Origin of the sequence: Elizabethkingia sp. YR214, from assembly GCF_003058195.1 — a bacterium.
GTDB lineage: Bacteria > Bacteroidota > Bacteroidia > Flavobacteriales > Weeksellaceae > Elizabethkingia.
Window position 1 is genome coordinate 461,371 of the sequence record NZ_QBUH01000001.1, and the last position, 57,671, is coordinate 519,041.

The 57,671-nt window shown below is 34.5% G+C and carries 57 protein-coding genes (2 of these 57 only partly in view); 37 read left to right on the plus strand and 20 right to left on the minus strand.

Annotated features, from left to right (window positions below; all coding sequences use genetic code 11):
* The 7 genes from tsaB to rpiB form a co-directional block, all read right to left on the minus strand.
* On the minus strand, positions 1–441 hold the 5' portion of the coding sequence (gene tsaB, locus C8J95_RS02070; RefSeq protein ID WP_107807400.1) for a tRNA (adenosine(37)-N6)-threonylcarbamoyltransferase complex dimerization subunit type 1 TsaB. The gene continues 237 nt to the left of window position 1, outside the view; the window shows 441 of its 678 coding nt (coding positions 1–441); the start codon lies at positions 439–441; its stop codon lies off the left edge, out of view.
* Positions 442–499: 58 nt separating this feature from the next.
* Entirely contained in the window at positions 500–1,249 is a 750-nt protein-coding gene (locus C8J95_RS02075; protein ID WP_107807401.1) for an SDR family NAD(P)-dependent oxidoreductase, read from the minus strand.
* A gap of 65 nt (positions 1,250–1,314) precedes the next feature.
* Positions 1,315–1,677, minus strand: coding sequence for a YraN family protein (locus tag C8J95_RS02080; protein WP_107807402.1), 363 nt, complete (start codon positions 1,675–1,677; stop codon positions 1,315–1,317).
* A gap of 5 nt (positions 1,678–1,682) precedes the next feature.
* On the minus strand, positions 1,683–2,612 hold the full coding sequence (locus C8J95_RS02085; protein ID WP_107807403.1) for an LD-carboxypeptidase: 930 nt from the start codon (positions 2,610–2,612) through the stop codon (positions 1,683–1,685).
* Positions 2,612–3,304, minus strand: a complete 693-nt coding sequence (locus C8J95_RS02090; RefSeq protein WP_034871950.1) for a LysE family translocator — start codon at positions 3,302–3,304, stop codon at positions 2,612–2,614. The genes C8J95_RS02085 and C8J95_RS02090 overlap by 1 nt, the downstream gene beginning before the upstream one ends.
* Positions 3,305–3,310: 6 nt before the next feature.
* Complete coding sequence (gene rnr, locus C8J95_RS02095; protein ID WP_107807404.1) at positions 3,311–5,464, minus strand: ribonuclease R; 2,154 nt, start codon at positions 5,462–5,464, stop codon at positions 3,311–3,313.
* Positions 5,465–5,504: 40 nt separating this feature from the next.
* On the minus strand, positions 5,505–5,936 hold the full coding sequence (rpiB, locus tag C8J95_RS02100; RefSeq protein ID WP_059156136.1) for a ribose 5-phosphate isomerase B: 432 nt from the start codon (positions 5,934–5,936) through the stop codon (positions 5,505–5,507).
* Positions 5,937–6,586: 650 nt separating this feature from the next.
* Between rpiB and pgk the strand changes: the two genes are divergently transcribed.
* Positions 6,587–7,777 carry a phosphoglycerate kinase gene (gene pgk / locus C8J95_RS02105; protein WP_107807405.1) on the plus strand — a complete coding sequence of 397 codons (1,191 nt, stop codon included), beginning with the start codon at positions 6,587–6,589 and terminating at the stop codon, positions 7,775–7,777.
* Positions 7,778–8,345: 568 nt separating this feature from the next.
* Here pgk and C8J95_RS02110 read toward each other — a convergent pair.
* The 6 genes from C8J95_RS02110 to C8J95_RS02135 all read right to left on the minus strand — a co-directional run bounded on the left by C8J95_RS02110 (position 8,346) and on the right by C8J95_RS02135 (position 16,868).
* Positions 8,346–9,161: a class I SAM-dependent methyltransferase gene (locus tag C8J95_RS02110; RefSeq protein ID WP_107807406.1), complete on the minus strand. Its 816-nt coding sequence runs from the start codon at positions 9,159–9,161 to the stop codon at positions 8,346–8,348.
* A 106-nt stretch (positions 9,162–9,267) separates the two neighbouring features.
* On the minus strand, positions 9,268–11,130 hold the full coding sequence (mnmG, locus tag C8J95_RS02115; protein WP_107807407.1) for a tRNA uridine-5-carboxymethylaminomethyl(34) synthesis enzyme MnmG: 1,863 nt from the start codon (positions 11,128–11,130) through the stop codon (positions 9,268–9,270).
* Between the two features lie 26 nt (positions 11,131–11,156).
* Complete coding sequence (gene ybeY / locus C8J95_RS02120; protein ID WP_107807408.1) at positions 11,157–11,564, minus strand: rRNA maturation RNase YbeY; 408 nt, start codon at positions 11,562–11,564, stop codon at positions 11,157–11,159.
* 59 nt (positions 11,565–11,623) lie between these two features.
* Positions 11,624–13,774, minus strand: coding sequence for a patatin-like phospholipase family protein (locus C8J95_RS02125; protein WP_107807409.1), 2,151 nt, complete (start codon positions 13,772–13,774; stop codon positions 11,624–11,626).
* Positions 13,775–13,827: 53 nt separating this feature from the next.
* A complete protein-coding gene (locus C8J95_RS02130; protein WP_107807410.1) occupies positions 13,828–16,278 on the minus strand; it encodes a bifunctional UDP-N-acetylmuramoyl-tripeptide:D-alanyl-D-alanine ligase/alanine racemase in 2,451 nt (816 codons plus the stop codon).
* The gene (locus C8J95_RS02135) at positions 16,275–16,868 is read right to left on the minus strand and encodes a thymidine kinase (RefSeq protein ID WP_024563852.1); all 594 of its coding nucleotides are present in this window, start codon (positions 16,866–16,868) and stop codon (positions 16,275–16,277) included. Before C8J95_RS02135 ends, C8J95_RS02130 begins: the two co-directional genes overlap by 4 nt.
* A gap of 46 nt (positions 16,869–16,914) precedes the next feature.
* Between C8J95_RS02135 and C8J95_RS02140 the strand changes: the two genes are divergently transcribed.
* The 9 genes from C8J95_RS02140 to C8J95_RS02180 all read left to right on the plus strand — a co-directional run bounded on the left by C8J95_RS02140 (position 16,915) and on the right by C8J95_RS02180 (position 25,418).
* Positions 16,915–18,048 (plus strand): hypothetical protein, encoded by a 1,134-nt coding sequence (locus C8J95_RS02140; RefSeq protein ID WP_107807411.1) that lies wholly within the window; start codon positions 16,915–16,917, stop codon positions 18,046–18,048.
* Positions 18,048–18,722 carry a 16S rRNA (cytidine(1402)-2'-O)-methyltransferase gene (gene rsmI, locus C8J95_RS02145; RefSeq protein ID WP_107807412.1) on the plus strand — a complete coding sequence of 225 codons (675 nt, stop codon included), beginning with the start codon at positions 18,048–18,050 and terminating at the stop codon, positions 18,720–18,722. Before C8J95_RS02140 ends, rsmI begins: the two co-directional genes overlap by 1 nt.
* 2 nt (positions 18,723–18,724) lie before the next feature.
* Positions 18,725–20,197 carry a WG repeat-containing protein gene (locus C8J95_RS02150; RefSeq protein ID WP_107807413.1) on the plus strand — a complete coding sequence of 491 codons (1,473 nt, stop codon included), beginning with the start codon at positions 18,725–18,727 and terminating at the stop codon, positions 20,195–20,197.
* A gap of 90 nt (positions 20,198–20,287) precedes the next feature.
* The gene (locus tag C8J95_RS02155) at positions 20,288–21,622 is read left to right on the plus strand and encodes an alpha-L-fucosidase (RefSeq protein WP_107807414.1); all 1,335 of its coding nucleotides are present in this window, start codon (positions 20,288–20,290) and stop codon (positions 21,620–21,622) included.
* Positions 21,623–21,635: 13 nt separating this feature from the next.
* On the plus strand, positions 21,636–22,379 hold the full coding sequence (gene fabG, locus C8J95_RS02160; RefSeq protein ID WP_024563849.1) for a 3-oxoacyl-[acyl-carrier-protein] reductase: 744 nt from the start codon (positions 21,636–21,638) through the stop codon (positions 22,377–22,379).
* 40 nt (positions 22,380–22,419) lie between these two features.
* Positions 22,420–23,001: a nucleosidase gene (locus C8J95_RS02165; RefSeq protein WP_107807415.1), complete on the plus strand. Its 582-nt coding sequence runs from the start codon at positions 22,420–22,422 to the stop codon at positions 22,999–23,001.
* Positions 23,002–23,003: 2 nt separating this feature from the next.
* Complete coding sequence (locus C8J95_RS02170) at positions 23,004–23,765, plus strand: prolipoprotein diacylglyceryl transferase (RefSeq protein WP_107807416.1); 762 nt, start codon at positions 23,004–23,006, stop codon at positions 23,763–23,765.
* 1 nt (position 23,766) lies between these two features.
* On the plus strand, positions 23,767–24,003 hold the full coding sequence (locus C8J95_RS02175; protein ID WP_107807417.1) for a hypothetical protein: 237 nt from the start codon (positions 23,767–23,769) through the stop codon (positions 24,001–24,003).
* An 11-nt stretch (positions 24,004–24,014) separates the two neighbouring features.
* Entirely contained in the window at positions 24,015–25,418 is a 1,404-nt protein-coding gene (locus C8J95_RS02180; protein ID WP_107807418.1) for a radical SAM protein, read from the plus strand.
* 36 nt (positions 25,419–25,454) lie between these two features.
* On the opposite strand, the gene surE is transcribed toward C8J95_RS02180, so the two are convergent.
* Complete coding sequence (gene surE / locus C8J95_RS02185) at positions 25,455–26,222, minus strand: 5'/3'-nucleotidase SurE (protein WP_107807419.1); 768 nt, start codon at positions 26,220–26,222, stop codon at positions 25,455–25,457.
* A 90-nt stretch (positions 26,223–26,312) separates the two neighbouring features.
* Between surE and C8J95_RS02190 the strand changes: the two genes are divergently transcribed.
* The 6 genes from C8J95_RS02190 to C8J95_RS02215 all read left to right on the plus strand — a co-directional run bounded on the left by C8J95_RS02190 (position 26,313) and on the right by C8J95_RS02215 (position 34,759).
* Positions 26,313–28,436, plus strand: coding sequence for a carboxy terminal-processing peptidase (locus tag C8J95_RS02190; protein WP_107807420.1), 2,124 nt, complete (start codon positions 26,313–26,315; stop codon positions 28,434–28,436).
* A gap of 63 nt (positions 28,437–28,499) precedes the next feature.
* Entirely contained in the window at positions 28,500–29,345 is an 846-nt protein-coding gene (locus C8J95_RS02195; RefSeq protein WP_107807421.1) for a mechanosensitive ion channel family protein, read from the plus strand.
* A 138-nt stretch (positions 29,346–29,483) separates the two neighbouring features.
* Positions 29,484–29,708 carry a FeoA family protein gene (locus tag C8J95_RS02200; RefSeq protein ID WP_009090100.1) on the plus strand — a complete coding sequence of 75 codons (225 nt, stop codon included), beginning with the start codon at positions 29,484–29,486 and terminating at the stop codon, positions 29,706–29,708.
* Positions 29,698–31,740, plus strand: a complete 2,043-nt coding sequence (feoB, locus tag C8J95_RS02205; protein WP_107807422.1) for a ferrous iron transport protein B — start codon at positions 29,698–29,700, stop codon at positions 31,738–31,740. Before C8J95_RS02200 ends, feoB begins: the two co-directional genes overlap by 11 nt.
* A gap of 214 nt (positions 31,741–31,954) precedes the next feature.
* Positions 31,955–33,337, plus strand: a complete 1,383-nt coding sequence (glmM, locus tag C8J95_RS02210) for a phosphoglucosamine mutase (RefSeq protein WP_107807423.1) — start codon at positions 31,955–31,957, stop codon at positions 33,335–33,337.
* Between the two features lie 51 nt (positions 33,338–33,388).
* Positions 33,389–34,759 carry a lipopolysaccharide assembly protein LapB gene (locus C8J95_RS02215; protein WP_107807424.1) on the plus strand — a complete coding sequence of 457 codons (1,371 nt, stop codon included), beginning with the start codon at positions 33,389–33,391 and terminating at the stop codon, positions 34,757–34,759.
* A gap of 59 nt (positions 34,760–34,818) precedes the next feature.
* On the opposite strand, the gene C8J95_RS02220 is transcribed toward C8J95_RS02215, so the two are convergent.
* From C8J95_RS02220 to C8J95_RS02230, 3 genes are read right to left on the minus strand one after another with little or no spacing between them, the layout of a single operon-like run.
* Positions 34,819–36,087: a DUF6080 domain-containing protein gene (locus tag C8J95_RS02220; protein ID WP_221407232.1), complete on the minus strand. Its 1,269-nt coding sequence runs from the start codon at positions 36,085–36,087 to the stop codon at positions 34,819–34,821.
* Positions 36,088–36,127: 40 nt separating this feature from the next.
* Positions 36,128–36,367 (minus strand): hypothetical protein, encoded by a 240-nt coding sequence (locus C8J95_RS02225; RefSeq protein ID WP_107807425.1) that lies wholly within the window; start codon positions 36,365–36,367, stop codon positions 36,128–36,130.
* A 5-nt stretch (positions 36,368–36,372) separates the two neighbouring features.
* Positions 36,373–36,570: a quinol oxidase subunit 4 gene (locus tag C8J95_RS02230; RefSeq protein ID WP_107807426.1), complete on the minus strand. Its 198-nt coding sequence runs from the start codon at positions 36,568–36,570 to the stop codon at positions 36,373–36,375.
* Between the two features lie 193 nt (positions 36,571–36,763).
* On the opposite strand from C8J95_RS02230, the gene C8J95_RS02235 reads away from it, so the two are divergent.
* Both C8J95_RS02235 and C8J95_RS02240 read left to right on the plus strand, forming a co-directional pair.
* The gene (locus C8J95_RS02235) at positions 36,764–37,639 is read left to right on the plus strand and encodes a GLPGLI family protein (protein WP_107807427.1); all 876 of its coding nucleotides are present in this window, start codon (positions 36,764–36,766) and stop codon (positions 37,637–37,639) included.
* A gap of 114 nt (positions 37,640–37,753) precedes the next feature.
* Entirely contained in the window at positions 37,754–38,086 is a 333-nt protein-coding gene (locus C8J95_RS02240) for a hypothetical protein (protein WP_107807428.1), read from the plus strand.
* Positions 38,087–38,216: 130 nt separating this feature from the next.
* On the opposite strand, the gene C8J95_RS02245 is transcribed toward C8J95_RS02240, so the two are convergent.
* Positions 38,217–38,726 (minus strand): superoxide dismutase family protein, encoded by a 510-nt coding sequence (locus C8J95_RS02245; RefSeq protein ID WP_107807429.1) that lies wholly within the window; start codon positions 38,724–38,726, stop codon positions 38,217–38,219.
* 145 nt (positions 38,727–38,871) lie between these two features.
* Between C8J95_RS02245 and C8J95_RS02250 the strand changes: the two genes are divergently transcribed.
* The 14 genes from C8J95_RS02250 to menD all read left to right on the plus strand — a co-directional run bounded on the left by C8J95_RS02250 (position 38,872) and on the right by menD (position 53,101).
* On the plus strand, positions 38,872–41,112 hold the full coding sequence (locus C8J95_RS02250; RefSeq protein ID WP_107807430.1) for a TonB-dependent receptor: 2,241 nt from the start codon (positions 38,872–38,874) through the stop codon (positions 41,110–41,112).
* A gap of 31 nt (positions 41,113–41,143) precedes the next feature.
* Positions 41,144–41,788, plus strand: a complete 645-nt coding sequence (locus C8J95_RS02255) for a hypothetical protein (RefSeq protein ID WP_107807431.1) — start codon at positions 41,144–41,146, stop codon at positions 41,786–41,788.
* 132 nt (positions 41,789–41,920) lie between these two features.
* Positions 41,921–43,273, plus strand: coding sequence for a 2TM domain-containing protein (locus C8J95_RS02260; protein WP_107807432.1), 1,353 nt, complete (start codon positions 41,921–41,923; stop codon positions 43,271–43,273).
* Positions 43,264–43,548 carry a 2TM domain-containing protein gene (locus C8J95_RS02265; RefSeq protein ID WP_107807433.1) on the plus strand — a complete coding sequence of 95 codons (285 nt, stop codon included), beginning with the start codon at positions 43,264–43,266 and terminating at the stop codon, positions 43,546–43,548. The genes C8J95_RS02260 and C8J95_RS02265 overlap by 10 nt, the downstream gene beginning before the upstream one ends.
* Positions 43,549–43,559: 11 nt before the next feature.
* The gene (locus C8J95_RS02270; RefSeq protein WP_107807434.1) at positions 43,560–43,889 is read left to right on the plus strand and encodes a 2TM domain-containing protein; all 330 of its coding nucleotides are present in this window, start codon (positions 43,560–43,562) and stop codon (positions 43,887–43,889) included.
* Entirely contained in the window at positions 43,882–44,625 is a 744-nt protein-coding gene (locus C8J95_RS02275; protein ID WP_107807435.1) for a LytTR family DNA-binding domain-containing protein, read from the plus strand. Before C8J95_RS02270 ends, C8J95_RS02275 begins: the two co-directional genes overlap by 8 nt.
* Positions 44,626–44,931: 306 nt before the next feature.
* Positions 44,932–45,363 (plus strand): hypothetical protein, encoded by a 432-nt coding sequence (locus tag C8J95_RS02280; RefSeq protein ID WP_107807436.1) that lies wholly within the window; start codon positions 44,932–44,934, stop codon positions 45,361–45,363.
* 15 nt (positions 45,364–45,378) lie between these two features.
* Positions 45,379–45,927, plus strand: a complete 549-nt coding sequence (locus tag C8J95_RS02285) for an RNA polymerase sigma factor (RefSeq protein WP_107807437.1) — start codon at positions 45,379–45,381, stop codon at positions 45,925–45,927.
* A complete protein-coding gene (locus tag C8J95_RS02290) occupies positions 45,924–47,276 on the plus strand; it encodes a hypothetical protein (protein ID WP_107807438.1) in 1,353 nt (450 codons plus the stop codon). Before C8J95_RS02285 ends, C8J95_RS02290 begins: the two co-directional genes overlap by 4 nt.
* A gap of 115 nt (positions 47,277–47,391) precedes the next feature.
* Positions 47,392–49,311, plus strand: coding sequence for a glucosamine-6-phosphate deaminase (nagB, locus tag C8J95_RS02295; RefSeq protein WP_107807439.1), 1,920 nt, complete (start codon positions 47,392–47,394; stop codon positions 49,309–49,311).
* A gap of 152 nt (positions 49,312–49,463) precedes the next feature.
* On the plus strand, positions 49,464–49,646 hold the full coding sequence (locus C8J95_RS02300) for a hypothetical protein (RefSeq protein ID WP_255412700.1): 183 nt from the start codon (positions 49,464–49,466) through the stop codon (positions 49,644–49,646).
* Between the two features lie 136 nt (positions 49,647–49,782).
* On the plus strand, positions 49,783–50,823 hold the full coding sequence (locus C8J95_RS02305; protein WP_107807441.1) for a PA0069 family radical SAM protein: 1,041 nt from the start codon (positions 49,783–49,785) through the stop codon (positions 50,821–50,823).
* A 33-nt stretch (positions 50,824–50,856) separates the two neighbouring features.
* Complete coding sequence (locus C8J95_RS02310) at positions 50,857–51,372, plus strand: GNAT family N-acetyltransferase (protein WP_107807442.1); 516 nt, start codon at positions 50,857–50,859, stop codon at positions 51,370–51,372.
* A 61-nt stretch (positions 51,373–51,433) separates the two neighbouring features.
* Positions 51,434–53,101 carry a 2-succinyl-5-enolpyruvyl-6-hydroxy-3-cyclohexene-1-carboxylic-acid synthase gene (gene menD / locus C8J95_RS02315; RefSeq protein WP_107807443.1) on the plus strand — a complete coding sequence of 556 codons (1,668 nt, stop codon included), beginning with the start codon at positions 51,434–51,436 and terminating at the stop codon, positions 53,099–53,101.
* Here the strand turns inward: menD and C8J95_RS02320 are convergent.
* Positions 53,082–53,702 carry an aminotransferase class IV gene (locus tag C8J95_RS02320; RefSeq protein WP_107807444.1) on the minus strand — a complete coding sequence of 207 codons (621 nt, stop codon included), beginning with the start codon at positions 53,700–53,702 and terminating at the stop codon, positions 53,082–53,084. The genes menD and C8J95_RS02320 overlap by 20 nt on opposite strands.
* Complete coding sequence (locus tag C8J95_RS02325; RefSeq protein WP_107807445.1) at positions 53,686–54,666, minus strand: aminodeoxychorismate synthase component I; 981 nt, start codon at positions 54,664–54,666, stop codon at positions 53,686–53,688. The genes C8J95_RS02320 and C8J95_RS02325 overlap by 17 nt, the downstream gene beginning before the upstream one ends.
* A 45-nt stretch (positions 54,667–54,711) precedes the next feature.
* Here C8J95_RS02325 and C8J95_RS02330 point away from each other — a divergent pair, with 45 nt between their 5' ends.
* From C8J95_RS02330 to C8J95_RS02350, 5 genes are all read left to right on the plus strand, one after another.
* Positions 54,712–55,431, plus strand: coding sequence for a hypothetical protein (locus tag C8J95_RS02330; protein WP_255412701.1), 720 nt, complete (start codon positions 54,712–54,714; stop codon positions 55,429–55,431).
* A 70-nt stretch (positions 55,432–55,501) separates the two neighbouring features.
* Positions 55,502–56,245: a hypothetical protein gene (locus tag C8J95_RS02335; RefSeq protein ID WP_107807447.1), complete on the plus strand. Its 744-nt coding sequence runs from the start codon at positions 55,502–55,504 to the stop codon at positions 56,243–56,245.
* 6 nt (positions 56,246–56,251) lie between these two features.
* Positions 56,252–57,322 carry an AI-2E family transporter gene (locus tag C8J95_RS02340; protein ID WP_107807448.1) on the plus strand — a complete coding sequence of 357 codons (1,071 nt, stop codon included), beginning with the start codon at positions 56,252–56,254 and terminating at the stop codon, positions 57,320–57,322.
* Between the two features lie 18 nt (positions 57,323–57,340).
* Complete coding sequence (locus C8J95_RS02345) at positions 57,341–57,556, plus strand: DUF3820 family protein (RefSeq protein ID WP_107807449.1); 216 nt, start codon at positions 57,341–57,343, stop codon at positions 57,554–57,556.
* Positions 57,553–57,671, plus strand: partial view of a hypothetical protein gene (locus tag C8J95_RS02350; RefSeq protein ID WP_107807450.1) — the 5' portion only. Its footprint extends 358 nt past the window's final position; the window shows 119 of its 477 coding nt (coding positions 1–119); it begins with the start codon at positions 57,553–57,555; the stop codon falls past the right edge of the window. Before C8J95_RS02345 ends, C8J95_RS02350 begins: the two co-directional genes overlap by 4 nt.

A 57,671-nucleotide genomic window follows, 5' to 3' on the forward strand; every position in this document is an offset into this window, starting at 1 on the left:
GCTGTTCTCATCCAGAATTTTGGCTTCAGTAGGGGAAATTTCTTCTCCTTTCTGATTAAACACCTTGGTATAAACTTCCATTCTGCGGGCATCCATCATAGGAATGATATAATCATATTCACCATTAAAATATGGTTCTGCCATTGCATCAAGAGAGTTAACAGTTACCAAAGGAATATTCAACCCGAAACAGAAACCTTTGGCTGAAGCTGCTCCGATACGCAAACCGGTATAAGAACCTGGTCCTTTTCCCAGACATATAGCTTCTATATCTTTCAGGCTAAGCTCAGCTCCTTCTAATACCCATTCTACAAAAGTATGCAGACTTTCAGATTGTTTATAATTTTCAGAGGTTTCTTCACAAAGGCTCAACAATTTCTCATCATCAGAAATTGCTACAGAACAGTTTTTAGAAGAAGTTTCCAGATACAAAATTTTCATGCAGCAAAGTTATAAAAAGTTAAGAGGTTATAAGAACTCTGTAATCATTTCCCAATATCTATTTCCTGAAAATCTGGGTAGGAGAGGCCTGTGCAGAAGGGTAGATGGTCATATCTGCAATTGTTACATGTTTTGGAACATTTACAACATAGGAAATAACATCTGCAATATCTTCAGCTTTTAGTGCTTCATATCCTGCATATACTGTTGCTGCTCTGTCTTTATCACCTTTAAAACGAATTTCTGAAAATTCTGTTTCTACAGCTCCTGGTGCAAGATCAGTTATTTTAATTCCAAATTCTGTAAGCTCCAGACGCATCCCTTCACTTATTGTCTTTACTGCTTTTTTGGAGGCACAATAAACAACTCCATTTGCATAAGTCTGCAATGCTGCTACAGAGCTAATGTTGATGATGTGCCCGGAAGCTCTTTCTTTCATACCGGGAATAATGCATTTAGACACATATAAAAGCCCTTTTACATTCCCATCCATCATCATATCCCAGTCAGAAACTTTACCTTCTGTAAGCGGCTCTAGACCATGTGCGTTTCCGGCATTGTTAATCAGTATATCTACAGTTTGCCATTCTGCAGGAAGGCTTGCGATGGCATTCTGTACTTCTTCATAATTTCTGACATCAAAAGTAAGTGTATATACATCCGTTTTCTGCGCCAATTCTCCTGCAAGTTCTTCAAGAATTTCTTTTCTTCTTCCACAAAGAATAAGTCTGTGGTTTTCATCAGCAAGTCTTATTGCTGCTGCTTTTCCTATTCCGGATGTTGCTCCGGTTATAAATGCTGTTCTCATAAATATATGTAGCAATATAATAGTCTGACAGCGTACTTAACACTGTCAGATGGTTAGTTTAATATTCAATCGATGCTTTCGAAAGCATCATCTATATATTCAAGGGTATATTTTCCGTTTTCAGACAGGATAGTGATAATATCAAATTGAACTTCTACTTCTTCATCCAGATTTTGTATAAATTCATTGGCAGCCATAATCAGTAACTTTCTCTTTTTCCGATTAACAGCTTCCTCAGGTGCGATAAAGTCATCCGAAGTTCTGGCTTTTACTTCCACAATATGGATTATATTATCCTTCTTGGCAATAATATCTATTTCTGCTTTTTGCCAGTACCAGTTTCGGGCTAAAATCTGATAATGATTTTGCTTTAAAAAAATGACAGCCTGTTCTTCCGCCAGTTTCCCAAAATCATTATGTTCAGCCATGCATTTTATTTAAAAGTAATCTGTGCTTTATCCTTTACATTCATTTCTACTTCAGCACCTATTATCAGAGGCTGATTATCGAAAATGTGTCCGTTTGGTAATCCGTATGCTATTGGAAAATCGTATTTGTCAAATTTCTGAGCGATGATCTCATAAGCCATAGGATCGAAAGAAGCCTCGTAATGCTCATTAGTTTTCTCATCACCCATACCTGTCATTCCACCTACAATTAACCCTTTTATCTTTCCAAAGACTCCGTTTAGTTCCAGATTCATCAGCATACGGTCCAATGCATAGTACTGCTCTCCGATATCTTCAATGAATAGAATTTTGTCTTTGAAATCAAAAGAATATTTAGATCCCATAACACTGTAGATCATTGCCAGATTTCCGCCTACAAGCTGGGCTTTGGTTTTACCTTTTTTATTTAAAGGATTATTTTCAATAATATATTGAGTTTTTTTACCACTCAGAATATTAAAAATCCCATCATAAGAAGCTTCAGAAACACCCTGAGAAGATGTTTTGATACTTTGTCCGTGAACAGAAGCAAAACCATTATTTAGTAAATAACCCTGCAATACAGTAACATCAGAATATCCGATAAGGTATTTTGGATTCTTTCGGTATTTTTTCAGATCTATATTCTGTAGAAGCTGTGCACATCCATATCCGCCACGTGTGGTCCAGATTGCTCCAAAATCACCATCTAAAGCCCATTGAAGGTCTTTTAATCTTTCCTCGGGAGTTCCGCCGTAGTTATAACCATTACTATACTTAGAATAGACATTTGAGCCTAAAACAGGTTCGAAACCTCTGCTTTTTATTAGCTCTAAAGTTTTATCCAGCTGTCCAGGTTCTATAGCGCCTGCCGGAGTTATTACCGCAATAGAACTTCCTTTTTTAATCTTATCCGGAAAAACAATTTCTTTCATTATTTTTTCTGATCTGTGTTATGGTCAAGTTTATGATATCCGCTTTCTTCTAATTTCTTATCAAACTGATTGAATTTTTTAAAACTCTGTAGGAAGATAAATACGCTGAAAGCAACCAGAATAAAGCCTACCAGCTTCCTGATTTTATTCGCTACTTTATCATTTAGCTTGTTATGAAACTGTTTTGCCAAAAGAATTTTAAAGACATCTATACTAAGATAGGTAAGGATTACAAGGCCTATATATAGCAAAAATTCATCTGCACTTGGATAATTTTTTCGCACCGAAATTACTGTTACAAGCCAAAAAAGTACCACTCCTATATTTAGAATATTGAAAAGAAAACCATTGATAAAGGTTTTAAAATAATTTTGACTAATAAGCTTTTGCTCTCCTTCCACATGCATTTTTGTCTTGGTAAGGATCATAAAAACAGCGTACATAAGGACAATGAAGGCTGTAATTCGGTAAAAACTAGGATGCCGGTCTATAATTGTTACCAGATCGTGACTGCTGTAGTAAGCCGCCACAATACAGGTAATATCAGCTAATATAACACCCAGATCTAAAGCCAATGCATGTCTGGGGCCCCGTGTAAAACTAGTTTCAATCAACAGGAAAAATATAGGTCCAATGAAGACCAGACTAAGCATAATGCCTAATCCTACAGCAGATAAAATTAGTTCTAACATAAATTTTTATTGAATCAGTTTAAAATCCAGCTGCTTGGCAATTATATTTGCTTTTACAACCTTTATCTCTACTTCGTCTCCTAATTGATATGTATTTCCGTGTGTCATGCCTACAATAGCATAATTCTTTGCATCAAACATATATGAATCATCTGTAAGATCACGTAATCTTATGAGTCCTTCAGCACCATTTTCAGGGATTTCTACATAGATTCCCCAATCGGTAACACCAGAAATAACTCCTTTAAAGGTTTCTCCTACATGTTTCTCCATAAATTTAACCTGCATAAATTTGATGGAATCTCTTTCAGCATCGGCTGCCAAGCGTTCCATCTGGCTGCAATGTTTGCATTTTTCTTCATATTCAGCCACATTCGGAGACTTTCCTCCATCCAGATAATGCTGCAAGAGTCTGTGAGCCATAACATCCGGGTAACGACGAATAGGGGAGGTAAAATGCGAATAATAATCAAAAGCTAACCCATAATGCCCAATATTCTCGGTAGAATAAACGGCTTTACTCATACTACGCATAGCAAGAGTTTCAATCATATTTTCTTCTCCTTTTCCTTTTACTTCGGAAAGAAGCTTATTCATAGATTCCGAAATTTTATTTCGGTTAGAAATATTCATTTTATATCCGAAAGTATGTACAAAATCTCTTAATGAAGCTAATTTTGTAGGATCCGGATCATCATGAATACGATAGATAAATGTATTGTTTGTTGGTTCTTCCTTTCTGGTAAGTGAAACAAACTCCGATACCTTTTTATTAGCCAGAAGCATGAATTCCTCAATCAGGTGGTTAGCATCTTTACTGATCTTGAAATAAACGCCGATTGGCTGACTTTCTTCATTCAGGTTGAAACGCACTTCCGCTCTGTCAAACGCAATAGCTCCATGCTTCATACGATCCTTACGAAGTATTTTTGCTAAAGAATCTAAAAGGTTTATTTCTTCTGCAAGATCTCCTTCTTTAGTTTCGATTCTTTCCTGTGCTTCTTCATAAGTGAATCTTCTGTCTGAATTAATAACTGTTCTACCGAACCATTCTTTCTGAATTTCGGCTTTGTCGTTTAATTCAAAAACAGCTGAAAAGGTAAATTTATCTTCATTCGGACGAAGAGAACATAATTCATTACTCAATACTTCCGGAAGCATAGGTACCACTCTGTCTACAAGATATACAGAGGTAGCTCTGTCATAAGCCTCCCGATCCAGTAAAGTTCCTGGTTGTACGTAGTAAGATACATCTGCAATATGAACTCCTACTTCAATATTACCATTTTCAAGTTTACGCAGTGAAAGAGCATCATCAAAATCCTTTGCATCCTTAGGGTCTATGGTGAAAGTAAGTATATCACGCATATCCCAGCGTCTGGCAATTTCCTGCTCCGATAATGTACGGTCAATTTTTTGAGCTTCTGACTCTACTTCAGGTGGGAAATTATAAGGTAATCCGTATTCGGCAAGTATGGAATGAATCTCTGTTTCATGATCCCCAGGATGTCCAAGGACTTCAGTAATTTCTCCTTCAGGATTTTTACTCTTATCGTCCCAACCCAGCATTTTGACAATAACTTTGTCACCATCTTTTGCACCGTTAAACTTAGTCTTAGGAATAAAGATATCGGTATTAATTATTTTTTTATCGAAAATAACAAAACCAAAATCTTTGGAAGCAATATATTGGAATGTCCCTACAAACTGAGTACGACTTCTTTCAACAACATCTACTACAGCTCCTTCCAATTTTTTTCCTTTAAAATGAAACGGAACTATTGTAACTGTATCTCCTTGTAGAGCATTCTTTACATTTTTCTGATGCACAAATACATCATCACTTACGCCTTCTACTTTTACATAAGCATTACCAGATTGGTTAAAATCTATTACACCGGTAAGGGTATCACTTATTTCTATATTCAGGATATATTTACCCTTTTCTACTTCTTTTAATTTATTTTCTGACAACAGAATATGCAATGTCTGTATAACCTGCTCTCGTTGCCTTGGGTTTTTAAACTCTATGCCTTCAGCAATCTGTTTATAGTTATAGATTTTAGAAGTTTTCTTAGACATAAACCTTACAATCAATCTTCCTATATCATGTAATTTGTCATTATTTTTTTTACTTAAATTTCTCTTCTTCCTTGGCATAGTATAGTGTTTAAAAATTATAAACTATAAATATAGTTTATTAACAGAATTTGATTTTATTAACTCTGTTTTGGTGTCTTCCTCCTTCAAAATTAGTTGTAAGAAAAGCATCAACCATTTGCTTTGCTAAATCTTCAGAAACAAATCTTGCAGGGATAGACATCATATTTGCATCGTTGTGTTGTCTTGCTAATTCCGCTATTTCTACTTCCCAGCATAATGCGCATCTGATTCCCTGGTGTTTGTTAGCAGTAATTTGTACTCCGTTTCCACTTCCACAGATCAGAATTCCTAATTCGAATTCTCCGTTTTCAACAGCAGAAGCTGCAGGATGTACAAAATCCGGATAATCTACACTGTCAGTAGAGTAGGTTCCGAAGTCCTTTACCTCGTATTTTCCATCAAGGTATTTCTTTATGATCTCTTTATATTCGAAACCAGCGTGATCTCCTGCGATAGCAATCTTTTTCATTTTCCTTTTTATTCTTTATTATTAGTATAGATACAAATTTACTCTAAATTTAATTATAAAGAACGAATTACAAAATATGAATTATAGGACACCTGTCTGTTTATAATCAAATTCGGCTCAACTTATCAACTATATATTAATATAGGTAATCCTTATAGAAACGCATCAGCAAAAGGTTTCGATAAAAACACCAATAAAATGTGGGAAAGTATGTTAATAACTATGGAAAACTATCCGAGAACTTTATTTTCTATTTTAAGAAAAATTAACTAATGAGAATTTTTAGTGAAATAAAAAAAACTTTTTTCATTTTCTTTTCAGGGATAAAACAAAGAAGTTATACCCAGAGAAAAATAGAAACTTTATCCCTATTCATAGTTATCCACAGAGTGTGGATAACATTATAACTCATTGATTTTTATATATTTTTAGTGTTAATAAAGTATTAGTTACGTAAAGATTAAATATGAGTAAAAATGAGCTTATTTTTTTTCCACAATTCCTAACGCTACAACAGTATAACACATTCTTTTTTTTTCTTTTATAAAATTTAATTGTTAAAATCTGTGAATGCATTGTTGATTTCTCGTTTGCCGTTTTTCTTTTTTTTTCGTTGAGATGTCCTACATTTGTGCAAATAAGTTTTGTATATGAAAAGCATTAATGAATTTAATTTTTCAGGAAAGAGAGCATTGATCCGTGTGGATTTTAATGTTCCCCAGAATGAAGAAGGCAAGGTTACTGATAATACCAGAATTGTAGCTGCCAAACCAACTATTGATAAAGTCCTGAATGATGGTGGATCAGTTATACTGATGACGCATCTTGGAAGACCAAAAGGGCAAAAAGATCCTAAATTTTCTCTTGAAGCAATCGTTGATGAAGTTTCTTCTGTGTTAGGAAGGCCGGTTAAATTTGCAAAGGATTGTATTGGTGCTATTGCTGAACAAGCTGTAGCTGAATTAAAGCCTGGAGAAGTTCTTCTTTTAGAAAATCTAAGATATTATAACGAGGAAGAAGAAGGAAATAAAGACTTTGCTGGCCAGTTAGCAAAACTTGGTGATATTTATATTAATGACGCATTTGGTACAGCTCACCGTAAACATGCTTCTACAGCTGTTATTGCTGAATTTTTCCCTGAAAACAAAACTTTTGGTTTCTTAATGGCTCAGGAACTTGACGCTATTGATAAAGTTCTTCATAATGGAGAAAGACCAATTACTGCAATATTAGGTGGATCCAAAGTTTCCTCTAAAATTACTATTATCGAAAATATTCTTCCGGCTGTTGATAATCTTATTATTGGTGGTGGAATGGCTTTTACATTTATTAAAGCAAAAGGAGGACATATTGGTAATTCTCTTGTAGAAGATGATAAACAAGAACTGGCTCTGCAAATTTTAAAGAGTGCTGTAGAAAATAATGTTAAGGTTTATCTTCCAATAGATGTTATAGCGGCTAAAGAATTTAGTAACGATGCTGAATCAAAACAATTTGATGCATATGATATTCCAGAAGGATGGATGGGACTTGATGCTGGAGAGAAAACTTCAGAGAAATTTAATGATGTTGTTCTTTCTTCCAAAACAATTTTATGGAATGGACCGCTTGGCGTTTTTGAAATGCCAAATTTTGCAAACGGAACAATCAAGTTAGGCGATAGTATTGCGGAAGCGACAAAACTTAATGCCTTTTCTCTAGTTGGAGGAGGAGACAGTGTTGCTTTTGCTAAACAATACGGATATGACGAAAAAGTTTCTTACGTTTCCACAGGAGGTGGAGCAATGCTAGAAAGTTTGGAAGGAAAAGAACTTCCAGGAGTTGCTGCTATCAGAAATTAATTTATGAAATTTTGCAATTTGCTAAATATAGAATCCCTCAATTCTGAAGGATTCTATTCATGAAAATATTTTGTGGTAACTATCTACTTTTTCAAATTTTTCTTTATTAGTAATTTTTAGTTATAAAGAGATAAGATAATTATGACAAAATTTATTTTTTGAAATTTGTTAAAAATTCCCAGATCAATAAAAAATTTGTATAAAGTTCTCATAGATAATTTTATTCAGAAAGAATTTAGATAGGAAGGGTAGGGGGATGATTGTCACAAGTCAGGATTCAGATTTCGAGAATTACAAATCTGTTCTTGAAAAAATGAAAGAAGGAAATTTTCCTTTTCATTCAGTTATTGAAATTGTTCCAAAGGAATCCAATCCAATAATTGATCCCGATATATTTTATTTTTCAAACAACAGAAAAGGAGCAAATTGAAAGTGTTAAAAAAACTTATGGATTTCTAAAATAGAATTTTATATTTACTGAGTTTAATAAAATAAAAAGAGCAAAATATTAGATTTTGCTCTTTTTTATTCAAAATCGACCTTCAGAAACGGGTCTTATTTCTATTTTCTATATTTTTTCGATAATGTATATCAAGGAAGAAAAATCACCGGTTTTTGATGCTTTACTGTTGGAAATTGCTCCACGAATTCCTCCTTTTAACCAGGAAAATGAATTTTTCTTATACTTTTCACTTATTATAGAGATATAATAGGAATCGAGTAGGAGAGGGCTAATTTTTTTTAACGACCATCTTTCATTATTGAAAATAGATTTTATTCCTTCTTTAGAAAAATGAAAAATGTGACGTGGAACATCATAAGCTGCCCAATATTCTTTGTAATATTCAGCATCGTGACTTTTGTAATTTGGAACAGCTATTATCAACTTTCCTTTTGGCTTAATTTTTTTGTAAACTTCCTCTAAGAATTCTTCATAATTGTCAATATGTTCAAAGACATGCCATAAGGTCATTGCATCTAAAGAGTAATCTTCGATTTCAGAAAGATTATTTTTAATATTCGCTTCTCCTGTTTTTTGTTTTGCAGCATTTCGGGCACTTTCATTTGGTTCTATGCCATTTATTTCATAGCTGTTTTTTATAAAATTCAAAAATTCTCCGGCCCCGCATCCGTAATCCAAGATCTTGTTTCCTGTTTTTACTTCTGTATCTAAAATAGATTTTTTATATTTTAAATTGAATTGTTGAAAGAATTTATAAATCTTTGTTTTTAAAGATTTGTCTTCCTGATGATGCGAAATGTACTCTTTGCTTTCGTAATATTTTGATAAATTTTCGGGAACAGGAAATGTTTTCAGGATTCCTGCCGAAATTTCTCTTACTTCAAATTCTTCCTGAGTGAGGAATAAATCTTTTATTTTCATCTAAAAAATCTTCTTTATACAAACATATAGAAAAAATTAAAACAACCATAACTTATGATTGTTTTAATAGTATTTTTCGTTAATGTTTCACGTGAAACATATATAATTATCTACCAAGAAAAATAAGCAGAATATTTATATCAGCAGGGGAGACCCCACTAATTCTTCCTGCTTGTGCAATTGTTTCAGGACGAACAGAAGATAGCTTTTGTTTAGCTTCTGCTGAAAGGCTGTTTACTTTTGAATAATCAAAATTTTTAGGAATTTTTATATTTTCAAGTCTATACAGCTTGGCAACATTTTCCTTTTCTTTATCTATATATCCCTTGTATTTTATATTGATTTCAGCTTGTTCTCTTACCTCGTCTGTATATTCCGCAGCCTTATTCTTGATCTCCTCTATAGCACAAAGCTTATTAAGGTCTATATTAGGCCTTGTTAGTATTTGCGCTGCTCTAAAGCTTTGATTTACAGGACTTGAATTATTCTCTTCCAGAATTGGGTTTATGTCATCTACTTTTACAGAAGTAGCCTTAAGAAATTCTTCCAGCTCTGAACTTTTAGCTATCTTATTCTCAACCTTTTGAAGCCTTTCATCGGAAGCTAAACCTAGTTTATGAGCTTTTTCTGTAAGTCTGATATCTGCATTATCCTGGCGGAGTAGGAGACGGTATTCAGCTCGAGAGGTAAACATCCTGTATGGTTCTTCTGTACCTTTTGTAATTAGATCATCTACCAATACACCTATATAAGCCTCGTCTCTACTTAGTATAAATTCCTCTTTATCAAAGACTTTGTTATGGGCATTTATACCAGCAATTAAACCTTGTCCTGCGGCTTCTTCATAACCTGTAGTACCATTGATCTGACCTGCGAAATATAGATTGTCAATTAGCTTGGTTTCTAAAGTATGCTTTAATTGAGTTGGTGGAAAGTAGTCATATTCAATAGCATATCCTGGTCTGAATACCTTTACATTCTCAAATCCCGGAATATGACGCATTGCTTTAATCTGTACATCTTCCGGTAGGGAAGAACTGAAGCCATTTACGTATATTTCTATAGTATTCCATCCTTCAGGTTCTACAAACAATTGATGTCTGTTTCTTTCCGCGAAACGGTTAATCTTATCTTCAATACTTGGGCAGTATCTTGGTCCTATACTTTGAATAGTTCCGTTGAACATCGGAGATCTGTCAAAACCAGATCTTAGAATATCATGAACAATTTCATTAGTATAAGTAATGTGACAACTTCTTTGTTCTTTTAATTTAGGAGTATCCAGATAAGAGAATTTCTGAGGATTTTCATCACCTGGTTGCTCTTCCATTTTAGAATAATCTAAGCTTCTTCCGTCTATGCGGGGTGGGGTACCGGTTTTCATTCTTCCGGCATCAAATCCTAAGCTTTCCAATTGCTCCGTAATTCCGAAAGCTCTTGGTTCACCCATTCTTCCTCCACCTAGTTGCTTGTCTCCAACATGGATTAATCCATTTAGGAAAGTTCCGTTTGTTAGAACAACTGCTTTAGCCTTTATTTCTATTCCTAAAGAAGTAACAACACCTGCTACTTTATTGTTTTCAATAATTAGACTTTTTACCATATCCTGGAAAAAATCCAGATTAGGTGTCTGCTCCAGCATTGATCTCCATTCTGATGCGAAAAGCATTCTGTCATTTTGTGTTCTTGGAGACCACATTGCAGGTCCTTTAGAGAGATTAAGCATTTTGAATTGTATTGCACTTTTATCTGCTACAATCCCGGAGTATCCTCCCATTGCGTCTATCTCTCTTACGATTTGTCCTTTGGCTATACCTCCCATAGCCGGGTTGCAGCTCATCTGTCCGATGGTTTGCATATTCATTGTAACCAATAAAGTTTTTGATCCTAAATTGGCTGCAGCGGCTGCAGCTTCACTACCAGCGTGACCTGCTCCGACTACTATTACATCATATATTTGATCGATCATTTTTGAAATTGTTTCACGTGAAACATTTAGTATTTTTCTATGTAATAATCCTCCTTAGATCGCATTATTTTTTGCTCTTCCTCTGTTTTGTCTTTGTAACCACAAAGGTGTAAAATACCATGAGCTAACACACGATTTAATTCTTCTTCCTGCTTTGTTTCGAGCATGGATGCATTATCTAAAACGCGCTGCAAAGATAAGAAAATATCACCGGATATTATTTTGCCTTTACAATAATCGAAAGTAATAATATCAGTATAATAATCATGATCCAAATACTGGCGGTTTATCTCCAAAAGATATTCATCATTACATAAAATATAATTAATATCTCCTAGTTTTTTACCTTCTTCCAGGATTAGTTGTTCTAACCATTTTGCTCTCTTTTCTTCATCCGAAACAGGAGCTACGTTTTCATAAAAATAATTTATCATAAATTTTTGTTGACAGTTGAAAGGGGTGGTGTAGGGGGTGCTTACGATTGTATAATATTCTAAAACCAATGTCCTAAAACTACATTGAAAATTCCCTTGCCTCCCTGATTAAGTGGCTGGCTATAATTAAGCTTAATTTGTCCGAAAGGAGAACTGTACCCGGCGGTAAGTCCTACAGAATTATTTCTGAAGCTTAAGAATTCTGTATTTTTAATATTCGGAAAAAGGCTTGCTGTATTATAGCTAGCAATAAGATAATAATTTTTCAGTATTCGGTACTGAAAACTATTCGTTATACGAAGTACATTGTTATCTGTTTTTTGTCCAAACTGATATCCATCGAATGAAACAAAAGAACCTAAATTTTGTTCAAATATTCCACCTAATCTGTACTTGTAAAATTCCGGAACTTCTCCGAATGTTACACCCATAAATCCAGAAACTCTGTAAGTAAGTCTTTCTGAAAATTTAATATTCAGTTTTACATTCCCGGAGACCTGCGCACCTTTATCTTCGATTTGTTTGTCTTTGAATAAGTCTAAAGCTTTTGCCTGAATATCTATATAAATACCTCTTGTTGGAAATTCTGTATTATCCTGCGTATCACTTTTAATAAAGATATAAGGATTGTAGTAATGGAATGTATTCTTATTGGTTCCCATTTTCTTATTGAATATATCATAACTCAATCCTCCACCGATAGCATACCTGTCTTTCCATACAGACTGAATATAAATTTCATTCCGGAACCAATTCCAGTTTTGATACACATTCGCATCCTGGTCTTTTAAGTCAAGTTTCATTCCTGAAGAAAAAATACCAAAGCCTGGAATATATCCGTTATCCATTAGATAATTGAAATAATAGCGTGGCTTATCTCCAAATACAACGTCTAAACTTGCATTGGAGTTTTTAAATAAAGCTCTTTTTGCAGTAAGGTTTGCCAATAGACCAGTTTTGAAAACTTCATCATAATGAAGTCCAAATTTCATGAATATCCGGTTCTGATCTTCAGCTACATTTAGCTTCAGAATATTTCTTCCATTTTCATTTACAATGTCATAATTGATGAAGCTGTAATTGTTTGTCGCATATAGCTGATCAATTTTACTATTGATATTGCTATAGGTATACCGGGAAGGGATTTTAAGGCCCATTTTACCCTTGATATAGTCTTTGTTATATATATTGTCGTTTTCTATCTCGAAACCGTCTATTTTGTATACTTCTGACAGTATTATTTTTTTGTTTATTACAACCGGGGCTTCCTTTTTTGGTAATTGCCTCAGAATACCGGAATAACGTAATGTTTCTTCATAACCTGCTTTAATGGTTTTGTCTTTTTCTTCAAAGCTGGTAACATTAACTCCGGTAAGGACAGGTTGAATATTAATGTCTGTATAGGGTAATTGTTTTCTGGTTTCTTTAGAAATACCAAATGTGATAATCTGATTGAGAATAGATACAATATTATTTAGTTGATCCCTTTTTTCAAATCCCTGGTCAAGATTTACCCCAATTACAATGTCCATTCCTTTCTTTTTTAATGGGCCGGAAGGATAGTTAATTGTTATACCACCGTCAACATAAAGACTATCTCCAATTTTTACAGGATCCAAAAGCCCGGGGAAAGCAGAACTTGCCATTATAGCTTGAGATAAATCTCCGGTTTCAAGTTGCTTTACACCTCCGGTTTCAATATTGGTTGCTATACAAAAGAAGGGTATAGGAAGTTTGCTGAAGTCCTGAACGGAAGAATAGTTCTGAAATAATTCTTTGAACATCGCCAGGTTTTTCTGACCTGAAGAAATACTTGAAGGTAATACTACTTTACCCTTTTGTATTGGGATTTTCAAAAGATATTTATCGACATTTTTACTGAAAAATGAGGTTTGCTGGCGTGGACTGGAACTGCTCAATACATTATAAAAGTCTGTATTCAGGATAATGTTTTCGATATCTTTTCCTGTGTATCCGGTTGCATATAATCCTCCGATAATTGCACCCATGCTGGTTCCGCCAATATAATCTACTTTAACACCCATAGAGTCCAAAACTTTTAGAACTCCTATATGGGCAAAGCCTTTTGCACCACCACCACTTAGTGATAATCCTATCTTTGGATGCGGAGGGATAACTAAGTTTTCTTTAACCTGAGAATAGCTAAAGATGCTTATAATAACCCCAAGAAAAAGAAATAGTTTTTTCATCCCTATATTGTATTTAATTTTATCGATGAAATTCAGAAAATTACTTTATTTCATCAGTCTTTTATATATATTCTTTTTACACGTCTCGAAACTGAAGTTAGCACTTCGTAAGGAATAGTCTGACAATATTCAGCAAATTTTTCCAGACTTGGATTTCCATTGAAGATAATAACATCATCACCTTCTTCTATAGGATCATTGCCAATGTCTACCATCAGCATATCCATACATACATTTCCCTGGATTGGATAAAGCTTTCCTTTAATGCCAACAAAGCCTTTTCCGTTACTTAGTAATCGTGGTATACCATCAGCATATCCAACAGCTATTGTCGCAATATTAGTATCATTTTCAGCTTTAAATCTTCTGTTATAACCTAATGATTCTCCGGGGTGTAGTGGAGAAATTTGAGTAATAACAGTTTTAAAACATACAGCACTTTGTAATAAGGGTTTTATAGCTGGGTTTGTTGTATAGCCAATCATCCCGATACCAATTCTTACCATGTCAAACTGATATTCGGTATAATTGGTAATTCCTGGTGAATTTAGACAATGTCTTAATGGTTTGTCTTCTGTTCGGGCTAATAGATAGTCTGAATTGTCCGTATATAGCTTTATCTGGGCTAAAGTATATTCTCTTTCTTCAGGATCGTCTGCAGAAGAAAGATGTGTGAAAATACTGGCTATTCTGAGGTTATTTTCCTTAATTTTAAGAAGGAGATCATCCAGATCTTCTCTTCGAAAGCCTAAACGATGCATACCTGTTTCCAATTTTATATGGATGGGATATCTTTCATGGATTCCTTTTTTTCTTAAAGCTTTAAGAAAAAGATCTAAAACTTTGAAACTATAGATTTCCGGTTCCAACTGATAATCGATAATAGTATCATAACTATTAAGCTCCGGATTCATTACCATAATAGGTAGGGTCACTTTATTTTTTCTTAGGTCAACACCTTCATCTGCATAGGCGACACCCAGATAATTGATATTATGATGTTGTAGAAATTCTGCAATTTCATAACCGCCTAATCCATAAGAGTAGGCTTTTACCATAGCCATCATTTTAGTTTCCGGCTTTAAAAAGCTTCTGTGGACATTGATGTTATGCAGAATAGCATTTAGATTTACTTCCAGAACTGTATCATGTGATTGAAGTTCTAATTCTTTTTTCAGAATTTCAAGTTCAAATTTACGAGCCCCTTTCAATAAAATTAATGAATTTTCAATACTATTAAATTCTTGATCTTCAATTAATTCTTGAATGTTATCGAAAGAAAAAGTTTTAGAATTAAATAAATGAGCAAACTTTGTTATTTCTGTTCCTATCAGGTATACTTTACCTAACGAATGTTCGTTAACTAAACCTGCAACGGTATGATATAGATGTTCAGATTGATCTTTTACATCATGTATATCTGTAAGAACTAATACCTTTTGTGATTTATTTCCATACTGGTTTAATGTACTCAATGCTATTTTTAGTGAATCGAGATCCAGATTATAAGAATCATTGATAATAAGGTTGTCTCTTTCTCCTTTAATGCTTTCCATTCGCATTTCCACAGCCTGCAAATTGTTGAGTTTATCAACAATTTTTGAATGTGGGATTTTTAGAAAATTAAGAACAGCAATAACAGCCAATGCATTGTGCAGAGTAGCCTGATCCCGATTGGTAAAAGGAATCTGAATATAACCATCTAAAACCTTGATATTAAAGGCTTCTTTTTGATCTATTGGGCTTTCAATTAAAATATCGTTTGATATATATAAACCATAAGAAATCAGAGTTTTATTGTTGTATAAACTCTGTATTTTGGATTTTATCAAAGGATGGTCACCATTATAAATGATCACTTCTGATCTTTCAAAAAGCTTTAGTTTTTCATTCAGAAGCTGTTCTTCATTTTCAAAATATTCTGAATGGGCAGAGCCAAGATGTGTGAATACTCCAATATGGGGTGAAAACACTTCAGCTTGTTTTTCCATTTCGTGTGGCTTGGAAATTCCAACTTCAAAAATTCCCAGTTCATCATCATTATTAGCTTGGAGAATAGATAAGGGAAGTCCTATCTGGGAGTTATAACTTTTTGGACTTTTTACAACTCTCATTTCATCCCACAAACATTGATATAACCACTCTTTTACAATAGTCTTACCATTACTTCCGGTAACCCCAATGGTTTTAATATTTAGATTTTGTAAATGATGATGTGCTAACTGTCTAAGAAAATTCTGCGTATCAGAAGTTAAGATCCAGGTTATATCCTGCCCGGAAGTTTCATATATTTCATCAGCTATAATTACTTTTATTCCTTTCTCTATAGCTTCTTTAATGTATTTGGAACCATTATTTTTCTGAGTCTTTAGAGCAATGAAGGCATTATTTTTTGAAGAAAAAATAAGCCTGCTGTCGAAAATCAATTGTTCAACAACTTCATTTTTATTTCCGGTAATCCGGGAGTTGGTCATTGAAGCTAACTCCTGTGCAGTATATTTCATTTATTTTTCTCTTGCTTTTGCATCTCTTCCCAAAAGATACGGCGGCTAACAGCTTCATAGCTGTCTGTTTCTCCTAGCTGAACCAAATCTTTGCTGGCAGATGTTCTTAATGAATAATTGGCTAAATTTCCTGTTCTTTTACAAATGGCATGAACTTTTGTAACGTATTCGGCTGTTGCCATGAGATTAGGCATAGGACCAAAAGGGCGACCCATAAAGTCCATATCCAGTCCGGCAATAACGACTCTTGTACCGCTATTGGCCAACTGATTGGCAACTTCTACAACGCTTTCATCAAAAAATTGTGCTTCATCAATACCCACAACATCACAATTGGATCCCAGTAACAGAATTTCATTAGGAGTATCTACGGCTGTACTCCGGATTTTATTATCGTTGTGTGAAACGATATCTTCATCGGAGTAACGAACATCAATTTTTGGTTTAAAAATTTCTACTTGCTGACCAGCCATTTCTGCTCTGCGCAGACGCCTAATTAGCTCTTCCGTTTTACCGGAAAACATTGAGCCACATATCACTTCCATCCACCCGCTTTGCTTGGCGTGGTTAATTGTATTTTCTAAAAACATTTGTTAACTTAGCACATATTATTCCACATCAAAATTACATAAAATAATGATGCAAAACTCTCATGACATTCAGGACAGGATCCTTGAAGATGTAAAAAAAATTGCCTCTGATATAGCTGTTGTTGATTCAACAGCAGGATTAATTACTAATTATCAGAAAGTTCAGGAGCTATATGAAAAAGTAGCTTTTCTGAAAATGCTGGAAGTAGAAAGTATTGATATCCATCAGAGAAAAAATGAATTGGAAGCTATGATTGAAGCTAATCCTACTCATGATAAATCTGAAGAGGCTCTTGAAAAAGAAAGAGAGGTAGAAACTGAATTTGAAGAAGATCTTACTAAAGATGAAGCTTCTGTAGAAATTGCAGAAATTACTGATGAAGAGATACCAACAGAAAAAGTAAATGTTGTGATTCCGAAAACAGAGAATATCATAGAAAATGATTATTCTGAGGAAGAAGAATATGTAAATACTTTGGAAGAAAATCAAGATGAGACACCTGAAGAGATAGTGATAGAAGAGGAACAAACCGAAACTGTTGCTGAAACTGAAGAAGTCTCTGAAGAACCTAAAGAAGATACAACAATAACTGAGACCGAGGCAGAACCTGTAATTACTGATACAGCAGAAGAAGAAGTTTTGAATGAAACAGAGACCACTGAGGAAACTGTTTCAACAGAAGAAGAACATGCTGATGAGGAGAAAGAAGTTGAAAAAGAACCGGAATATCAAATTAAAGAATTATTTGTAAGAGAAGAGGAAGGTTCCGAACATTTGGATGAAGAAGCAGCTCATAAAGTAAAGCTGGCTTCTATTAAGGGATTAAAACCAATTTCCAGAGAAGAAATAACAAATATTACAGAAAATAGCGAGGTACCTGAGAAGGTAAATGAATATGTAAATACAGAAGAAAATACTGCATTTACACCAACAAATGCTAATACATCGGTTCAGATAGGTCAATTCAGACTGGATCTGAACGACAGAATGGCATTCCTGAAAAAATTATTCAATAACGATGAAGTAGAAATGAAATACGTATTAGAAAGATTAAATGAGGCCCGGACTTTAGATGATGCAAAAGAATACCTTAGCGATCTGTACTATGACAGAGATTGGAAACCGGTAGACGAGTATGCACAAAGATTATGGTCGCTAGTAGAAAGCCGTTTTAGATAATGAGTGGCATATTATATTTTGTACCAACACCCGTAGGTAATCTGGAGGATATGACTTTCAGAGCAATAAAAGTTTTAAAAGATGTCGATTATATACTTTGTGAAGATACCCGTACTTCAGGGATTCTTCTTAAACATTATGAGATATCGAAGCCGCTGAAATCTTATCATTTGCATAACGAACATCAGGCTACAGAGAAAGTTGTTCAGGATCTTAAAAATGGACAGAATATAGCTATTATTACTGATGCCGGGACTCCCGGAATATCGGATCCTGGTTATCTTCTGGCAAAAGCAGGACGGGATAATGATATTGAGATGATCTGTCTTCCCGGAGCTACGGCTTTTGTTCCTGCATTAGTTGTTTCAGGACTTCCTAATCACGACTTCTATTTCGCTGGATTTTTGCCACAGAAAAAAGGGCGTCAGACCAAACTAAAGCAACTGGCTGAAGAGAAAAAAACAATTGTTCTTTATGAAAGCCCACATAAGATTAATACCACACTGGAACAAATAAAAGAATTTTTTGGTGAACAAACACAAGTAAGTCTAAGCCGTGAAATTTCCAAAAAATTTGAGGAAACTAAGCGCGGGACTATTGATGAACTAATAGAGTTTTCTAAAAGTAAAACGCTAAAAGGAGAAATTGTTCTTATTGTAAATAATTCGGTATAAATGTGAGAAAGAATTTATCTTTTATTTCAGCATTCTTCTGGTTGATTGGATTTTCCCAAAGCGATCTGAAGCTGCAATATGATTTAAGAGATAAATTAAAACTCGATATTGACCGGTTTGAAGGAGGATATGCAGTTTTCAAAAAAGGAAATTTTTCAGGGATTATAGATTCCACTGGAACTGTAACGCTACAGCCTGTAAATGGAAATTTGGCACCCTTTAGAAAAGGTTATTTTTTTCATTATACCGGGGAAAGTAATAATAGAAAAGTCGGATTGATAGATTTCAAGGGAGATTATAAAATCCCTTTGGACAATTATGATTTTGGTTTATCCTGGAATAGTGAGAACGGTTACTTGGTTGTTTCCAAAAATAAAAAGTTTGGACTAGTCAATTATCTTACCGAAAAGCCCGAATTAGATTTTCTTTATGATTCTATTGAATATGCCGGAGAAAGCATATTTTTTGTGAAAAAGAACAATAAATGGGCTATTTACAATCCCGAAAAAGGATTTGTTTCTGATTTCGTTTATCAAAGAAATTCATATTTTAATAAAGATGAGTCCTGTGTTCAAGTGGCCCCGGATAAGTATTTTTTAGTTGATAAAGAGAATAAAATTCTTTTAAAATCAAAATATGAGCTAATCAATACTGAAGCAAATAACGACTATTTTGTATGCCTGGACAGAAATATAGATAAAGAAGGACTAATAGATTCTGAAGGAAAAGAAGTTCTGCCATTAGAATATTCGCATATCACTATTTATGGAGATTATGCTATTATGGACAAAAGCAATACCCAGTTTTTTCTATTTAATTTAAAAACTAAAGAGAATAAGAAAATTAAAGCAGGGAGCATTGCTTTTTTGTTTAACAAATACTTTTTATTGAATGTAAAGAATCAGGAATTTATTATTGATGATTCCCTGAATAAGATTGTTAATGAAAGCTTTGACAGAATCTCTTTTATTTCAACAGATAAATTACAGTATCTTATTACCGAAAAAAATAAAATAAATAACCTGTTGAATAAGAATTTTCAACAGATTTTTTCTGAAGGTTTTACTATTTACGCATTGGATGAAAACCAGTTGGTGGTTAAAAACAAAATTGGTTATCAACGCCTGGAATGGAATACATGGAAAACGGAACCTTTAAATTTTGATGAAATTTCGCCAGCATTTGATCCTTTCTTTTTTCGAACACAGAAGAATACCGGCTTGATTGCTAGAAAGGGTGGAAAATATGGTTTTATTGAATTCAGCGGGAAAGAGATTTTGCCGTTTGTATATGAAGAAATTGCCGGCTTTAGGAACAACATGACTTTTGTGGCCAAACTGAACGGTAAATATGGTCTTATCAACAATAGAAATGAAATTATAAGACCTTTTATATATGATTCTTACGCATTTAGTAAAGAATATATGTACCTTTCGGATAAAGGAAAAAAAGAAATAATATCTACTTTAAATTAAAATAAGCACAATTCTTTAAAATGAAAACTGCCACTATTCGCAGTCTTAAAAATTGAATAGTAACTCAGAAAAAACTAATACCCAAAAGCTATGCTAAAAAAAACATTATTAACAGTATTACTGGGAAGTGCACTTCTTGGCTTTTCCCAGCAAAAGTATCAGCCGACACAAACAAACCTAAAAGCAAGAACCGAGTTCCAGGATGAAAAATTCGGAATGTTTATCCATTTTGGATTATACAGTGAATTGGGAAGAGGAGAGTGGGTCATGAATAATGACAAAATTCCGGTTAATGATTACGCTAAACTTAAAGACTTTTTCAATCCTGTAGGGTTCAATGCTAAAGAATATGTTTCTATGGCTAAGAATGCTGGTGTAAAGTACATTACTTTAGTTACACGCCACCATGATGGATTTAGTATGTGGAACACAAAGTATTCGGATTTTAATATTATGAATACCCCCTTCAAAAGGGATTTGGTAAAAGAATTAGCCGATGAATGCCATAAACAAGGAGTGAAAATAGCATTCTATTATTCGCTTCTGGACTGGACAAGAACAGATTATTCATACTGGACAGGCAGAACAGGTAAAGGAACCGGACGTACCGAAAAAGGAAACTGGAATGATTATATTCAGTTTATGAAAAACCAGCTGACGGAGCTTTTAACTAATTATGGAGAAGTTTCAGGAATATGGTTTGATGGTTACTGGGATCAGATGGAAGAAGAGAAAGCAGGCAGAAGTGAGAAAACATATTTGGACTGGAAAATGCCGGAGATTTATGAGCTTATACATAAGCTGCAGCCACAATGTCTTGTAGGGAATAATCACCACATTACACCATTGGATGGTGAAGATTTTCAGATGTTTGAAAGAGATATTCCCGGACAAAATGAACATGGACTAAGTTTCCAGAAGCCTTCTCAGCTTCCTTTGGAAACCTGTGCTACACTTAACGATTCCTGGGGATTCGATTTGAAAGACAACAAAAACAAAACATTCAGACAGTTTCTGAATCTGTTGGTAAATGCTGCAGGAAGTAATGCCAATTTACTAATGAATATAGGCCCTATGCCTAATGGTAAAGTTCCTCAACCCTTTATTAATTCTTTTAGCGAAATGGGAGACTGGATGAAGGTCTATGGCGAAAGTATTTATGGTACCAGAGGGGGCTATCTTGCGCTTCAGAAATGGGGAGCTATTACTCAGAAACCTGGAAAAATATACGTTCACATACTTAAAAATAATGAGGGAAAGGCAATTACTCTCGAAAAATTTCCATTTAAAAAGATTAATTCCGCATATTTGCTGAAAGATAAAAAAACTATAAAGTATACTTTAAAGAATAATACTTTAACGTTTGACAGCTATACCGTGGATGATCAGAATCCCGATGCTGTGATAGTTTTTGAAGGAAAATAAACATACATTAAATATGAAACTATTAGAAGGAAAAGTAGCCCTTATTACAGGAGCAACCCGTGGAATCGGGAGAGGTATAGCAGAAGTTTTTGCTCAGCAGGGAGCAAAAGTTGCTTTTACCTATGCAGGATCTGTAGATAAAGCGAAAGAATTAGAAGCAGCACTAAGCTCTGTTACCCAGATTAAAGGTTACCAGTCGGACGCTTCTGATTATGATGCAGCACAGAAGTTGGTAGATGATGTAATGGCAGAATTCGGACAGATCGATATCCTGATTAATAATGCAGGAATTACAAGAGATAACCTTATGCTTCGTATGTCTAAAGAAGATTGGGATACTATAATTAAAGTAAATTTGGATTCTGTATTCAACCTTACAAAGGCGGTTATTAAGCCGATGATGAAAGCTAAAAGCGGATCTATTATCAATATGTCTTCGGTAGTAGGTGTTAAAGGAAATGCAGGACAAGCTAACTATGCAGCTTCTAAGGCAGGAGTTATCGGATTCTCTAAATCTATTGCATTAGAGCTTGGGTCCAGAAATATCCGTTGTAACGTTGTTGCTCCGGGATTCATCGAAACTGAAATGACAGCCGTTCTGGATGAGAAAACTGTACAAGGATGGAGAGACGGGATTCCATTAAAAAGAGGTGGGCAACCGGAAGATGTAGCCAATGCATGTGTATTCTTAGGAAGCGATATGTCTTCTTATATTACAGGCCAGGTTATGAACGTAGATGGCGGAATGCTAACTTAATATATAAAGGCTTTGAAAAAAGCCTTTTTTTATTTGATATATGGAAATAACCATCAGCGGAAAAAAGTATAATAATCCTGTTTTTGTCTTCGCAATGGAGAAAGAGGCCGGAAATGAATTTAAAGATTTACAACTGGTATTTACCGGAATAGGTAAAGTAAATGCAGGTTATTATTTAGTGAAATACCTGTCAGCAAATAAGCCTGATATTATTATCAACTTAGGAACAGCAGGAAGTACAGCTTTCAGAAGAGGAGATGTAGTTTGCTGTACGCAATTTGTTCAAAGAGATATGGATGTATCACCTTTGGGTATAGAGAAGTTTAAAACCCCTTTTTCGGATGATGATGTGGTTCTGGATTATGGGATAAATGTAGATAGTCTGCCAAAAGGGATCTGTGGTACCGGAGATAGCTTTGAAACTGAACATAATACTGATTTGTATAATGTACTGGACATGGAGGCTTATGCTCTGGCTTTAATAGCTAAAAGAGAACAAATTCCTTTTCTTTGCCTGAAATATATCTCGGACGGAGCTAATGATGATGCAGTAGAAGACTGGACACAGGAAGTTGATAAAGCCTCAAAAATTCTTCGTGAAGTTATAGCAACCAGAATTTAAATATGATTGATTTTCCGGCAACATTACATCTTTTTGGAAAAGATATACTCTTGCATCCAGTATTAGAATCGTTAGGGATTTTTCTGGGGATGCGCTATTATTTCTTTCTGAAGAGAAAATCTCCGGAAAAACTTCCTCTTACAATCTCTCTGGCCATTATTGCCGGAGCAACAGCTGGCGCCCTTTTAGGGTCAAAAATTATTGGGAATCTTGAAAATCCATATATATTATTTTCAACAGATTTTTCATTTAAAAGATTTTGGTCCAATAATACAATTGTTGGAGGTTTAGCATTTGGGTTAATAGGAGTGGAGCTTGCTAAAAAAATAGTTGGACATAAAGAAAGCACAGGAGACCTGATTACATTTCCTTTGATGCTGGCAATAATTATTGGCAGAATCGGCTGCTTCTTTACCGGAATTTATGAAGAAACTTATGGATTGCCTACAGATTCAATTTTCGGAATGCATTTGGGGGATCAGTATCTGCGTCATCCGGTGGCATTATATGAGATTGCTTTTCTTGTATTGCTTTGGGGGATTCTAAAGGTTATACAGAAGAAACATTTTCCGTCAGGATTTCTTTTTCAGATATTTATGTTGTCCTATTTTACGTTTCGTTTTTTTCTTGATTTTCTAAAACCGAGAATCGAAATTGTAGGAAATTTAGGGGCTATTCAACTAACTTGTTTGTTAGTGATTATTTATTACATTTATAAAGTTAATATCACTTTGAAATCTAAATATTTAGCACCAATACTTTAATATGAATCACTTGTTTACCATTTTAGAAGCCGGCGGCCTGGGCGGAATAGTTGTCATGATCGTTAGCATGATTGTTTTGGGAGCTTTCGTTTTTGGATTAGTTGTAGCTGCCATTATAAAACTAATCTACGAATCAGGTGGAGATAAAAAATATTCGAAGAATAACTTCTGGCTTACTGTATTAATCGTGATGCTAGTTTGCGGTTTAATTAGCGGAGTTATTTGTGGAGGAATGTAAAATAGCGGGATATGCCAGTTAGAAATTATACTTATTACGATTATACTACAAGTCTTTGCCCGGACTGTTTGAAAAGAGTCGGAGCGAAAATAATCATTGAGAATGATGAAGTTTTTATGACTAAAAGATGTCCGGATCATGGTTTTTTTAAAACTAAGATCGCTACGGATGTCCATTACTATAAAAATATCAGAAACTATAATAAAGCATCAGAAATGCCACTGCATTTTGGTACAGACGTAGCATATGGATGCCCGTACGATTGTGGGTTGTGTGTAGATCACGAACAGCACAGTTGCCTTTCCATTGTGGAAGTAACAGACCGCTGTAATCTTACTTGCCCAACTTGCTATGCTATGTCTTCACCACATTATGGCAGTCATCGATCGCTAGAGGAAATAGAAGCCATGTTCGATATAATTGTGAAGAATGAAGGCGAACCGGATGTTGTTCAGATTAGTGGGGGCGAACCAACAATTCATCCTGAATTTTTCAAAATAATGGACATTGCAAAGTCTAAACCGATAAAACACCTGATGCTGAATACAAATGGTGTTAGGATAGCCAATGATCCTGGTTTTGCTGAAAAACTGGCTGCTTATGCACCGGAATTTGAAGTCTATTTACAGTTCGATTCATTTAAACCAGAAGTGCTGCAGGATTTTCGTGGGAAAGATCTTACAGATGTCCGCATGAAGGCTTTGGAAAAGCTAAATGAACTCAATCTGTCTACGACATTGGTTGTGGTTTTACAGCAAGGAAAAAATGTAGATGAAATAGGTAAGATTATAGATTTTGCGCTTAAACAGAAATGTGTGCGTGGAATTACCTTTCAGCCGGTAGAAATTGCGGGCAGAAACAGAGATGATTCTGCACATGAGAAAATAACACTGACAGAAGTCCGTCAGGAAATACTAAATCAGGTTCCGGTACTAAACTCGGATGATATAATTCCTGTACCTTGTAACCCCGATGCACTGGCGATGGGGTATATTTTGAAGCTTCAGGGAGAGATAATTCCTTTAACCCGTTATATTAATCCTGCTGATTTACTGAATAACGAATCTAAAAATACAATTGTCTATGAACAAGATGAAGGACTGAAAATGCAGCTGATCGATATTTTCAGTACAGGGATATCTGTAGATAAGGTACAGCCGAAAGTAAATCAGTTATTATGTTGTTTACCTGAAGTCTGTGCTCCTGAGATGGAGTATGAAAATCTTTTCCGTATCATTATAATGAACTTTATGGATGCCCATGATTTTGATGTCCGTGCAGTGAAAAAATCCTGTGTTCATATTGTAAACAAAGATCTGAAGCTAATACCTTTTGAAACGATGAATCTCTTTTATAGAGATCAGAAACAAGAATATTTAGAAGAACTTAGAAAAGATACAAGAGTATTATTCTAATAAAAAGCCACCTGTCAGGTGGCTTTTTATTTATGTTTAGAACGTTAAAACATTCTGTAAATCTTTTAGATATTCGTAGGCCGTAAGGTCAAATTTAACAGGGACAACCGAGATATAGCCTTCACTAAGAGCCGTTTCATCAGCGTCTTCGGACTGGTCCATATTATTGAAATAACCAGATAACCAGTAGTATTTTTTACCGTGTGGATTTATCCTTTCATCAAAGTTTTCTTCCCATTTAGCATTCGCCTGCTTACAAACTTTTATTCCTTTTATTTCCTCAGCAGGTAATTTCGGAATGTTCACATTCAAAACAATTCCTTTTGGAATAGGATTTTCTAAGACCTTTTTTACAATGCTTTGTATAAAAGTTTTTGCCTGAGAAAAATCAGCATCCCAGCTGAAGTCTAATAAAGAAAAGCCAATAGCCTGCAAACCTTCAACTCCTGCTTCAACAGCAGCAGACATTGTCCCGGAATAGATTACATTAATAGAAGAGTTAGCCCCATGATTAATTCCCGATACAACAAGATCAGGTTTTCGGGTAAGTATTTTATCCAGCGCAAATTTTACACAATCTACAGGAGTTCCGCTTAATGAATAATCTTTTTGCGGTCCCTCCATGCTAATTTCCTCATAGGTTAATGTAGAATTAATTGTAATAGCATGTCCTTTTCCGCTTTGTGGAGAATCCGGAGCAACTACAACAACATCTCCGATTTCATTCATAAAGCTTACAAGATTACGAATTCCCGGAGCAGTTATTCCGTCATCATTGGTAACCAGAATCAATGGTTTTTTCATTTATTTCAAATTATTGTAACAAAATTAAAGAAAATAAGACCTATTTTTATAAATAAGATATTAAATTTGATCTTCGAAATTTCGTAAAAGATGTTTAAAAAATTCTTTGGTTTTAATAAACTACTGCTGTTGTCCTCGTTAGGGACACTTATTTTTTGTTTTAATTCCCCGCAAAATGATGATGAAAAGATGCAGACCGTTATGGTCAGCGTAAGCAATACGCTGTCGTATCTTAGTTATAATGCGAAACCAATCAACGATGCTTATTCTCAGGATGTTTATAAAGAATATTTTGAAAAGTTAGATCCAAGCAAAAAATACTTTTTGCAGTCTGATATGGATGAGTTTGCAAAATATAAAACAAAATTGGATGATTACCTTAAAACAGGGGATATCACTTTCTTCAAACTTACTAATGACAGGTACCTTCAGAGGCTTGCAGATATGGAAAAGATGTCACAGGATATCTTTGCAAAACCTATTAATCTTGATGAAGATGAAGATATTATCATGGAGCCGAAGCTTAAAAAGAATCCGGCAAACCAGAAAGAAATGTATACGGAATGGAAGAAGTTTATTAAATATAATATTCTTCAGGAGATGCAGACTCTAAACGAGAAAGAGGAATCACAAAAAAAGAAAAAAGATTCGGCAATTGCTAAAAAGCAAAAAGATACCATAAAGTATGAGCCGCTAACGCTGGAACAAAAGAAAGTAAAAGCGACTGGGGAAATCAAAGATCTTGTTTCCAGCATGTTTAACAGAATCAAAAAAAGAAAGAGAATGGACTGGTTCTCTTCTTACATGAATTCTTATACAGAAGTTTTTGATCCGCATACCAACTATTTCTCTCCGAAAGATAAAGAAGATTTCGATGCTAACTTCAGTGGTAAGATTATCGGAATTGGAGCACAGATCTCGGAAAAGAAAGGTCGATTGTTTATTGGACCATTGGTAATTGGAGCTCCTGCATGGAAATCTAAACAAGTAAGCGAAGGAGATGAAGTTCTGAAAGTAAAATCAGATCCTAAGAAAGAAGCTGTAAATGTAGTGGGCATGCTTGTAGATGAAGCTGTGCGTTTAATTCGTGGTGCTAAAGGATCTGAAGTAACACTAACACTTAGAAAGAAAGATGGTTCTGTAAAAGAAGTTAAGCTAATCCGGGAGGAGGTTGAGATGGAAGATACATTTGCTAAAAGTATCGTTGTAAACTCTCCGAACGGTAAGAAATACGGATTTATATACCTGCCAAGCTTCAATGCTGATTTTAACGATTCTAAAGGAAGAAATGCTTCTACAGACGTTAAGAATGAAATTACAAAGCTAAAAGCTCAAAATGTAGAAGGTATTATTCTGGATCTTAGAAACAACGGCGGTGGATCGTTAACCGAGGTTGTGGACATTATGGGTCTATTCATGAATAGTGGACCAGTAGTACAGGTAAGAAGCCAGGACGGGAAAATTCAGGTTTTGAAAAATAAAAATAATTCACCTGTATGGACAGGACCTTTGGTACTGATGCAAAACGAGCTTTCAGCTTCAGCTTCCGAGATTTTAACTGGTGCAATTCAGGATTATGGAAGAGGAGTAATCTTAGGAGCTCCACATTCATTTGGAAAAGGAACGGTACAGACATTTGTTTCCCTTAACAGGTTCTTGAATACTAATGATGATTACGGAGATCTTAAATTGACAATTCAGAAGTTCTACAGAATCAGCGGAAATTCTACTCAGTTGGAAGGTGTAAAATCTGATGTTGTAATGGATGATTACTTTACATACGATGAAATCGGAGAAAAATATGATGAACATGCATTACCATGGGATCAGATAAAATCTTCAGATTACAAGCCTCTGAATACAATTGACATGGCTGGTATCGTGAAAAGAAGTACAGAAAGAATTAAAGCAAACAAACCATATCAGCTATTAGTAGAGTCTGCAAAATGGCGCCAGGCACTTGGTAAAGAAGAAACAGTTACACTTAATCAGACTAAATTCTTTGAATTAATGAAAAAGAGAAAAGAAGAATTGAAGAAGTTTGAATCTTTAACAAAGTACGATAATGGACTACAGTTTACTCAGTATCAGAGCGAAGTAGAACGTATGAAAAAAGACGAGGCTTTCTCTGCGAAAAGTAAAAATTGGATTAAAAATCTTAAACGAGATTTATATCTTCAGGAGGCGATGAATGTCATATCTGAAATCAAATAATAAAACCAAAGGCTGTCCGTTTAAAAGACAGCCTTTCTTATTAAAAAACACAAACAGAAACAAATGGAGTTAACATTAAAAGAAATCTTAGAGTATCACATCTTTTCATTAGGAAAATATTCATTAACAGTATATCAACTGATATCCTCGGCCGTTATTGTTTTAATAGGCTTAGGAATTGTACGCGTATTAAAATCACTTATTTATAAATCCGAAAAAATTGATGTTGGTAAAAAGTTTGCTTTTGCTCAGATTTTAAAATACATCATTATTGTCTTTACTGTTATAATGGCATTCAGAACATTGGGTGTAGATGTTTCTCCGCTTTTACTTGGAGGTAGTGTTATTCTAGTAGGTATTGGTCTTGGTTTGCAAAACCTCTTTCTGGACTTTATCTCCGGAGTTATTATCCTTTTGGACAGAAGTATAAAAGTTGATGATGTTGTAGAGATAGAAAATGTTGTAGGGAAAGTTCAACAGATTAATATCCGTACGTCCACCATCCTTACGAGAGATAATAAAAGTATGATTATCCCTAACTCTATTCTTACAAAAAATAAGATTGTAAATATGTCGTATGACGATGATGTTGCAAATTTCGGGATTGTTGTAGGAGTAGGATATGATTCCGATGTTAATCTTGTTATGAAGCTGATGATGGATGCAGCTAAAGAACACCCTGAGGTTTTTCAGGAAAGACCAGCTGTAGCTCGTTTGTCTAACTTTGGAGATTCTTCATTAGACTTTAGCTTGTTTTTTAATTCAAGATATTTATTTAAAGCAGAAGCTATTAAAAGTGATTTAAGACTTTCAATTCTTAATAAGTTCAAAGAGAATAATATAGATATTCCTTTCCCAATCCGGACGCTATATACCCCAGATCTCCAGAAACAGGGACAAAATCAGTAAAATTTTAGGTGTAAAAAACGCAATAACTGGTATTTATCATCCCAATTTCAATTTAGATTTAATTAAAATAAGGTATATTTGTGTTTTTAAATACAAGCCTTGAAGAATTTAGACTCTAATAAGCTTTGCTGCTTTCCGATGGACAGAACAGGAATTATTGTCGATTATGACAATAACAATATGGAAATGCCCGGTAAAATTATTGAAATGGGACTTTTACCTAATACGCCTTTCAGGATATTATATCAGGCTCCGTTTGGAGGTCCCCTGTATGTAGAATATGGAGAAGAACGCTCCAAAGTGGCATTACGGGAAGAAGAAGCTAGATATATTATTGTGGAAGAATTAGCAGATGGAAAATAAAAAAAAATCCACCAGAATTTTATTGGTTGGAAACCCAAACGTAGGTAAGTCTACCATTTTTAATCAGTTATGTAACCGTAATCAAAAAACGGGAAACTATTCAGGTGTAACAGTCTCCAGCCTAAAAGGGGAATATATTTATAAAGAAAATAAGGTTGAAGTAATTGACCTTCCGGGAACCTACAGTGTTTATCCTACTTCTGAGGATGAAGTTATCTGCGTAGAATATCTGATTAACGAAAGAAGTAACTACGATGGCGTATTGTATGTTGCCGATGCTCTGAATTTTAAAAGGAGTTTATTGTTGTTTGAACAAATCAGAGATTTAGGTATACCGGTAATAATGGTGGCTAATCAGATTGATGAAGCTGAAAAAAGAGGCTATTCTCTGGATGTACAGAAATTATCCGAAGAAACAGGGGTAACTGTAAATGTGACCAATGCCAAGAAGAATAGCGGTATAGATGCTGTAAGAGAAAGTATACATCTCAATAAATTTACTGCTGCAGAAGAAGCTCTTTTTCAGATTCCGGCTGAACACAAAAGCAAAATAGAAGAAGTAGTACAGAAAACAGGTGATAAGAACCTGTATAAAGCATGGTTTCAACTTTCTTCCACCAGAAAATATGTAAGCGGGCAACATCATGTTTTTCAGAATGATACTAATGCAGAAGTAAAAGGAATTGTTCCGAAACGTTTGCAGACACAAGAGACGTTACGTCGTTATGACAATATAGATCAGATAATAGATAAAGTAAGATCCAAAAGAACAATGCTGAAGGACTTGCTTACCGAAAAGTTAGATCGTCTGATGGTGCATAAATTCTGGGGATATGTTCTTTTCCTGGTTGTTCTTTTGATTATTTTCCAGAGTGTATTCTTTCTGGCGGAATATCCAAAAGGATGGATTGAGGATTTATTTACATGGTTCTCCTCTCTTGCAGCAACTTATTTACCAGAGGGACCTTTGAACAGTCTTATTGCAGAAGGAGTTCTCCCGGGTATTGGCGGAATTGTTGTTTTTGCACCACAGATCGGAATATTAATGTACTTCCTGTACATTATGGAAGATAGTGGTTATATGGCCAGAGTAATCTTTTTAATGGACAGATTATTACGTCCATTCGGATTAAATGGTAAAAGTATTATTCCGCTTGTCTCTGGTACAGCCTGTGCGATTCCGGCAATTATGTCTGCCAGAAACATTGAAAATACTAAAGAAAGACTTATTACAATCCTTGTGACGCCTTTTATGACGTGCTCTGCAAGGCTTCCAATTTACAGTATTATTATAACGCTGGTAATTCCGGATGAATATATTTTAGGGATAGGTTACAGAGCTTTAGCATTGCTGGCAATGTATATGTTAGGATTTGTTACGGCACTGGTATTCTCTTTCTTCCTGAAAAAAGGGATTAAGAATACAAACAAAAGTTTCCTGATCCTGGATTTGCCAACTTATAAAATGCCTTTATGGGGATATAACTTCAAAATGGCTTTACTGAAAGCCTGGGGGTTCATTACGGGAGCCGGAAAAGTTATTTTTGCCGTTAGTATTATTATATGGTTCCTTAGTTATTTCGGGCCACATGATAAATTTGATATAACATCACATAAGTCTAATGTAGAGCTGAATGACTCTTATTTAGCACTTATGGGAAAGAGTATAGAGCCGGCTATCAGTCCTCTTGGTTATGACTGGAAAATGGGTGTAGGGATTCTTACTTCATTTGCTGCCAGAGAAGTTTTTGTAGGAACAATGTCTACATTATATTCTCTTGGGGATGGAGCAGAAGATGGAAGATTGATTGATAAAATGAAAGCTGATAAGAAAGCAGACGGGACACCATTATTTACATTGGCTACCGGAGTCTCAATTCTTGTTTTCTATGCATTTGCTATGCAGTGTATCAGTACTATTGCTATTGTTTATAAAGAGACAGGAAGCAAAAAATGGACATTTATTCAGCTGATAGGAATGTCTGGTCTGGCGTATTTTGCATCGTTATTTGTATTTCAGGTACTAAAATAATTAAAATGAATACACTTGTTATTCAGTATATAGTAATCGGAGCACTTCTGCTTTTTGCCTGTTTTAGGGTTTGGAAAATTTTTTCAAAAAACTTTAGTAAGAAAAAAAGCGGTGGTTGCGACAAAAACTGTGGATGTTCATAAATCATGTCCATAGTTGAATATTTTTTTCTTATTTATTCCGTATTTTTGCATAAAATTTAGCAAACAAATTTATGTCATTAATTAAGAGTATTTCTGGAATTAGAGGGACAATAGGAGGTAAAACAGGAGATAATTTAACTCCTCTGGATATAGTGAAATTCGCGTCTGCATTTGGAGCATGGCTTCAGCAGAAGAACAACAAAAAAGACATTACTTTAGTTGTTGGGCGAGATGCAAGAATATCCGGAAAAATTGTTTCTAATCTTGCATCTTCTACACTACAGTCCTTAGGGATTAATGTAATAGATTTAGGACTTAGTACAACTCCAACAGTAGAAGTTATGGTACCGGAGCTTAATGCAGACGGTGGAATTATCTTTACAGCAAGCCATAATCCTAAAGAATGGAATGCTCTGAAGCTTTTAAATGAAAAAGGAGAGTTTATTAATGCTCAGGATGGAGCAGATGTACTTGACATTGCAGAGAAAGAAGCTTTTGAATATATTGACGTAGATCACTTAGGAAATTACTCAGAAAACAATGAAGGAATACAAATCCACATAGACAAAGTGTTGGAGCTTCCTGAAGTTATTCCGGGCATCGTAAGAGAAAAAAGATATAAAATAGTATTGGATGCAGTAAACTCCACAGGAGGAATTGCAATTCCAAAGCTACTGGAAAGAATGGGATGTGATGTAGTAAAGCTATATTGCGAACCAAACGGACAATTTCCCCATAACCCAGAACCATTAAAAGAACATCTTTCAGAAATCTGTGAGCTTGTTGTAAAAGAAAAAGCAGATCTGGGAATCGTTGTAGATCCGGATGTTGACAGATTGGCACTTGTAGATGAGAATGGCGAGCTTTTTGGAGAAGAATATACATTGGTTGCAATTGCAGATTATATTCTTAGAAATAAAAAAGGAGTAGCAATTTCTAACCTTTCATCGAGCAGAGCGTTGAGAGACGTTGCAAAATCACTGGACTCAGAATACTTTGCATCTGCAGTAGGAGAAGTAAATGTAGTGAATCTGATGAAAGAAAAAGGAGCTGTAATTGGAGGAGAGGGTAACGGTGGAATTATATTCCCTGAATTGCATTATGGTAGAGACTCTTTAGTTGGTGTAGCATTATTTTTAACCCACTTAGCACAACAGGATAAATCAGTTGCAGAACTCAGAGCAACATATCCGGATTACTATATGGGAAAAAAGAAAATTGAATTAACTCCGGAAATCGATGTAGACAAGCTTCTTGAGAAAGTAAAAAAAGAATTCAAAAAAGAAGATATATCTACTGTAGATGGTGTTAAAATAGACTTTCCAACAAATTGGGTTCACCTTCGTAAGTCAAACACAGAACCTATTATCAGAATCTATACTGAAGCATCTTCTCAGGAAGAAGCAGACAAGTTGGCTGATGATATGATTGCTAAAATAAAAAGCTTAATTTAGTTGGTGATTTTGGAAATTTTTCCGAAATTCATGATATAATCAAAAATACATTTGGAAGAATTTTTTGAAAATGAAGCTGTAAAACGCTTCGAGGATATGCTAGAGAATAATGAAGAGGTGTTTTTCGATACTGAAGAATACGAGGACATTATTTCTTATTATCTGGAAATCGGCGACTATCAGTATGCCGAAACAGCTATTAAGTATGCACAGAAACTTTATCCGGATTCAGTTAATATAAAAGTTCGCAGATTGGAATTCCTTCTTGAAAAAGAAGATAATGCAAATGCGAAAATTCTAATGAAGGAATTAGCCGGTATAGCAGATGATAATTTAGATTTTATGATCTGTTGCGCCAAATATTATTCCAACATGGGAAATCCGAGAAAGGCTATAGATCTGTGTGAAAAAGCTCTAGAAAAAGAAGAAGATGAAGATTTCATTCATAACTTCATTGCGGACGAATATAAGAACCTGGATGATCCTTTCTCTGCATTAAAGCATTATAAGCTCGCGCTAAATTTCGAGCCAAATGATGAATATGCTTTGGAAAGTATTATGCTTTGTTATACCGAAATGAATCGGAATGAAGAAGCCCTGACTTTTATTAATGATTATTTGGATAATTACCCATTCTCTGAAACCGCATGGTACGAGTATGGAATTTTCCATTTCAATAAAAAGAACTATCAGGAAGCGATTAAAGGATTTGATTACCTGTTGGCAATTAATCCTAACTCTATGGCCGTTTATACCAATAAAGCGGCTTGTTATGAAGCCCTAAACGAATGGGAGAAGGCAATAGAAACTTATATTGATTCACAGGAATACGAGTTTACCAAATCTTATTCTTTTTACAAGATAGGACAATGTTACCAGAAGATGGAGCAGTTGATCCCTGCACTCAATGCTTTACAGAAAAGCTTACATGAGGATCCTCAGTTCCATCCGGCAATGATTGCCATTTCGGATATTTATGAAGAACTAGGTAATCTGAATGAAGCTGCACATTTTGCACTGGAAGCATCCAGAATGAGTGAGAATAATCTGGATATACAAAAGAAACTTGCATTTCTGTATATAAGCTTAGGGAAATTGGAAGAAGCTCTTATCTGCTTGAAGAAAATGGCCGAAACAGAACCCGGAAGATTCTATAACTGGTACGCCTATACAGAAGTATTAATGTTGGTAGGTGACTATGATAAGGCAGAAGAAAAGCTATTGACGGCGCTGAAAAGACATCAGAGAGCTGAATTGTACTATCAGTTAAGTAACTGCTATTTTAACCTGAAAAGAGAAACAGAAGCCAGAGCTGCTTTAGATCAGGCATTGCGTTTGGATCCGACATTAATGAAAGATATGCAGATGAAATATCCTTATATAGATGCTGAAATAGAAAAAGAGCGCTCTAAAACAAAATAAGGATTTGAAATTCTGAAAATGATAAATAAAAAAAGCAACTGATTACAGTTGCTTTTTTATTAGTTATAGTAACGGCCTGCAAAATTTATAAACTCAGTTAACCTGTAGATGTTATTAAAGCCTAAATAAGCGAATAAAATAATTAAAACAACCCAGAGTGCCGAAATAGTTTTTGGATTCCCTCTCTGGCTGTAAAAAAGCCATCCCAGTAACATGGGGACAACAAATATAAAATGGCCTCCATAAATATAGGATGTATGTAGTCCGAACTTTAATACACAGTGTATAATAGCATCACACAAAAGTGATAATCCAAGTATTAGAACCAGTTTGTTTTTATAATTGGAAATAAGGCTCCAAATAAGGAATAAGGCAATTAAAGCAACAAAAAGATAAGATGCCCAGGAAGAATAAACATCCATAAATAATGCTTTATATTCAAAACCTGTTCTACTGGTGTAATCTCTGGTGATAAAACTTGGAAATAACATGCTGCCACCCCAAAACCATGATGTCATCATATCCCATAAAGGCGTTACTTTTGGTTTGGAAAACCGTTCGTATTGAGAGGACGTTTGATTAATAATTAATTGAAGTCTAAAATCAAGCCTCCATAAATATAACAGAATAAATATACCAACGGAGATAATACCATATAAAATAGTCCGGCCAAAATGTTTCCACTTTCTGAATAAATCTTTTTCAAAAAGTACAGGAATATAAACCTTTACAATATTAGTAATGGTAAGACCACCGATTAGAATAGAAAAGCAAGTTAACGGAATAAGACCAATTTTCTTTTCCTGAGAAAGCTTTAGTGCCGCGAAATAATTAAAGAACACTAAAAGAAAAAATGAAAAAGTATAGGTTTCAGGGGTAAATGAGAGGAGAATAGGGGTTGTAAATAAACCAAAAAACAACAGTAAGAATAAACTTATTGAAAGTGGTAATTTAATAATATTTCTGAAGTACTTGTAGCATTGTAACATTGTAAACGCAACCGTTATTGTACTAAACATTGATAAGGCGATACGAAATGTTGCATTAGTTTTTCCTCCAGAAATCCATAAAGCACTTTCCCTAATTATATTAAAAAAATAATTAGAAAACGGGTGGCGTTCCCAAGCTCCTCCAGACACGATAATTGAATAATTATCGAAACTAAAATAAGCATCCCAAGGGATACGATCATCATAAACCAAACGAAATTGGCTCGCGATAAACCATCCAAATACACCATAAACAACCATAAAGAACAGTAAAACAAATAATTCTGTTGAGTTTACCGGGAATATGGTTTTAAAAAAATTGATAATTTTTGCCTTCACGCGGCAAAAATAATGCTTAATGATGATTTATAAAGAAAAATTAATCATCATAACGATAATATTTTTTTCTTTGCCCCGGAGCATAATCTTTTGCAGAACCACCATATATTTTTTTAGCCTGTCCTGGAGGCAACTTTTTATATTCCCGACCATTATAATAATAAGAATTATCATAACGATTAGGGTTTCTTCTGTATGCATAACCATTATAATAAGTATCACATGATACTAGGAATGTTATTGTGAACACGCCAGCAATTATATATTTTATAGTTTTCATTTTTATTAAGGATTAACAATTATTGTGGTATTGCTACGCTGTTTTTTTCTTTGCCCCGGAGCATAATCTTTTGCAGAACCGCCATATATTTTTTTAGCTTGTCCCGGAGGCATCCCGTTATTTCCATTATTATAACGAACATTACATGATCCTAATAGTACAGTTACAAGTACAAATGCTGTTAAATATTTTATAGTTTTCATTTTTCTGATTTTATATTTGGTAATCTATTTCAAAATAGATGCCATTGTTGATTATCAGGTTTTTAGATTGTAAATATTTGAATTATACATTAAACCTTAATGGTAGTAATAACGGGATATACATAATAAAAATTGTATTTCTCTGTAACAAAAAAATACTTGTGTATACTAATTATATAAATTCAATACTACAATGAAAAAACTGACTCTCCTTTTTGTATTAACATTCGGAGTAATGGTTATGGCTCAGGAAACGGCTAACCGTTTTATTTATGAAATGACATATAAGCCGAAAAAAGACTCCACTAAGTTAGAAAAAGATTTAATGGTTCTGGATATTTCTAAGTCCAAATCTATATATAGAGATTACGCGAATGTTTCTCAGGATTCTATTATGAAAGCATCAATGGAGAAAATGCAAAAAGCAGGAACTTTTGATCCTGATTTTTATAAGAAAATGAAGATGCCAAAGATTTCATACAAAATCAACAAAACATACCCTTCTATGAAAATGCAGTATATAGAGATGATCATGACAATGGGAAAAGGTATGTACATTTCTTATTCCGAGGATTTAAAATTTAACTGGAAGATTCTGCCAGATAAAGCTAAAATAGGAGAATATAATGCACAGAAAGCAACTACGGAATTTGGTGGAAGAAAATGGACAGCATGGTTCAGTACTGATTTACCATTTCAGGATGGACCATATAAATTCTCAGGGCTACCCGGACTTATTGTAAAAATTGAAGATGAAACTAAAGACTATTCATGGGTACTTCAGGCAAATAAAAAACTTAATAATTATGAGGAGCAAACTTTTGGTGAAAAAATGATGGGTATGGCAACACCAACAGATATTTCAAAAGAAAAATTTGAAAAGACTTTTAATGATTATAAAAAAGATCCGTTTGGTTCTATGCGACAATTTCTAACACCTGAAAATATGAATAGAAAAATACCAGGCACTGAGAGAACAGTTGGGGACATGGTGAACGATCAGAAAAAGATGTTAGATAAGCTTTACAACTCAATAGATAATCCGATTGAGTTAACAATAGCTAAATAATAATATTCAATTCATATCAATCTAAATTAAAAAACAAGGCCTGATAATTTATCAGGCCTTGTTTAATTAAAAATAATATTTAAATTTATAAAACCAATTTAAAATTATTATTTTATGAAAAATTTTAAACTAATCTCAATTTTTATATTGTTGGTTTCTATAAGTAGCTTTGCTAAAGCGAAAGAGCCTAAACCTGGAAAAGAAGCAGTAGGATCTAATGAAACATCCTTTTTTGAAAAGAATGAAAAAACTTTAAAACCTTTTGCATTACAAAAGGTCAAATTACAAAAAGTTAATCTTCAAAAAATCAAAAAAGAGAAAGGACAAAGTCCTATGTCTGATTGTATAATTGATACCGCTGTAGGTCTTGTTATTTATGGAGGAATGGAAGGAGAGGATGCTGGAACGATTGCTACAATTTTATGCTCGAATATACTGACTTTTTGATAAGTACTTTGATCTAAATGAATACACTTCGCTAAAAGATTTTAGTGAAGCGAATTTTTTGTAAAAAGGCATCTATATCTCAGAATAAATAAAAATGAAGACCAAATAGTCTTCATTTTTATTTTCTGGATTACTTAATTTCTACACATCCAACTCGTCCGCCAGCATTTCCGGTAGGCTGAGTATGGAAGTCATCTGCAGCTGCATGGATAATTAGTCCGTGATTCAGGATATTTTTAGTATCATCAGTACAACCAATACACCATTTACTTGTTTTAAAAGTCAATTTTGCATTACCCTTATCATCAGCATTAAGGTTGCCAATATCTCCCATATGAAAATGTTCTGCACCCCATTTGCCATGGTCACTTCCTGCAGGATTCCAGTGTCCGCCGGTAGATGTTCCGTCTGGAGCCGAGCAATCTGGCTTGTCATGAATATGAATAGCATGTACCCCTGGTGTTAATCCTTTTGCATCAACATTCATCACAACATTTTTACCCGTCTGTTTAAAGGTTACGGTTCCTCCCGTTGCTGTTCCGCTTTTAGGGGTTATAGCATAACTTACTTCCTTAGTTGCACATGAAACTGTAAATACAGCTCCCAGAATGCCTAAGGATAATATTTTTAAATTTTTCATAAGCTCAGAATTTGAGGTTTTATTATATGTTAAAGGTACAAAACTTTCAAGAATTACCGTTTAGCATCAAAAACCAACCTTTCAGTAAGCTTTTTTTAAAAGATTCGAAATTCTGATATTTCTTTGTAACATAAATCATAAAAAAATGCTACTAAGACTACTATTTTCGATTTTTATTTTTGTGTTCTCTCTTATGCAGGCACAAGTAACAATCTCCGGAAAGGTTACTGCTAAAGGAAAAGGACTAAAAAACGTTTCTGTGACTTTAAAAGATACCTATGATGGTGCCACAACAGATGCTAACGGTAATTATACATTTCAAACTTCCGAAAAAGGTAATCAAACACTGGTATATAATAGTTCCGATTTTGCAGAAGTGGTAAAGGAAGTTGCAATAGCTTCTCAGAATCTTGTTGTCAATGCAGAAATGAAATCAACTTTTAACGAAATAAATGCTGTTGTGATTACTGCAGGATCTATAGAGGCAAGTGATAAAAACAGAGCGTCGGCATTACTGAAGCCTCTGGATATTTATACTACAGCAGGAGCCGATGCACAGATTACATCGGCCTTAGGGTTTCTTCCCGGAGTTCAGAAAGTAGGAGAAAGTGAAGGTCTGTTTGTAAGAGGAGGGACAGGAACAGAAAGTAAAATATTTATGGATGGTAATCTTATCAATAATTACTTCACAAATTCAGTTCCGGGAATAGCAGGAAGGGATCGCTTTAATACTTCATTGTTTAAAGGAAATGTCTTTTCTTCTGGTGGATATTCTGCTTTATATGGGCAGGCATTATCTTCAGTTTTGACTTTAGAGAGTATTGATTTACCAGAAAGAACATCTGCAGACTTTGGATTGTCTCCAATATTTGCAACGGGATCTTTTCAGAAAGTAGACAGTGCCAGAACTCATTCATATGGTATCCAAGCCGCATATTCTAATTTGGCACTGATGACTAAAGTATTTAAATTCAATACTAATTTTGATAACGGACCAGCTGGATTTTCCACCAATGCGAACTTTAGAATAAAAACAAAAAAGGGAGGATTTATTAAATATTACGGAAGTTTTGATAACAATGATATGTCTTTGAAACAGGAAAGTCTTGAATCAAAATATAATGAAACGGGTGTAAAAATGAAGGGAGACAATACTTTTCATAATCTGTCCTATAGAGAAAAATTGGGCAGATATACATTGAACGTGGGATCCACATTTACCTACAATAAAAATGATATGAATCTTGATTTTCTGAATAACGGACAAAGAGTTTACGGAATTGGAATTGAGAATCATGGATCATATTTCAATGCAAAGGCTGTTTTGGAAAGAAAAATCAATAAAGCTTCCATTATTCGTGGTGGAGTTGAATTTCAGAACAGTATTGAAGATATGACCTACCAGCCAGAAAATGCTGCTCGATTTAAAAAGCATTATCAGGATCTTATATCTTCAGTTTTTGCTGAAACAGATTTGGCCTTGGATCATCGGTTTTCAGCACGTATAGGAGTAAGAGCAGAAAACTCCTCTTACCTTTCCCAGTGGAATTTTTCACCAAGATTGGCATTAGCTTACAGAATTTCTAAAGAGTGGACCAGCTCATTAGCTTATGGTATTTTCTATCAGAATCCAGAATCTAAATATATCAATTATCCGGCACCATTAGGTTTCCAGAGAGCAGATCACTATATATTTCAGATTCAGAGAACTGCGAATGAAAGAAGCTTCCGCCTAGAAGCCTTTTATAAGGATTATAGAAAACTTACAAAAACTTATAATTACGGAGATCTGCAAAATCAAACTTCTTTCAATAATATCCAGTCAGCTGTTAATGTAAATGGAGATGGGTTTGCCAAAGGATTTGAATTATTCTGGAGGGATAAAAAAACAATTAAAAATGTGGATTATTGGGTTTCTTATTCTTATTTGGATAGTAAGAGAGATTTTTTAAACTATCCATATAGTCTGAATCCTAATTTTGCATCAAAACATACGCTTTCATTTGTGGCAAAAAGGTTTTTTACCAGTCTTAAAACACAGGTTAACGCATCTTATACCTTCAATAGTGGAAGACCATATTATGATATTATTTCACAAAATAGGCAAAATATTATCCGAAATGAAGGAACTGTAAAAGATTTTAGTGCGCTGAATTTAAGTATTAATTACCTTCCCAATCTAGGAAAGAAAAATTCGAAATCATTTCCGGTGTTTGTACTGAGTGTGAATAATATTCTGAATACTAAGAATATCTACGGATATAACTTTGCTTCGAACGGACAAAGTTCAGCACTCAGACCACCAGTAAATACATTTGTTTTCGTTGGTGTATTCATCAGTTTTGGAATCGATAGAACTCAGGATGCCATTAACAGTACATTATAATAAGAATATTTAATTTCTAAACTTTAATATTATGAAAAAACTATTTTTAACAACAGCACTTCTTTTAACAGGCTTTATGGCCTTTGCACAAAGTGCTTATGAAAAAGCAATGACCGATAAAATGAGTAAAATTGTTCAATGCAAAACGAATGATGATTTTACAGCATTGAGTAATGATTTCTCCAGAATTGGAGATAAAGAGAAAACACAATGGCTGCCTTATTACTACGCAGCCTTGTCTACAATACAAGGTGGGCGGGTTCTGATGCGTGATCAAAAAACAGATGGCTTAGATGCTTCCGGAGATACCGCAATTAATTATATTGCAAAAGCAGAAGCTTTGAATCCCAATAATGCAGAGCTTCTTCTTCTTAAAAAGATGGCGCACGGGATTAAAATGATGGTAGATCCGATGTCTCGCTATATGACAGAGGGGCAGGAAGCCCAAAAAGCATTGGGTGAGGCAATTAAATTAGACCCGAATAATCCGAGAATATATGTGCTTCAGGCTGAAGACCTTTATTTTACACCAGAACAATATGGCGGAGATAAAAAGAAGGCGAAAGAAATGTTTTTAAAAGCAAAGGAACTCTTCAAAACGAATAAGCCAAAGACTGCACTAGACCCAAACTGGGGTGAAAGTGAAGCCGATTATTTCCTTTCTCAGATGAAATAAATATAAAGCCCGGGTTTTAAACCTGGGCTTTTTTGTTTCCTTTTAATGGGAAACTGATAACTCTTTTACCATTCAGTATATAAAAAGAACCTTTCAGGTATAAAAATTTTAAATATTTCCCAATTCCTGAGTATGTTTGTAACAGAAATTAAGAAAATGAATCGAAAATTTTTTATCATATGCGCCTGGATTACGCTTGTTTGCACAATAATATTTGGTGTTATTGAGCCAGGCTATATCTCTTGGGAAAACATATGGAAAGCTTTCGTTATTTCTTCTATGTATTGTCTACTTTTATCTATGTCTCAGGGGTACCTTAACGGATTCTTAGACAAAAAATGGAGTTGGATAGAGGATACTAAGAAAAGACTTATTTATGGAGTATCATTAACTGTTGTAGTAACAATTGCCACTGTATTTTTATGTAACTATGTTAACTTCGTTCTGATACAAAATGTTAGTACTGAGAAGTTTTTCTCAAGAGATTATAATTTTGTTAATTGGTTTTTTATCAATTTCGCCTTACTTATATCGGCTATTTTCCACGCCAGAGGTTTTATGAATGCGTGGAAGTCTGCAGCGAAAAAAGCTGTTACCGAACAAAAAATTATTGCTTCTTCGGCAAATGCACAATTCGAAAGTCTTAAAAATCAGTTAGACCCACATTTTTTGTTTAACTCTTTGAATGTACTGAGTGCATTAATTGAAGAAAATCCGGATAATGCACAAAAGTTTACTTCTTCAATGTCCAAAATTTACAGATACGTTCTGGAACAAAAGGACAAAGAAGTAGTATCTCTGGAGGAAGAAATAAACTTTGCCAGAACCTATATAGAGCTTTTGAAATACCGCTTTGAAGACAGTATCGTATTTCACCTGAATATTGATGCGGATAATTCTAAAGATTTTGTGGTGCCACTTTCATTACAACTACTTTTGGAAAATTGTATTAAACATAATCATGCTACATCTGCCAAGCCGTTAAACATAGAAATATTTGTTCAGGAAGAATATCTTATTATCAGAAATAATCTTCAGAAAAGAGAACTTCCAAATGAAAAATCAGGAATTGGACTTTCTAATATAGTACAACGATACAATCTTCTAACAAAGAGGAATGTTTTCATCGAAAGCGATGAAGAATCATTCAGTGTAAAAATACCAATACTAACTCGTAAAAATAACACCATGCAAGTAAATTATGAAAACGATGAAAGAGAAGCCTATAAGAAGGCTTCGCGTAGAGTAAAAGAAATTAAAGATTTCTATTCTAATCTTATTTCTTACTGTTGTGTGATACCGTTTTTAGTTGTTATCAATCTAATGACGTCACCAGGATTTTACTGGTTTGTTTTCCCAATGTTGGGGTGGGGACTAGGTGTAGCTATCCATGGATTCACCATTTTTGGAATAGGTAAAAGCTGGGAAGAGAGAAAGATACAAGAGCTCATGAACAAAGAAAAAAACACACAGCAATGGAAATAAATGATCAACAAGAAGCTTATTCGGAAGCAAGAAAACAGGTTCGAAGAGAAGCGCGACTTTATGGAAACGTACTAATGTGTTGTGCTTTCTGGGGCTTTGCAGGGCTCAATGATATTTTTGATTTTGTGAATATACCAAGATGGATCGTAATAGTGTTTATCATTATAACCATATTTACAGCATTAAAATTTATAAAAGTTATCTTCTCCGGAATGATTTTTAACAAAAGCTGGGAAGAAAACAGAATCAGGGAGTTAATGAAAAAGAATAATTAATTTCTAATAAAATGAAAAGTTATTTTAATAATGATTCAGAATCCTTTTCTGATGAAGAAATAGAATTTCTTGAAGCCAAAAGAAGAGTAAAAGAAATTAGAGGGTTTTATATCCATTTTCTGATATATTTGGCAGTAAATGTTTTCATATTGGCGGAAAATTTTTATAATTATCATCAGATAGGATGGACAAATATATATGTACCTGTTTTATGGGGAGTTGTAATTCTTATTCATGCAGGATCTGTTTTTCTTCCGGGGATAATTTTTGGAAACGACTGGGAAAAAAAGAAAATAAAAAAGTTAATGGAAAAATATAAATCTCAGAATAAATATGATTAAAACACTCATTATTGAAGACGAAAAACCCGCAGCACGACGTCTGGAGCGGATGCTCTCTACATTTCCGGAACTGGAAATCCAAAAGGTTATACATTCCGTGGAAGACGGAGTACAATGGCTTTCGGAAAATGAACATCCTAAGCTGATTTTTTCTGATATTGTTCTGGGAGATGGGCTTTCGTTTGATATTTTTGAGAAAATTCCGACTAAAAGTTTTATTATTTATACAACAGCATTTGATCAATATACGTTGAAGGCATTCAAGCTAAATAGTATTGATTATCTCTTAAAACCAATTGATGAAGAGGATCTTACAAAAGCTATTGATAAGTTTAAAAGCTTTATTCCATCCGGAGAGGTGACACCTTCTTATGAAGTAAAATCAATGCTGGGAAAAGAAAAAACAACTCTTTCACGTATATTGGTGAAAATAGGGTATAATCTGAAGATTGTAATGACGTCAGAAGTTAGTTGTTTTTATAGTGAAAATAAGATAGTATACCTTCAGACAGCAGAGCGTAGTTTTCCTACTGACTTTTCTCTTGAAGAACTGGAAAATGTTCTCGACGAGACCCAATTCTTCAGAGTAAACAGACAATTCATGATTAATCTGAATTATATTAAAAGTATCCATACATCACCTGTCTATAAAGTTGAAATGTGCTATCAACCTGATGTTGAAATTACGGTAAGCAGAGACAGGGTGAAAGATTTCAAAGACTGGCTGGTTCGGTAATAGATTTGGATTATGGTTTTGTTTACAGATTAGCAGTGCCTGACTTAAATAAAGTCAGGCACTGCTATTTTTTACATATTTTTGCTGCAAGAAAAACAAATAATCGATTGATTAAAAATCCTGTAAAGAGTTCTTTATTGAAAATAAGTTGATTAAAAGGAATATTTAGATATTGCATTGATTATGAGAGTTTTTGTATACTGTAGATCAATGGGTTGTGATTTATTTGTATAAATTTTATGAAATTAACGCAACCATTTTTATTATAGGCGTCTTATATAGAGACAAATAGAAAAATCAAATATTATGAAGTTTTTAAAATTCACATTCCTTTTAGGGATTTTTGGGGTAATTTTTACCAGTTGTTTAGGAGATAACAGAGGAGATAATGTTATTTATGGTTTTTTGGCTACAAGTAAAATTGAAGACAAGGAAATAAAAGCGACTGGAGAATTAAGTAAATTAACAGTAACCTACAAAACGACAAATACATGTCAGACCTTTGTACAATTTCAGGTTACAAAAAATGAAAGCAATGTTATTGAATTAGGAGTAGTAGGTTCTCAAAGATCAGGAGACGGATGTACTGATAAAGTTGAGGAGAAGACCTCAGAATTTACATTTACGCCTCCAAAAGCAGGAATCTATACTTTCAAGTTTTGGTCAGGAAAGAACAGTGACAATAGCGATCAGTTTATAGAACATAAAGTAGAAATTAAAGATCCACAACCGAAATAGTAAAACTTAATTTCTTTGGATAAAGAACTAATTGAGATTATAGAACAATGCCAAAAGAACGATAGGAAAGCACAAGAACTTTTGTATCGGAGGTATTCTAATGTTTTGTTCTCAATATGTCTGAGATATTCCGGCAATTATGAAAATGCACAGGATGTATTTCAGGAAGGCTTTATCCTTATTTTTAAAAAAATCACACAGTATAGCTTTTCAGGTTCTTTCGAAGGCTGGATAAAACGTGTGATGGTTAACTTAAATCTTGAAAAACACAGGCAGAAAGAGATTTGGCTAACTGAAATAGAGGAAAATATGCCTCTTATTGATGAAGAAGATAATGATTCAAATGATTTTCAGAGCGTTAATTATCAAGATCTTATAAAATATGTTCAAAACCTGCCAACACAGTATAGGCAGGTTTTTAACCTTTATGTTTTTGAAGAATATACACATAACGAAATTGCAGAAAACTTAAAAATATCCCCCGGAACATCCAAATCCAACCTATCCAGAGCAAGAGAGATTCTTAGAAAAGAATTGATGAAAATAAAACACAAAGCAGAATGAAAAATATAGACAAAATATTTAAAGACCAGCTTAGCCAGCCGCAGAATCCGCCGGCTGAAGCATGGGATTTTATTCAGTCTGCACTGGATGGAGAAAAACGACGAAGACCTGCTGTCTATATATGGCTTCCTGTTTCCGGAATTGCTGCAATGTTTCTAATTGGCATTTTTATTTTTAAATCAAATGAAGATTACTCAGAAAAGAAACAAGAAACAAAATTTGTTAAACAAACTCAGTCTCGGAAACCTTCTACTGTTGAAACAGTGAAAGAGAATACGAATGAAATAATACAGGAAAACAAAGGAACTGATTATATTTCTGGTATCAAGGATAATGTTATAGTCTGGACTAAAAATGTTTTTATACCAAAAGATAAAGCTTCTGATATTTCAGAGACAAATAAAGTGCTTATTTCTCAGTATAAAAATGAAACTAATACGGATAGGGAAGGGAATGATAATACAATAATAGTACAACAGGATAGGAACGGAAATAAGACAGAAAACAAATATGAGCAGATTTTTCCAGATAAAAATAATGAGTCTGACCTTTTGACAGGAAGAAACAAAATATTACAGCAATCAAACAAAGTAGCACAGAGTGATGGAGATAAATTTTATGTTTCTGCATTTTTTGCGCCTACACAGGTGAATTCTTTCGGTGGCAAATCTTTACTGTCTAATGATTTCAATAATCTGGACATTCAGAACTCTGTAAACATGTCCTATGGAGCACGGGTAAGCTACGCAATAAATGACAAAATAAAGATCAGAACAGGAGCCGGAATGTTGGATATAGAACAAAGAACAAAGAACGTTCCTATTACCGTAAGTGTTTCCGGTGGAAGAGGAGGAGCAATGTTATATCAGCTTGCACCAATTCCTCCCGCTCATAATATTTCCTATTCCGGAGATCTCAGAGTAGGAAGAATCGAACCTGTAGCCAACTTACAGGCAGACGGAGCTTTTGCAAAAAATTCTTTACAAGGAGATATTGCTCAGAAAATCCGATATGTAGAAATTCCTTTGGAAGCAGAGATTAATTTTGCCCAACTTAATAAACTTGGTTTTAATGCAACACTTGGAGCAAGTTCATATGTACTAACCCATAATAGCATTTCGGCAGTTACACCAGGATCATCTGTAAAACAGGATCTTGGAACAGCAACAAACCTGAATGATTTGAGTTTCAGTGCGAATGCCGGGATTAAAATTGACTACGAAGTTTCGAAAAAAATGAAACTGAATGTAGAACCAACATTTAAATACATGATAAAACCAATGAATAAAGTAAATGATACAAAACCTTACATTATAGGGGTGAGTACCGGAGTTACTTTTTCATTTTAACATAATATTAATTTTAATTTCTTTTTTTATTCAGATGGGGGTTTGGCTATATACCAGCCCCTTTTTGATTGGATTTCAAGTTTACATTCAGTATTTTTGAAAAAACAAAATAAACATGCAAAGATTAAATCTATTAGAAGAGACCAGATTTGAAAAAATTCCAGTAACGGTCTATTCTTCAGAAACGGAAGCGACGAAAACTGTAGCAAACAGAATAGCACAGTTAATTAAAAATAAACAAGCTAAAGGCGAAAAAGCCGTACTCGGCTTAGCAACAGGTGTTACACCAATAAAAGTTTATCAGGAATTGGTAAGACTTCATAAGGAAGAAGGACTAAGTTTTAACAACGTTGTTACCTTCAATCTGGATGAGTATTATCCAATGCTGCCAAACGAACCTCAGAGTTATGTAACTTTCATGAATGAAAACCTTTTCAATCATGTTGATGTACCAAAAGAGAATATTCATATTCCTGATGGTAGTATTAAAGAAGAAGAAGTTGCAGAGTTTTGTAAAGAATACGAACAAAAGATCAACGCTTTCGGAGGTTTAGATATCCAGGTTCTTGGGATCGGACGTACCGGACATATTGGTTTTAACGAGCCGGGAGCTGCACCAAATTCAGGAACAAGAATGGTGACATTGGACGATCTTACACGTAAAGATGCATCCAGAGATTTCGGAGGAAAAGAAAACGTTCCGAAGAAAGCAATCACAATGGGAGTTGGGTCTATATTCAAAGCCAGGGAGATTATTCTAATGGCTTGGAATAAGAAAAAAGCTCCGATTATTAAAAAAGCTGTTGAAGGAGAAGTGTCTTCTGATATTCCGGCAACTTATCTGCAACTTTCACAGAATGTTGAATTTATCGTTGATGAAGACGCTGCGTCATTACTAACAAGGTTCGATAAGCCGTGGTTGGCTCAGGATATTGAATGGGATGATATAATTACTAAAAAGGCTGTTGTATGGTTGTCTCAGAAATTAGGTAAACCAATCCTTAAACTTACTGACGACGATTATAATACTCATGGTATGGATAAGCTGATTACCGAGAAAGGCCCGGCTTATAATATGAATATTAAAATATTTAACGAATTACAACATACTATTACCGGATGGCCAGGTGGAAAACCTAATGTAGATGATTCCCAGAGACCGGAAAGAGCTAATCCAGCGAAGAAAAATGTATTGTTATTCTCTCCACATCCTGATGATGATGTAATTTCTATGGGAGGAACATTCATTAAACTGGCAGATCAGGGACATAATGTCCATGTGGCATACCAGACTTCAGGAAATGCAGCCGTTTGGGATGATGATGTACTTAGATATTTAGAATTTGCTGAAGATTTCTCTAAACTGGTTGGTTTCGACGATCAGAAAGTAAAAAATATCTATAAAGATAATGTAGAAATTTTCGACCAGAAAAAGCCAAATCAAACAGATACAGAATTTATAAGAAAAGTTAAGTTTCTGATCAGAAAAGGAGAAGCAATTGCCGGAGCCCGTTTTGTAGGGCTAAATGAAGATCAGATTCACTTCCAGGATCTGCCTTTTTATGACAGAAGAAAATTCGATAAAAGCAGTTCATATGAAGATGATATCCAGCAGACAATTGAGCTACTGAGGGAAGTAAAACCGCATCAGGTTTTTGCAGCAGGAGATTTTGAAGATCCACATGGAACTCATAAAGTGTGCTTTGATATTATTCTAGAGGCTTTAAAAAGGCTAAAAGAGACTGATGAATGGACAAAAGACTGTTGGCTATGGATGTACCGTGGTGCATGGCATGAATTCCCGATCCATGAGATCGAAATGGCAGTACCTCTTTCTCCACAAGAGGTTTACAAGAAAAGGTTAGCAATATTCAAACATCAGTCACAGAAAGACTTACCAGTTTTCCCTGGTGATGATGCCCGTGAGTTCTGGGTAAGAGCTGAGGACAGAACGAGCGAGACAGCACAGTTGTATAACAACTTAGGTTTAGCCGAGTATGAAGCAATTGAAGCTTTTGTAAGATATAAGTTTTAAATGTCTGATAATGAACCAATATAAAGGGCGGATTTTTCCGTCCTTTTTTGTTTAAATAAACATTTATGCGTAATTTAACAGAATATTAATAAACGCTTTTTCCCGAAAGGAACACTATTTGCAGTATTTATACCACTTAAATTACAATGAAAATGAACAAGAGTATTGGAGTTTTATTAGCGAGTGCTGTTGGATTAGTAACAGTATTAGGAGTTTTTGGACTACGTAAATTGGTTTTAAAACATGATCATGATGACTATTATGATTATCTTACAGATCGTAACTCGCAAAAGAATGATGAAGCTGATAGTGTGGAACTTAATGCATATTTGTAGTAAATAAACTTATTCATATTATAGCAGAAAGCTTTAACCATCGGTTAAAGCTTTTTTTGTGGAAAACTATCGATGGCAACTGAAGATATTTTCAGAAAGTTTGATCTAAATTCGTATAAAGAAATACAAAATTGTAATGGCTATAGATCCCGTAAAAGGTCAGGGCGCTCAGCAGAATGTACATAACAGATTCGATCGGTATTCGTTTGATTCTGAGGAAGAAGATGCAGATTTGAGAAAAACCAATTTTACAGAAGTATTTCCGAAAACGATAGTCAACCAGGTTAAAAGCCCGGATCTGCCTATGGAGTATTCGCTAAACCCCTATCAGGGATGTGAACACGGCTGTTCTTACTGTTTTGCAAGACCAACACATGAATATTGGGGATATAGTGCCGGAGTAGATTTTGAGAGAAGCATTATGTTTAAGAAGAATGCTCCGGAATTGCTTGAAAAATTTTTTAAGAAAAGAGGATATCAACCAAAACCTATTTTAGTGTCTGGTAATACAGATTGCTATCAGCCTGTAGAACGAAAGCTGGAGATCACCAGAAAGCTACTGCAACTATTCTTAGATTACCGGCATCCTGTTAATATTATCACCAAGAATGCCTTAGTACTTCGGGATATAGATATATTAAAGCCTTTAGCAGAACAGAATCTTGTTTCTGTGGCCTTGAGTATTCCTACAATTAATGAAGATTTAAGAAGGGTAATGGAGCCGCGGACATCTTCGTCCAAAAATAAAATACATGCAATAGAAGAGCTTACTAAAAACGGAATTCCGGTACATGTAATGGTAGCCCCAATTATTCCTGGACTGAATAGTGATGAGATTCTCAACATAATGAAAGTTACTTCTGAAGCCGGTGCGCTATCTGCTGGTTATACATTGGTAAGGCTTAATGATACTGTAGAGCCTGTATTTGTAAAATGGATTGAAACATATTTTCCAGACCGGAAAGATAAGGTACTCAATCTTATAAGATCTATGCGGGGTGGAAATCTGGGAGAAAAAAGATTCTATAACCGATATGAAGGAGAGGGAAATATAGCTGATATGATTCATGATACTGTGAAACTTGGAAAGAGAAAATTTTTTTCAGGAAGGGAAAGAATTGTACTGAATACAAGTAATTTTACAGGAACAAAGGACCAGCAACTCCGGTTGTTTTAGTATATTTGTTAGTACAGAACATTAATGTAGTATATGGAAGAAGAAATCAGATTCAGACAGGCAGAAGAAAAAGACAAAGATATTATCTGGGGAATCCTTCAGCAGGCTATTGAAAGAAGAAAAAATGATGGAAGCAATCAGTGGCAGGATGGGTATCCAAATCTGCAGACTGTTGAAAATGATATTGCAAGAGGCCAGGGATATGTTCTTACGCTAAATGATGAAGTTATTACCTATGCTGCTTTAATTTTCAATAATGAGCCTGCCTACGAAAATATAAAAGGAGAATGGCTTACTAATGGCGATTTTATGGTTGTTCATAGAGTTGCTGTTTCGGACAAAGCTGCCGGGAAAGGAATTGTAAAAAAATTCTTTGGCACCCTGGATGACTTTGCCAGATCTAAACAGGTTTACAGTATAAAGGTAGATACCAATTTTGATAATCTTGCGATGCTGGCTATTCTTGAAAAATTAGGATATGTATATTGCGGAGAGGTCGTTTTCCGTGAAAGTCCCCGTAAAGCTTTTGAAAAAGTATTAACGGCTTAAGCTTTGAAGGCTAAGCCTTTTTCTTTAGTTTTGTATTCTGGTTTTTATCCAAATTAAATTCATGAAGCAGTATTCCTCTAAACGCAGTATTCAGATTTTAGCACATATCCTGAAACAATACGGGATTGACCATATTGTATTGTCTCCTGGCTCCAGGAATGCGCCTATTACTATCCATTTTTCAGAAGATGATTTCCACTGTTACAGCATTGTAGATGAAAGATCTGCGGCTTTCGTAGCAATGGGTATGGCTAAAAGTTTGCACAAACCGGTAGCAGTTTCATGTACCAGCGGATCTGCCGCAACTAATTATTATCCGGCTATTGTAGAAGCATTTTATCAGAATATACCATTATTGATTCTGACTGCAGACAGACCGGAAAATTATGTGGATATATTTGATGGACAGACGATTCGCCAGAAGGACCTTTTTCACCAGCATTCATACGGAGATTTCCAGATGAAAGAAGATCAGGAAACAGATGCAGATGAATACAATTTTGAAACAGTAAAAAAAGCTGTTGAGCTTTGTCTGGAGAAGCAAGGCCCCGTACATATCAATATTCCTCTTATGGAACCATTGTATGAAATGGTAACGGAGCTGATGCCTATGCCGGAAATAGAAAAGCATGTCCAGGAAAATACATACGAAATACCTTCAAATGTTATTGCTGAATGGAATACCAGCAAAAGAATATTGATTTTGCTAGGAACATTGGATCCGTCTCCGGAGCTTAATGTATTGTTAGAGCAGTTGGTAAAGAATCATTCTGCAGTTGTCCTTACAGAAAGTACCTCTAATCAGTATCATTCCAAGTTTTTCAATCATATAGACCGCTATATATTTGATTTTACAGAAGAGGATTTTAAGAAATATGCTCCTGATTTATTGATTACAGTCGGACAAAACGTAGTATCAAAAAAAGTAAAGCTTTTCCTCAGAAAGGCAAATCCTGCACGTCATTGGCATGTAGATCCTTATTGGCAGCCCGATACCTATTTTGCACTGACAGAAAAAATTTATTCGGATCATGAAGTATTTTTCACACAGTTGGTAAAGAAAGTCAATCTGGAACCTCAGGCTTATTATAACCTATGGGATGCCAGAAGAGATAAAAAAGATGCCAGACATGAAGAGTATTCACAACAAGTGCCTTTCTCAGATTTTATGGTATTTAGGGATCTTGCTGAGAGTATTCCGGAAAATTACAGCGTACATGTATCCAACAGTTCTGCAATTCGTTATACATTGCTATTTAACTTCTCTGAAAAACATGAAGTTTACTGTAACAGAGGGACAAGTGGTATAGATGGCTGTACTTCTACAACAATGGGATTTGCCATGATGGATGATAACCCTGCTATTCTTATTACGGGAGATCTAAGTTTCTTCTATGATATCAATGGCTTATGGAACAAATACATTCCACCTTATACAAGGATCATTATTGTAAATAACGGAGAAGGTAATATTTTCCGTATTATTCCAGGGCCGGGAGATACAAACGCAATTGGAGAATATATTGCGACAAGCCATAAAATGAATGCCTCTAATCTTGCAAAACACTTTAAGTTCGACTATTTCCAGATCGAAACAAAAGATGAGTTCCACAGATCGCTGGAAAACTTCTTTAAGCCAAGTATACAGCCTAAAATTCTGGAGATTAATACCAGAAGTGAAGATAACGCTGATGTACAGAAAGACTACTTTAAATTTCTAAAGTTTTGATACTAAAAAGGTTCTGAATCAATGCAATAGGATATTCCTGAGTATTGAACGGAATCATGGCGTTAATCATTTGGAAATGAGAAAACTCTTTAATGTTTTCTAAACCTATTTCTATGGTTTTTATCTTTCCGGATTTTAATAAATGCTGACGCATAACACCATTAAGTAAAAAAGTTTCAGGGGTGTACCATTCATTGTCTTTTCTGAAAATAAGATTAGAATATGAAGTATCGGTTATCATTCCGTTTTGATAAAATATTACAGCTTCTGCAGATGCAGAAGCTTTTAGTTTATTGATTTCATCCCTGTTTTCGTATTTAAATGAATACTCTAAATGATCTCCGTTAACCAGTTCAAAATTATTGTGAATCTCAACAGCATAGGGTATCATCTGACAGTTTATACCACCATTAAGGTCATATACAATACGCCATTTGTAAAGGCCTTGCTCATCGTGATTTTGTTGCAGAAAATACTCTTTAAGCAAGTAAGGATTTTCTTTTCCATAATGAGAAAATACACCGTCCATCCTTTCCTGATGGAGATCAGGAAGGAATATCTGAGAATCCTCTACGCGTATAGTTTCAATAAACCGGAACATATATTTTGTTAATCATTTCCTGATATTCTGCAGAAGCATCACTCTGATGCGTAATTCCGCCGCCACTTTTAAAATAAAACTGGTTATTCTCATTTTCTATAAAACGAATCATAACACCAGAATCCAGATCTTTACCATCAAAATAGCCGCAAACACCAGTGTAAAATCCTCTGTCATAGCTTTCACTTTTTAATATTACCTCCTGTGTTTTGTCCTTCGGTGCCCCGAGAATAGAACCGGCAGGAAGCAATTTTTGCATGATACTGCCAATTTTATTCTGAAAAGAAGGTTTTATAATTCCTTCTATTTCCGAACTCATGGTGTAAAGATTCTTTTTCAGAGTCTTAAGATAGTCAATTCTTTGGAAATCAACTAATTTTACATCATTAGCTACCGTACTCAGATCATTACGAAGTAAATCCACAACTGTGTAATGTTCTGCTTTTTCTTTTGGATCACTCTTCAGAATATTTTCCGCATCCGGAATGTCAGCATCAATAGTTCCTTTCATTGGAAACGTGGAAATTCTCTGATTTTTGATTTTCACAAAAACTTCGGGGGAGAAGAATACCCAATCGTTCTTATAACAGATTTTATATTTAGCTTCGGAGTGGTAAAATATATCCCGGAGGGTAAGATTGGTTTCTATTCTTGTTTTCCGGGTGTAATTGATCAGGTAAGAATTACCAAATTGGAGATTTTCCATAACGAGGTCAAATCCTTTTTTATAGGATTCAAATGTTTCCGGAAAGGACTGCAGGTGTATTTTTTTGTTTAGAGAGATTTCTGGAATATAGTTCCTGTAATTCTGAAAATGAACTAATATATCAGAATCTTTATTCAGTTCTTCTTCTGTAAAAAGCAGAATATTTTGCTTTAAAAAATCAATAATAAAAATAAAAGGCTCTCCTTTTTCGGAAAGTTTATCCATTTCAGAAAATTCTTTCGCATTTATTGCTTTCATGATGCAAAAGTACGGAAGAAGATGCGTAATTTTGCGCAAAATTTAATGATGCAGCCGCGAGAAGTAATTTCCTTTTCTGAAATCCCCGTAAAAGCTTTTGAATACTGGAGTAAAACGATAATGTTTCAGGTCTTGTTTTCTATCTGTTATTTTGCCGTTTATTTAGGATTAACGTTCTTTTTATTCAGTTATTATGGAGTAATGGAACAAATACATGATCTTTCAGCATACTTTAATACAGATCAGGTTCTTGCAAGAGAAAAGTATATGGAAATTATTGCTTCCGAAAACTTCAGATATGTTACACTGTGGATAGTTGTTATTACAGCACTTCTGTTTCCTCTGAATCTGGGACTTTTTAATATTTACCGAAAAATAGATAAAGCCGAAGAAATCTCTGTTGGAGACTTATTTGTTGGCTTTGAGGGAAGCAGTTTCTTTAAATATATTGGTTATGCCTTATTCTGGGGTGGTATTTATTACATCTCTAAAATGACCTTATTCCTGGCTCCTGTTTGGGTTTTACTAACCTTGTTTGTTGGACCTTTGATGTTTTTCAATAATCTGAATATTCAGGAATCGTTAAAGTTAAGTTTTCAGGCAGTTGGTAAAAATATTGTTGGCTGCTTATTCGCATTGCTACTGGCAGTATTTGGGAGTTATATAGGAGCTGCATTATGCGGAGTAGGTATACTATTAACATTTCCGTTCTGGAATGCTGTTTTATACGCTTATTATCAAAAGATCTTTCCTGAGAGCCATTAATTTTATTTCAATTTACTCATAACTCATAATAAGTTAATATATTTGGTATAACAACAAATCTTAATTTATTATGTCTGAATTTGAAGAATTTGATAGCTCTGCAAAACAACCGCAGAGAGATTTCGGTGATATATTATCCCATGCTTTTAATCTCTATAAGGGGATTATAGGCTATGCAATTGTTGTAACCTTATTGATTATGGCTGTCTCGTATTTTCTGTCTTTTTTGACGGGCGGATGGTCTAAAATGGTTACGATGAGCCAAAGTAGCGGATATGGATATAATGCCGATGCTTATAAAGAAATGTATACTAGTGGTCCTGTTTTATGGTGGGCTGGAAGTTCTACATTATTTTTCATTTTAGTATCTCCAATCATTGTCGGGATTATTTATATGATGCATAAAAAGAATTCCGGACAGGTATTAGATTTTTCAGACCTGTTTATTGGATTCAAGCAAAATACCGTAAATATTATGCTGTATAGTCTTATTTACGTTATTGTAGCTACAATTTCTACCAATTTGTGCTACCTTCCTGCTGTATTTGTTATGCCTCTTTTCTTCCTGGGCTATCCGGTTTTATTATTTGAAAATGCAGGCGCAATAGAAGCAATATCTAGATCATTCAATATTGTAAAAGAAAATTATGGTGCTTTTCTTCTTCTGAATTTGGTTGCTTTTCTTCTGTCCGGTCTAGGAATCATTGCCTGCTGTATAGGTATTATAGTGACAGCATTTTTTTATTATGCAACTATGTATTCTGCTTATATAGCTTACAATGGAGTACCAAAACAATTGACTCATACAACATAATTCTGCATGCAGATAAAACAGGATAAACCTATTAGCGAAGTAGCAATCAAGCAGATTGCCCTTATCAGTATTATTATCATATTAGCAGGGCTTATATGTTATAATTTGTCAATGTTTATTCCCTCACTTTTGGGTGCGATTACATTGTATATTATCTCAAGGAAATACTTATTATATCTGATTGAAGAAAAAAAATGGAAACCTTCTTTGGCAGCTATAGTAATTATTGTTGCAACATTACTAATTCTGATCCTTCCTGTTTACCTCATTATAGATGTTCTTATTGACAAGCTTGGAAACGCCCAGGCTTATATGCAGAAATTCAATGTTTTTATTGATAAAATTCATGACTTTGTTTTTAAAGAAGTAGGCATTGATCTACTGAGTAAAGAAAATATCAATAAACTGAAAGATACGGCTGGTAGGCTTTCCACATCATTGCTGAATACAACATTCAATGCATTAACAGTTATTGCTTCCATGTATTTTGTTTTGTATTTTATGCTGATCTCTCCACGGAAATTCGAGCGTCTATTGGAAAGTGCAGCACCTTTCAAAAAATCCAACAATTTCTTATTGGGAGAGAAGATTCGCAAAATGGTAATTGCAAATGCTATAGGTATTCCTGTAGTTGCATTGGGACAGGGGATAGCCGGCTTTATTGGTTATATTATCTTTGGAGCACCCAGCCCGGTATTGTTATTTGCGCTTACATTTGTGACCTCTATGATTCCAATTGTAGGAGCTGCAATTGTATATGTGCCTATTTGCATATTTATGATTGCAGAAGGGCAAACCGGAGCGGGAATAGGGTTAGCAATATACTGTTTGGTTGTTGTTGGGCTTATTGATAATTTGCTGAGATTTACGCTGCTGAAAAAGCTTGAAGATATACACCCGTTAAATACTGTCTTCGGAATTATAGCAGGGATGAATATATTTGGCTTTTTAGGGCTTATTTTCGGGCCTATACTGGTTTCGGTTACAATATTGCTGATGCAGGTATATAAAGATGAGTTTTTAGGCAGAAAAAGCAGTCCGCCCGATGACGAGTTCCTCTTAGAAAAAGATGAATGATAAAATTAAAATGAACAAATGAATCCGGAAATCTTAAAAGATATTGTAACCCAAAAAATGCCGTTTGGAAAATATAAAGACAAAATTATTGCAGACCTTCCTGTAAGCTATCTGGAATGGTTTCAGCGAGAGGGGATGCCTCCGGGAAAGCTGGGAATGATGCTTTCTACAATATATGAGATAAAATTAAACGGACTTGAAGAATTGCTTGTTCCTCTTCGGAAATTTAAATGATTATACACCTTATTGTATTTAGGAGAGTAGTTTATCCTAGTTCTACATTTCGAGAAATCACATTTATTATTTTGGGTATCTGGGTGTTGATATCCATAATTCTTTGGATAAGAAA

What these genes read in the sequence shown, in the direction of transcription:
- C8J95_RS02075 (WP_107807401.1), bottom strand. Translation starts at nt 1,249, where the DNA reads ATGAGAACAGCATTTATAACCGGAGCAACATCCGGAATAGGAAAAGCA.
- C8J95_RS02080 (WP_107807402.1), bottom strand. Translation starts at nt 1,677, where the DNA reads ATGGCTGAACATAATGATTTTGGGAAACTGGCGGAAGAACAGGCTGTC.
- C8J95_RS02085 (WP_107807403.1), bottom strand. Translation starts at nt 2,612, where the DNA reads ATGAAAGAAATTGTTTTTCCGGATAAGATTAAAAAAGGAAGTTCTATT.
- C8J95_RS02090 (WP_034871950.1), bottom strand. Translation starts at nt 3,304, where the DNA reads ATGTTAGAACTAATTTTATCTGCTGTAGGATTAGGCATTATGCTTAGT.
- rnr (WP_107807404.1), bottom strand. Translation starts at nt 5,464, where the DNA reads ATGCCAAGGAAGAAGAGAAATTTAAGTAAAAAAAATAATGACAAATTA.
- rpiB (WP_059156136.1), bottom strand. Translation starts at nt 5,936, where the DNA reads ATGAAAAAGATTGCTATCGCAGGAGATCACGCTGGTTTCGAATATAAA.
- pgk (WP_107807405.1), top strand. Translation starts at nt 6,587, where the DNA reads ATGAAAAGCATTAATGAATTTAATTTTTCAGGAAAGAGAGCATTGATC.
- C8J95_RS02110 (WP_107807406.1), bottom strand. Translation starts at nt 9,161, where the DNA reads ATGAAAATAAAAGATTTATTCCTCACTCAGGAAGAATTTGAAGTAAGA.
- mnmG (WP_107807407.1), bottom strand. Translation starts at nt 11,130, where the DNA reads ATGATCGATCAAATATATGATGTAATAGTAGTCGGAGCAGGTCACGCT.
- ybeY (WP_107807408.1), bottom strand. Translation starts at nt 11,564, where the DNA reads ATGATAAATTATTTTTATGAAAACGTAGCTCCTGTTTCGGATGAAGAA.
- C8J95_RS02125 (WP_107807409.1), bottom strand. Translation starts at nt 13,774, where the DNA reads ATGAAAAAACTATTTCTTTTTCTTGGGGTTATTATAAGCATCTTTAGC.
- C8J95_RS02130 (WP_107807410.1), bottom strand. Translation starts at nt 16,278, where the DNA reads ATGAAATATACTGCACAGGAGTTAGCTTCAATGACCAACTCCCGGATT.
- C8J95_RS02135 (WP_024563852.1), bottom strand. Translation starts at nt 16,868, where the DNA reads ATGTTTTTAGAAAATACAATTAACCACGCCAAGCAAAGCGGGTGGATG.
- C8J95_RS02140 (WP_107807411.1), top strand. Translation starts at nt 16,915, where the DNA reads ATGATGCAAAACTCTCATGACATTCAGGACAGGATCCTTGAAGATGTA.
- rsmI (WP_107807412.1), top strand. Translation starts at nt 18,048, where the DNA reads ATGAGTGGCATATTATATTTTGTACCAACACCCGTAGGTAATCTGGAG.
- C8J95_RS02155 (WP_107807414.1), top strand. Translation starts at nt 20,288, where the DNA reads ATGCTAAAAAAAACATTATTAACAGTATTACTGGGAAGTGCACTTCTT.
- fabG (WP_024563849.1), top strand. Translation starts at nt 21,636, where the DNA reads ATGAAACTATTAGAAGGAAAAGTAGCCCTTATTACAGGAGCAACCCGT.
- C8J95_RS02165 (WP_107807415.1), top strand. Translation starts at nt 22,420, where the DNA reads ATGGAAATAACCATCAGCGGAAAAAAGTATAATAATCCTGTTTTTGTC.
- C8J95_RS02170 (WP_107807416.1), top strand. Translation starts at nt 23,004, where the DNA reads ATGATTGATTTTCCGGCAACATTACATCTTTTTGGAAAAGATATACTC.
- C8J95_RS02175 (WP_107807417.1), top strand. Translation starts at nt 23,767, where the DNA reads ATGAATCACTTGTTTACCATTTTAGAAGCCGGCGGCCTGGGCGGAATA.
- C8J95_RS02180 (WP_107807418.1), top strand. Translation starts at nt 24,015, where the DNA reads ATGCCAGTTAGAAATTATACTTATTACGATTATACTACAAGTCTTTGC.
- surE (WP_107807419.1), bottom strand. Translation starts at nt 26,222, where the DNA reads ATGAAAAAACCATTGATTCTGGTTACCAATGATGACGGAATAACTGCT.
- C8J95_RS02190 (WP_107807420.1), top strand. Translation starts at nt 26,313, where the DNA reads ATGTTTAAAAAATTCTTTGGTTTTAATAAACTACTGCTGTTGTCCTCG.
- C8J95_RS02195 (WP_107807421.1), top strand. Translation starts at nt 28,500, where the DNA reads ATGGAGTTAACATTAAAAGAAATCTTAGAGTATCACATCTTTTCATTA.
- C8J95_RS02200 (WP_009090100.1), top strand. Translation starts at nt 29,484, where the DNA reads ATGGACAGAACAGGAATTATTGTCGATTATGACAATAACAATATGGAA.
- feoB (WP_107807422.1), top strand. Translation starts at nt 29,698, where the DNA reads ATGGAAAATAAAAAAAAATCCACCAGAATTTTATTGGTTGGAAACCCA.
- glmM (WP_107807423.1), top strand. Translation starts at nt 31,955, where the DNA reads ATGTCATTAATTAAGAGTATTTCTGGAATTAGAGGGACAATAGGAGGT.
- C8J95_RS02225 (WP_107807425.1), bottom strand. Translation starts at nt 36,367, where the DNA reads ATGAAAACTATAAAATATATAATTGCTGGCGTGTTCACAATAACATTC.
- C8J95_RS02230 (WP_107807426.1), bottom strand. Translation starts at nt 36,570, where the DNA reads ATGAAAACTATAAAATATTTAACAGCATTTGTACTTGTAACTGTACTA.
- C8J95_RS02235 (WP_107807427.1), top strand. Translation starts at nt 36,764, where the DNA reads ATGAAAAAACTGACTCTCCTTTTTGTATTAACATTCGGAGTAATGGTT.
- C8J95_RS02240 (WP_107807428.1), top strand. Translation starts at nt 37,754, where the DNA reads ATGAAAAATTTTAAACTAATCTCAATTTTTATATTGTTGGTTTCTATA.
- C8J95_RS02245 (WP_107807429.1), bottom strand. Translation starts at nt 38,726, where the DNA reads ATGAAAAATTTAAAAATATTATCCTTAGGCATTCTGGGAGCTGTATTT.
- C8J95_RS02250 (WP_107807430.1), top strand. Translation starts at nt 38,872, where the DNA reads ATGCTACTAAGACTACTATTTTCGATTTTTATTTTTGTGTTCTCTCTT.
- C8J95_RS02255 (WP_107807431.1), top strand. Translation starts at nt 41,144, where the DNA reads ATGAAAAAACTATTTTTAACAACAGCACTTCTTTTAACAGGCTTTATG.
- C8J95_RS02260 (WP_107807432.1), top strand. Translation starts at nt 41,921, where the DNA reads ATGTTTGTAACAGAAATTAAGAAAATGAATCGAAAATTTTTTATCATA.
- C8J95_RS02265 (WP_107807433.1), top strand. Translation starts at nt 43,264, where the DNA reads ATGGAAATAAATGATCAACAAGAAGCTTATTCGGAAGCAAGAAAACAG.
- C8J95_RS02270 (WP_107807434.1), top strand. Translation starts at nt 43,560, where the DNA reads ATGAAAAGTTATTTTAATAATGATTCAGAATCCTTTTCTGATGAAGAA.
- C8J95_RS02275 (WP_107807435.1), top strand. Translation starts at nt 43,882, where the DNA reads ATGATTAAAACACTCATTATTGAAGACGAAAAACCCGCAGCACGACGT.
- C8J95_RS02280 (WP_107807436.1), top strand. Translation starts at nt 44,932, where the DNA reads ATGAAGTTTTTAAAATTCACATTCCTTTTAGGGATTTTTGGGGTAATT.
- C8J95_RS02290 (WP_107807438.1), top strand. Translation starts at nt 45,924, where the DNA reads ATGAAAAATATAGACAAAATATTTAAAGACCAGCTTAGCCAGCCGCAG.
- nagB (WP_107807439.1), top strand. Translation starts at nt 47,392, where the DNA reads ATGCAAAGATTAAATCTATTAGAAGAGACCAGATTTGAAAAAATTCCA.
- C8J95_RS02300 (WP_255412700.1), top strand. Translation starts at nt 49,464, where the DNA reads ATGAACAAGAGTATTGGAGTTTTATTAGCGAGTGCTGTTGGATTAGTA.
- C8J95_RS02305 (WP_107807441.1), top strand. Translation starts at nt 49,783, where the DNA reads ATGGCTATAGATCCCGTAAAAGGTCAGGGCGCTCAGCAGAATGTACAT.
- C8J95_RS02310 (WP_107807442.1), top strand. Translation starts at nt 50,857, where the DNA reads ATGGAAGAAGAAATCAGATTCAGACAGGCAGAAGAAAAAGACAAAGAT.
- menD (WP_107807443.1), top strand. Translation starts at nt 51,434, where the DNA reads ATGAAGCAGTATTCCTCTAAACGCAGTATTCAGATTTTAGCACATATC.
- C8J95_RS02320 (WP_107807444.1), bottom strand. Translation starts at nt 53,702, where the DNA reads ATGTTCCGGTTTATTGAAACTATACGCGTAGAGGATTCTCAGATATTC.
- C8J95_RS02325 (WP_107807445.1), bottom strand. Translation starts at nt 54,666, where the DNA reads ATGAAAGCAATAAATGCGAAAGAATTTTCTGAAATGGATAAACTTTCC.
- C8J95_RS02330 (WP_255412701.1), top strand. Translation starts at nt 54,712, where the DNA reads ATGATGCAGCCGCGAGAAGTAATTTCCTTTTCTGAAATCCCCGTAAAA.
- C8J95_RS02335 (WP_107807447.1), top strand. Translation starts at nt 55,502, where the DNA reads ATGTCTGAATTTGAAGAATTTGATAGCTCTGCAAAACAACCGCAGAGA.
- C8J95_RS02340 (WP_107807448.1), top strand. Translation starts at nt 56,252, where the DNA reads ATGCAGATAAAACAGGATAAACCTATTAGCGAAGTAGCAATCAAGCAG.
- C8J95_RS02345 (WP_107807449.1), top strand. Translation starts at nt 57,341, where the DNA reads ATGAATCCGGAAATCTTAAAAGATATTGTAACCCAAAAAATGCCGTTT.